Annotated in this window: 43 protein-coding genes, 1 tRNA gene and 1 pseudogene; 11 read left to right on the top strand and 34 right to left on the bottom strand. The window is 63.8% G+C overall.

Annotated features, from left to right (window positions below; translation table 11 throughout):
* The first annotated feature begins 438 nt into the window (after positions 1-438).
* Positions 439-512 (top strand) — tRNA-Gly (locus RY831_RS28130).
* Between the two features lie 146 nt (positions 513-658).
* Complete coding sequence (trmB, locus tag RY831_RS28125; RefSeq protein WP_326509651.1) at positions 659-1,339, top strand: tRNA (guanosine(46)-N7)-methyltransferase TrmB; 681 nt, start codon at positions 659-661, stop codon at positions 1,337-1,339.
* Positions 1,340-1,405: 66 nt separating this feature from the next.
* Here trmB and RY831_RS28120 read toward each other — a convergent pair whose 3' ends face one another.
* From RY831_RS28120 to RY831_RS28105, 4 genes are read right to left on the bottom strand one after another with little or no spacing between them, the layout of a single operon-like run.
* The gene (locus tag RY831_RS28120; RefSeq protein ID WP_326509649.1) at positions 1,406-2,422 is read right to left on the bottom strand and encodes a TRAP transporter substrate-binding protein; all 1,017 of its coding nucleotides are present in this window, start codon (positions 2,420-2,422) and stop codon (positions 1,406-1,408) included.
* 21 nt (positions 2,423-2,443) lie between these two features.
* Positions 2,444-3,721: a TRAP transporter large permease subunit gene (locus tag RY831_RS28115; RefSeq protein ID WP_326509648.1), complete on the bottom strand. Its 1,278-nt coding sequence runs from the start codon at positions 3,719-3,721 to the stop codon at positions 2,444-2,446.
* Position 3,722: 1 nt separating this feature from the next.
* Positions 3,723-4,298, bottom strand: coding sequence for a TRAP transporter small permease (locus RY831_RS28110; protein ID WP_326509647.1), 576 nt, complete (start codon positions 4,296-4,298; stop codon positions 3,723-3,725).
* Positions 4,295-4,840 (bottom strand): gluconokinase, encoded by a 546-nt coding sequence (locus RY831_RS28105; protein WP_326509646.1) that lies wholly within the window; start codon positions 4,838-4,840, stop codon positions 4,295-4,297. The genes RY831_RS28110 and RY831_RS28105 overlap by 4 nt, the downstream gene beginning before the upstream one ends.
* A 238-nt stretch (positions 4,841-5,078) precedes the next feature.
* Here RY831_RS28105 and gntR point away from each other — a divergent pair, with 238 nt between their 5' ends.
* Positions 5,079-6,101 carry an HTH-type transcriptional regulator GntR gene (gntR, locus tag RY831_RS28100; protein ID WP_326509645.1) on the top strand — a complete coding sequence of 341 codons (1,023 nt, stop codon included), beginning with the start codon at positions 5,079-5,081 and terminating at the stop codon, positions 6,099-6,101.
* A gap of 263 nt (positions 6,102-6,364) precedes the next feature.
* Here the strand turns inward: gntR and recQ are convergent, their stop codons facing one another.
* The 7 genes from recQ to RY831_RS28065 form a co-directional block, all read right to left on the bottom strand.
* Positions 6,365-8,188 carry a DNA helicase RecQ gene (recQ, locus tag RY831_RS28095; protein ID WP_326509644.1) on the bottom strand — a complete coding sequence of 608 codons (1,824 nt, stop codon included), beginning with the start codon at positions 8,186-8,188 and terminating at the stop codon, positions 6,365-6,367.
* 75 nt (positions 8,189-8,263) lie between these two features.
* The gene (locus RY831_RS28090; RefSeq protein WP_326509643.1) at positions 8,264-9,097 is read right to left on the bottom strand and encodes an undecaprenyl-diphosphate phosphatase; all 834 of its coding nucleotides are present in this window, start codon (positions 9,095-9,097) and stop codon (positions 8,264-8,266) included.
* Positions 9,098-9,184: 87 nt separating this feature from the next.
* Complete coding sequence (locus RY831_RS28085) at positions 9,185-9,736, bottom strand: DUF1439 domain-containing protein (RefSeq protein WP_326509642.1); 552 nt, start codon at positions 9,734-9,736, stop codon at positions 9,185-9,187.
* Positions 9,737-9,746: 10 nt separating this feature from the next.
* A complete protein-coding gene (locus tag RY831_RS28080) occupies positions 9,747-10,025 on the bottom strand; it encodes a YkgJ family cysteine cluster protein (RefSeq protein ID WP_437126333.1) in 279 nt (92 codons plus the stop codon).
* A complete protein-coding gene (locus RY831_RS28075) occupies positions 10,018-11,250 on the bottom strand; it encodes an ABC transporter permease (RefSeq protein WP_326509641.1) in 1,233 nt (410 codons plus the stop codon). Before RY831_RS28075 ends, RY831_RS28080 begins: the two co-directional genes overlap by 8 nt.
* On the bottom strand, positions 11,247-11,990 hold the full coding sequence (locus RY831_RS28070) for an ABC transporter ATP-binding protein (protein WP_326509640.1): 744 nt from the start codon (positions 11,988-11,990) through the stop codon (positions 11,247-11,249). The genes RY831_RS28075 and RY831_RS28070 overlap by 4 nt, the downstream gene beginning before the upstream one ends.
* Before the next feature lies 1 nt (position 11,991).
* Positions 11,992-13,584 (bottom strand): efflux RND transporter periplasmic adaptor subunit, encoded by a 1,593-nt coding sequence (locus tag RY831_RS28065; RefSeq protein WP_326509639.1) that lies wholly within the window; start codon positions 13,582-13,584, stop codon positions 11,992-11,994.
* Between the two features lie 244 nt (positions 13,585-13,828).
* Between RY831_RS28065 and RY831_RS28060 the strand changes: the two genes are divergently transcribed.
* The 6 genes from RY831_RS28060 to RY831_RS28035 are packed head-to-tail and all read left to right on the top strand — an operon-like array spanning position 13,829 to position 21,421.
* Entirely contained in the window at positions 13,829-14,488 is a 660-nt protein-coding gene (locus RY831_RS28060) for a TetR/AcrR family transcriptional regulator (RefSeq protein ID WP_326509638.1), read from the top strand.
* A gap of 7 nt (positions 14,489-14,495) precedes the next feature.
* Complete coding sequence (locus RY831_RS28055; RefSeq protein WP_326509637.1) at positions 14,496-15,731, top strand: efflux RND transporter periplasmic adaptor subunit; 1,236 nt, start codon at positions 14,496-14,498, stop codon at positions 15,729-15,731.
* Positions 15,732-15,789: 58 nt separating this feature from the next.
* Positions 15,790-19,011 (top strand): efflux RND transporter permease subunit, encoded by a 3,222-nt coding sequence (locus tag RY831_RS28050; RefSeq protein WP_326509636.1) that lies wholly within the window; start codon positions 15,790-15,792, stop codon positions 19,009-19,011.
* A 50-nt stretch (positions 19,012-19,061) separates the two neighbouring features.
* The gene (locus RY831_RS28045) at positions 19,062-19,712 is read left to right on the top strand and encodes a protein-L-isoaspartate O-methyltransferase family protein (RefSeq protein WP_326509635.1); all 651 of its coding nucleotides are present in this window, start codon (positions 19,062-19,064) and stop codon (positions 19,710-19,712) included.
* Between the two features lie 31 nt (positions 19,713-19,743).
* Positions 19,744-20,067: a rhodanese-like domain-containing protein gene (locus tag RY831_RS28040; RefSeq protein WP_326509634.1), complete on the top strand. Its 324-nt coding sequence runs from the start codon at positions 19,744-19,746 to the stop codon at positions 20,065-20,067.
* Between the two features lie 34 nt (positions 20,068-20,101).
* A complete protein-coding gene (locus RY831_RS28035) occupies positions 20,102-21,421 on the top strand; it encodes a TolC family outer membrane protein (protein ID WP_326509633.1) in 1,320 nt (439 codons plus the stop codon).
* A 29-nt stretch (positions 21,422-21,450) separates the two neighbouring features.
* Here RY831_RS28035 and RY831_RS28030 read toward each other — a convergent pair whose 3' ends face one another.
* From RY831_RS28030 to mshL, 6 genes are all read right to left on the bottom strand, one after another.
* Positions 21,451-23,394, bottom strand: coding sequence for a putative bifunctional diguanylate cyclase/phosphodiesterase (locus RY831_RS28030; protein ID WP_326509632.1), 1,944 nt, complete (start codon positions 23,392-23,394; stop codon positions 21,451-21,453).
* Positions 23,391-23,918, bottom strand: coding sequence for a YfiR family protein (locus RY831_RS28025; RefSeq protein WP_326509631.1), 528 nt, complete (start codon positions 23,916-23,918; stop codon positions 23,391-23,393). The genes RY831_RS28030 and RY831_RS28025 overlap by 4 nt, the downstream gene beginning before the upstream one ends.
* Positions 23,918-25,942 (bottom strand): TonB-dependent receptor plug domain-containing protein, encoded by a 2,025-nt coding sequence (locus RY831_RS28020; protein ID WP_326509630.1) that lies wholly within the window; start codon positions 25,940-25,942, stop codon positions 23,918-23,920. The genes RY831_RS28025 and RY831_RS28020 overlap by 1 nt, the downstream gene beginning before the upstream one ends.
* A 239-nt stretch (positions 25,943-26,181) precedes the next feature.
* On the bottom strand, positions 26,182-27,432 hold the full coding sequence (locus RY831_RS28015) for a tetratricopeptide repeat protein (RefSeq protein WP_326509629.1): 1,251 nt from the start codon (positions 27,430-27,432) through the stop codon (positions 26,182-26,184).
* Positions 27,429-28,331, bottom strand: a complete 903-nt coding sequence (locus RY831_RS28010) for an ExeA family protein (protein WP_326509628.1) — start codon at positions 28,329-28,331, stop codon at positions 27,429-27,431. Before RY831_RS28010 ends, RY831_RS28015 begins: the two co-directional genes overlap by 4 nt.
* Positions 28,332-28,337: 6 nt before the next feature.
* Positions 28,338-29,825 (bottom strand): pilus (MSHA type) biogenesis protein MshL, encoded by a 1,488-nt coding sequence (mshL, locus tag RY831_RS28005; RefSeq protein ID WP_326509627.1) that lies wholly within the window; start codon positions 29,823-29,825, stop codon positions 28,338-28,340.
* 20 nt (positions 29,826-29,845) lie between these two features.
* Between mshL and RY831_RS28000 the strand changes: the two genes are divergently transcribed.
* Positions 29,846-30,007, top strand: coding sequence for a hypothetical protein (locus RY831_RS28000; protein ID WP_326509626.1), 162 nt, complete (start codon positions 29,846-29,848; stop codon positions 30,005-30,007).
* A 184-nt stretch (positions 30,008-30,191) separates the two neighbouring features.
* On the opposite strand, the gene RY831_RS27995 is transcribed toward RY831_RS28000, so the two are convergent.
* The 14 genes from RY831_RS27995 to RY831_RS27930 all read right to left on the bottom strand — a co-directional run bounded on the left by RY831_RS27995 (position 30,192) and on the right by RY831_RS27930 (position 43,821).
* Positions 30,192-30,551: an MSHA biogenesis protein MshK gene (locus tag RY831_RS27995; RefSeq protein ID WP_326509625.1), complete on the bottom strand. Its 360-nt coding sequence runs from the start codon at positions 30,549-30,551 to the stop codon at positions 30,192-30,194.
* 23 nt (positions 30,552-30,574) lie between these two features.
* Positions 30,575-31,273 carry an MSHA biogenesis protein MshJ gene (locus RY831_RS27990; protein WP_326509624.1) on the bottom strand — a complete coding sequence of 233 codons (699 nt, stop codon included), beginning with the start codon at positions 31,271-31,273 and terminating at the stop codon, positions 30,575-30,577.
* A gap of 12 nt (positions 31,274-31,285) precedes the next feature.
* A complete protein-coding gene (locus RY831_RS27985) occupies positions 31,286-32,083 on the bottom strand; it encodes a PilN domain-containing protein (protein WP_326509623.1) in 798 nt (265 codons plus the stop codon).
* A complete protein-coding gene (gene pilM / locus RY831_RS27980) occupies positions 32,080-32,988 on the bottom strand; it encodes a type IV pilus biogenesis protein PilM (RefSeq protein ID WP_326509622.1) in 909 nt (302 codons plus the stop codon). Before pilM ends, RY831_RS27985 begins: the two co-directional genes overlap by 4 nt.
* A gap of 184 nt (positions 32,989-33,172) precedes the next feature.
* Entirely contained in the window at positions 33,173-33,673 is a 501-nt protein-coding gene (locus tag RY831_RS27975; RefSeq protein ID WP_326509621.1) for an MSHA biogenesis protein MshP, read from the bottom strand.
* Positions 33,670-34,551, bottom strand: coding sequence for a prepilin-type N-terminal cleavage/methylation domain-containing protein (locus RY831_RS27970; RefSeq protein WP_326509620.1), 882 nt, complete (start codon positions 34,549-34,551; stop codon positions 33,670-33,672). Before RY831_RS27970 ends, RY831_RS27975 begins: the two co-directional genes overlap by 4 nt.
* Before the next feature lie 74 nt (positions 34,552-34,625).
* The gene (locus RY831_RS27965; protein ID WP_326509619.1) at positions 34,626-35,129 is read right to left on the bottom strand and encodes a prepilin-type N-terminal cleavage/methylation domain-containing protein; all 504 of its coding nucleotides are present in this window, start codon (positions 35,127-35,129) and stop codon (positions 34,626-34,628) included.
* Complete coding sequence (locus tag RY831_RS27960) at positions 35,119-35,568, bottom strand: prepilin-type N-terminal cleavage/methylation domain-containing protein (RefSeq protein ID WP_326509618.1); 450 nt, start codon at positions 35,566-35,568, stop codon at positions 35,119-35,121. Before RY831_RS27960 ends, RY831_RS27965 begins: the two co-directional genes overlap by 11 nt.
* Before the next feature lie 38 nt (positions 35,569-35,606).
* Positions 35,607-38,996, bottom strand: a complete 3,390-nt coding sequence (locus RY831_RS27955) for a DUF11 domain-containing protein (RefSeq protein WP_326509617.1) — start codon at positions 38,994-38,996, stop codon at positions 35,607-35,609.
* 92 nt (positions 38,997-39,088) lie between these two features.
* A complete protein-coding gene (locus tag RY831_RS27950) occupies positions 39,089-39,544 on the bottom strand; it encodes a prepilin-type N-terminal cleavage/methylation domain-containing protein (protein ID WP_326509616.1) in 456 nt (151 codons plus the stop codon).
* Between the two features lie 99 nt (positions 39,545-39,643).
* The gene (locus RY831_RS27945) at positions 39,644-40,156 is read right to left on the bottom strand and encodes a prepilin-type N-terminal cleavage/methylation domain-containing protein (protein ID WP_326509615.1); all 513 of its coding nucleotides are present in this window, start codon (positions 40,154-40,156) and stop codon (positions 39,644-39,646) included.
* Between the two features lie 99 nt (positions 40,157-40,255).
* Entirely contained in the window at positions 40,256-40,828 is a 573-nt protein-coding gene (locus tag RY831_RS27940; protein WP_326509614.1) for a hypothetical protein, read from the bottom strand.
* 8 nt (positions 40,829-40,836) lie between these two features.
* Complete coding sequence (locus RY831_RS27935; RefSeq protein WP_326509613.1) at positions 40,837-42,066, bottom strand: type II secretion system F family protein; 1,230 nt, start codon at positions 42,064-42,066, stop codon at positions 40,837-40,839.
* Positions 42,067-42,111: 45 nt separating this feature from the next.
* Entirely contained in the window at positions 42,112-43,821 is a 1,710-nt protein-coding gene (locus RY831_RS27930; protein ID WP_326509612.1) for a GspE/PulE family protein, read from the bottom strand.
* Between the two features lie 880 nt (positions 43,822-44,701).
* On the opposite strand from RY831_RS27930, the gene RY831_RS27925 reads away from it, so the two are divergent.
* A complete protein-coding gene (locus tag RY831_RS27925; RefSeq protein WP_326509611.1) occupies positions 44,702-45,025 on the top strand; it encodes a hypothetical protein in 324 nt (107 codons plus the stop codon).
* A gap of 60 nt (positions 45,026-45,085) precedes the next feature.
* Here the strand turns inward: RY831_RS27925 and waaA are convergent, their stop codons facing one another.
* The 3 genes and pseudogenes from waaA to RY831_RS27910 form a co-directional block, all read right to left on the bottom strand.
* Positions 45,086-46,345, bottom strand: a complete 1,260-nt coding sequence (gene waaA, locus RY831_RS27920) for a lipid IV(A) 3-deoxy-D-manno-octulosonic acid transferase (RefSeq protein ID WP_326509610.1) — start codon at positions 46,343-46,345, stop codon at positions 45,086-45,088.
* A gap of 13 nt (positions 46,346-46,358) precedes the next feature.
* Positions 46,359-47,366 carry a lipopolysaccharide heptosyltransferase I gene (gene waaC / locus RY831_RS27915; RefSeq protein WP_326509609.1) on the bottom strand — a complete coding sequence of 336 codons (1,008 nt, stop codon included), beginning with the start codon at positions 47,364-47,366 and terminating at the stop codon, positions 46,359-46,361.
* Between the two features lie 21 nt (positions 47,367-47,387).
* Positions 47,388-47,731 (bottom strand): annotated as a pseudogene (locus tag RY831_RS27910) (phosphomannomutase/phosphoglucomutase); the annotation flags it as partial.

Raw genomic sequence — 47,731 nt, 5'->3', positions numbered from 1 at the left:
CCTGTTCGGTGGAGGCGAAGGTGGGGAAGAACGGCGTGGCGGGTGTGGCGAAGTCGCGGATGGCGTGGCCGTGCAGCGGGTGGCCGGCGATGTGCAGGACTTCGGCGGCTTTGGCGATGTTGGGCTTGAGCGACATGTATTCTCCGACGGTATTGCGTTGCTGCACGATGATTTGGAGACGTCCGCGCATGCAAATAAATAACCGAAATGCAATAAAAATGTTGCATCAATACTAACATATAGAAATGTTGTTTCGTTGCAAGCAATGCAACACTGATGGACATGCGCAACAGTTCGAACACCGGTATTCCGTCGCCGTAGCGGGGCAGAAGTTCGCCGCAGGAAATCGGTTTTGCGGTTTGCTTATGCCTGAGATGCAATTTCCTGGTGGGATGGTCATTCCCTCGTCTTGCCATCCCGCGTAAAATCACGCCTGTCGCGGGTGTAGCTCAATGGTAGAGCAGAAGCTTCCCAAGCTTACGACGAGGGTTCGATTCCCTTCACCCGCTCCAGTATCGAAACGCATGGCACCGGCGGGTGCCATTTTTATTTGCATTTTTTCAATCCGAGCATGTCTGAAAACCCATCCGATCAGAGCGAACCAAGCGAACAACGCGACCAAGGTGACCACGGCGCCGGCAACGGCAGCGCACGCCAAATGCTGTATGACCCAACCGAGCATCGCATCCGCAGTTTCGTGACCCGCGCCGGACGCCTGTCCATCGCGCAGGCGCGCGCCATCGACACCCTTGGCCCGCAGTTCTGCATTCCCTATGTGAAGCAGGCTTTCGATTTCGACCAGGCCTTCGGCCGCAGTGCGCCGACCATCCTCGAGATCGGTTTCGGCATGGGCGATACCACGGCGAAGATCGCGGCCGGCATGCCGGACAAGAATTTTGTCGGCGTGGAAGTGCATACGCCGGGTGTGGGCAGCCTGCTCAAGCTGATCGGCGAACAGGATTTGCGGAATCTGCGCGTGATCCAGCATGATGCCTTCGAGGTGGTGACGCACATGGTGAAGCCGGATTCCCTGGCGGGCGTGCATGTTTTCTTTCCCGACCCGTGGCACAAGGCGCGGCATAACAAGCGCCGCCTGATCCAGCCGGCGTTCGTGCAGCTGCTCGCGTCGCGCCTGGCGCCGGGCGGATACCTGCATTGCGCGACCGATTGGCAGGAATATGCGGAACAGATGCTGGAGGTGCTGGGCGGCGAGCCGGCGCTGAAGAATACCGCCGAAGGCTATGCGCCAAGGCCGGACTACCGGCCGGTGACGAAGTTCGAGAACCGCGGCATCAAGCTCGGCCACGGCGTGTGGGACCTGGTCTTCGTCAAGCAGTAAATGAAAAAGGCCGCACCGGTATTGCACCGGGACGGCCTCGCTGCTTTCCGCTGGTGTTAGCTTGGATTACTTGCGGACCACCGCAATCGCTGCCTGCAGATCCTTGATCACTTCGGCGCCGCCGTCGGCCGCGAACTTGTCGAAGGCCGGCTTGGCCTTTTCGCGCATGCGTGCCAGTTCGGCATCGCTGACCACGGTCACCTGCATGCCCTTCTCCTTCAGGAAATCGACCGCCTTGACCGCTGCCTCGCGGCTGTCCTTGCGCTCGAAGTCGCGTGATGACACTGCGGCCTCCTGGATCGCCTTTTTCTCGTCGGCCGACAGGCCATCCCACCATTTCTTGCTGGCCAGGACGATCCACGGGCTGTAAACATGCTTCGTCAGCGACAGGTATTTCTGCACTTCATAGAACTTGCTGGACTGGATGGTATTGACCGGGTTTTCCTGGCCATCGACCGTCTTGGTTTCGAGCGCGGTGAACAGTTCCGAGAATGGCAGCGGGACCGCATTGGCGCCGAAGCTGTTGAACATGTCGATGTACACCGGGTTCTGCATCACGCGCAGCTTGATGCCTTGCAGGTCTTCCAGTTTCGCGACCGGGCGCTTGGTGTTGGTCAGGTTGCGGAAGCCGTTCTCCCAGTACACCAGTCCGACCAGGCCCTTGTCCTGCAGCTTGGCGGCGAGCTTCTGTCCGAACGGACCGTCGAGCACGGCATCGGCTTCCTTCTCGTTGGCGAACAGGAAAGGCAGGTCGTACACGCCGAAGTCCTTGACGATGCCGACCAGCGTGGCGGTGGATACCACCGTCATTTCCTGGGCACCGCCGATCAGCGCGTTCTGCATCTGGGTATCGCTGCCGAGGCTGGCGCTGGCGAAGCCCCTGGCTTTCAGCTTGCCGCCGGTGCGCTTGCTGAGATCGTCGGCGAAGTGCTTGACCGCGCGGCCCTGGTTGCTGTCCTCGGCGAGGCCATAGCCGAAGCGGATGATGCGAGGCTTGTAGTCTGCCGCGTGCACCGCGTGGAAGGCGCCGGCCGTGCCGGTGAAGGCGAGCGCCACGGCGAGCGCATTGATGAGCTTCTTCATGAAAGTCTCCTATGAGTGTTATTAACGGAACCAGGTCATCGGCACCGTGACGATACCGGGGAAAACGACGAACAGGATGAGCAGCGACAGGTAGGCCATCAGGAAGGGCCAGACGCCACGGGTGGCGCGCTCCATCGAAATCTTGGCGACGCCGCATACCACGTTGAGCACGGTGCATACCGGCGGCGTGATCAGGCCGATGGTGCCGACCAGCACGAACATCACGCCGAAATAGGTGGCGTCGATGCCGGCCTTGACCGCGATCGGCATCATCACCGGCGCCATCACAAGAATGGTCGGCGTCAGGTCCATCACGATGCCGACTGCGAGCAGCAGCAGCATCATGGCCGCCATCAGGATGCGCGGATCGTCCATCAAGGGCTGCAGCATGTCGATCAGCTGTGCCGGCAGGTCGGCCAGCGTGACCATGTAGGATGACACCAGCGCGCCGGCGCACAGGAACATCACGATGCTGGTGGTGCGCGCGGCATCGACCAGCAGCTTGCCGAGGATGTTAACCGTCACCTCGCGGTAAATGAACACGCTGACCAGCAGCGAATACACCGCTGCCACCACCGCCGCTTCGGTCGGCGTGAACAGGCCGCCGCGCAAGCCGCCGATGATGATCACCGGCAGCAGCAGCGCCCAGATGCCGTCGACCAGCGCATGCTTGCGCTCGGCCCAGCTTGCCTTCGGCTGCGCCTTGACGTTCATGCGCGGCGTGAGCGTGGCCCAGACAGCGATCAGTACCGCGCCCATCAGCAGCCCGGGCACGATGCCGGCCAGGAACAGCGCGCTGATCGAGGTATTGGTGGCGACGCCGAAAATGATGAAGGACATCGACGGCGGAATGATGGGCGCGATGATGCCGCCGGAGGCGATCAGGCCCGCGCTCTCGGGCACCGGGTAGCCGTTGTCGCGCATCATCGGGATCAGCAGCGTGGCCAGCGCGGCGGTGTCGGCAATGGCCGAACCCGACAGGCTGGCCAGCAGCACGGAAGCGCCGATGGCCACATAGCCGAGGCCGCCGCGGATGTGGCCGACCAGGCTCACCGCGAGGTTGATGATGCGCTTAGAAATGCCGCCGGCGTTCATCAGTTCGCCGGCGAGAATGAAGAACGGCACCGCCATCAGCGGGAAGTTGTCGGCGCCGGACAGCATGTTTTGCGCGACCAGCTGGGCATCGAAGAAATCGAGATGCACCATCAGCACCACGCCGGTCAGCAGCAGGGCGAAGGCGATCGGCATGCCGAGACCCATCAGCACCGTCAGCGCGCCCAGGAAGATTCCCATCGTCATGTCACACCTCCCTCGGCAGCTGGCCGTGCGCCGCAGGTGTGGCGGATACGGCATGCGCCTCCGCCGGCGGCGGGGCGTTGTTTTCAATCGTCGATCCCGGCACCATGGCGCGAGAATCGTTGCGGAGAATGCGCCACAGGTTCACGCCGACGATCAGCATCATCGATGCCGCGCACAGCAGGCCGGAGCCGGCCATGAGCGCGGTGGGATAGCCGAGCACCGTCGAATAGGTGTTCATGCCGATCACTGTCTGGGTCCAGCTGCCGTCGAGGAACAGCCAGAGGCCGTAAAGCATCAGCAGGTGGCTCACGACCGCGCAGGCACGGCGCAGGGAAGGCGGCAACTTGGCCTGCACCATCTCCATGCCGAGATGGGCATGCTGGCGCAGCGCCAGGACGGCGCCGAGGAAGATCAGCCAGACGAACATGAGGCGCGAAATTTCCTCGGCCCAGGCGATGCCCGAACTGAACACGTAGCGCAGCACCACGTTGCCGAAGACCAGGACCACCATGATGGCGAGCGCAAGGCCCATCAGCCATTCGACCAGGCGCTCGGCGCGCAGGACAAGATGTCTCATTTCTCCTCCTTGAACGGATGGTGCTGCAGATGCAGGAGCGCCTGTTCGATCAGCACTTCCGGCGGATTGCGGATATCGACGCACAGGCCGAATTCGTCGGCCTGCAGGGTTTCGAGGTCGCGGAACTGGCTGTCGAGCAGCGCGACCGGCATGAAGTGATCGGAGCGGGCCTGCATGCGTTCGGCGATGAGTGCCCGGTCGCCATGCAGGTGCAGGAAGAACAGGTCGGGATCGCCTTCGCGCAGCAGGTCGCGGTAACGGCGCTTGAGCGCAGAACAGGACAGCACCAGGCCGTTCCCCTGGCTGGCGGCATAGGCGATGCGCTGCTTGAGCAGGAGCAGCCAGCCGTGGCGATCGGTGTCGTCGAGCGGAATGCCGGCGGCCATCTTGGCAATGTTGGCGGGAGGATGGTCGGCGTCGCCTTCGACATGCTCTATGCCAAGCCTTTGCGCGACGGCGCTGCCCACGCTGCTCTTGCCGCAGCCGCTGACACCCATCACCACCCACCGCATGATCTGCGGTTGTTGTTTCTTTTCCATCATCCTCGTCGCTCTCATCTTGTTACGCTTATGTTAGCGCTAACAGCGGTCGCATTGTTGATCTATCCACCATAGTTTGTAAAGCGCTTTTTATGTCGCGCCGCAGCAAATGCTACTTCGCTGCGATGGAAAAGTTATCCAATGGAATGCTCTGGACGGAGGAGACCGCCGGCCTTGCTGGCAATGCCTGCGGAGCAGGCAGTCTTGCGGCCTTGCACCGATTCCGGTAAAACCCTGATTCATGTCCACGCGCAAGCCCCGCCCCACCCAGACCGGCCGAGTCACGCTCAGCGAAATTGCCGAGCGCGTCGGCACCAGCGCCATCACGGTATCGCGCGTGCTCAATACGCCCCATCTCGTTTCGGAAGAATTGCGCACGCAGATCGAAGGCGTGATCGCCGAACTCGGCTACATGCCCAACCGGGCGGCGCGGGCGCTGGCACGGGCCCGTTCGGACAGCGTCGCGGTGCTGATTCCCTCGCTCTCCAACACCGTCTTCACCCAGCTGCTGGAAGGCGTGCGCGACGTGCTCAACCGCGCCGGCTACCGCACCCTGATCGGCGATACCCGCTACTCGCCGGAGGAAGAGGAAAGCCTGCTGCGCGCCTATCTCGAACATTCTCCGGACGGCATCCTGATCACCGGCTTCGACCAGACCGCGGCAACCCGCGAACTGCTCAACCGCAGCCGGGTGCCGGTGGTGCACATGATGGAAATGACGGACGGCGATGCCTATTCGGTCGGACTGGAGCAGTTCGATGCCGGCCGCGCGATCACCCGGCACTTGCTGGAACGCGGCTACCGTCGCATCGGGTTCCTCGGCGCGCAGCTCGATCCGCGGGTGCTGGAACGCCTGGCCGGCTACCGCGCCGCGCTGCATGACGCGGGCGTCAATTACCCGGTCGGCGAATTGCTCGACTCCACGCCTTCATCCATCGGGCTAGGCGCGACGCTGCTCGACAAGCTGCTGCGGCAAGCGCCGCAGACCGATGCGCTGTTCTGCTGCAACGACGACCTTGCGCTGGGCGTGCTGTTCGAATGCCAGCGGCGCGGCATCCGGGTGCCGCAGCAGCTCGCGGTGGCCGGCTTCAACGACCTCGCGCCTGCGGCATGGGTGCATCCGGCGCTCACCACGATCGCGACGCCACGCTACGAGATCGGCCATACCGCGGCCGAGATGCTGCTGCAATTGATGAAGGGGGAAAAGCCGGAGCCGGCGAAGAAGGATCTCGGGTTTTCGCTGGTGGTGAGGGAGAGTACTTGAGATTTGACGCTGTTGTTAAAACTGATACAGCGAACGCGGATCCGCTTGACTGAGCTAGCAACCGGCATAAGTCCTTAGCGCGGAAAGTGGATCCCCTCTCCCGCAGGCGGGAGAGGGGTAGGGGTGAGGGTGGTGTTAAAGCCTCAAGAGGTCGTGACAGGCCCCCTCATCCCCAGCCCTTCTACCGCCTGCGGGAGAAGGGAGCCAAACCATGTGCATCAGTACCATCAACTTAAAATCAATACGCGAGATGTTTTGAAAACCTACCCCAGCTCCGCAATCAGCGCCACGATCTCCTCGCCGTAGGTCTGCAGCTTCTTCTCCCCCACCCCCGACACATGCCGCAGATCCTCCAGCGAGGTCGGCCGGTTCTTCGCAATTTCGCGCATGGTTGCGTCATGGAAGATCACATACGCCGGCACATTGTGCTTGCGCGCGGTTTCGACGCGCCACCAGCGCAGCTTCTCGAACACCGCCTGTTCGGCGCCCGACAGGTCGGCCTCGACATACCCTTTCGACCTGGTCGCCTCGCGCCGCTTCTTGACCGGCTTCTGGTATTGCCGCAGCTGTATCTTGCGCTCCCCTTTCAGCACCGGGCGCGCCTCGTCGGTCAGCTTCAGCGAGCCATAGGCCTCGTGATCGACCGTCACCAGGCCGAGCGCGATGGCCTGGCGCAGGATCGCGCGCCATTCCTGCTCGCTGATCTCGCTGCCGATGCCGAAGGTGGACAGCTTGTCATGCCGCCATTGCCTGATCTTGTCGGAGTCGGCGCCGCGCACGACATCGATCACGTGTCCGGCGCCGAAGCGCTGGTCGACGCGGTAGATGGTTGACAGCAGCTTCTGCATCGGCACCGTGCCGTCGAAGGATACCGGCGGACTGAGGCAGATGTCGCAGTTGCCGCAAGGCGTGGACGCCTGGCCGAAGTAGTCGAGCAGCCGCACCCGCCTGCAGTTGAGGGTTTCGCACAGGCCGAGCATGGCATCGAGCTTGGCCGACTGCACCCGCTTGAAATTGTCGTCGGCTTCCGACTCGTCGATCATGCGGCGCTGCTGCACCACATCCTGCAGGCCATAGGCCATCCAGGCATCGGCCGGTGCGCCGTCGCGCCCTGCTCGGCCGGTTTCCTGGTAATAGCCTTCTATGCTTTTCGGCAGGTCGAGGTGGGCGACGAAACGCACGTCCGGCTTGTCGATGCCCATGCCGAAGGCGATGGTCGCCACCATCACGATGGCTTCCTCGCGCAGAAAGCGCGCCTGGTTGGCGGTGCGCACCGGCATGTCCATGCCGGCATGGTAGGGCAAGGCATTGATGCCCTGCGACTGCAGGAACTCGGCGGTCTCCTCCACCTTCTTGCGCGACAGGCAATACACGACGCCGGCCTCGCCGGGATGCTCGTCGTTGATGAAATCGAGCACCTGCTTGCGCGCATTGGTCTTTTCGACAATCTGGTAGCGGATGTTGGGCCGGTCGAACGAGGACACGAACTGCATCGCATCGTCGAGCTGCAGCCGGTGCGCGATTTCGGCGCGGGTCTGCGGATCGGCGGTCGCCGTCAGCGCGATGCGCGGCACCTGCGGAAAACGTTCATGCAGCACCGACAGGCGAATATATTCCGGACGGAAATCATGTCCCCACTGCGACACGCAGTGCGCCTCGTCGATCGCGAACAGCGCAATCTTGGAAGACTCCAGCAAATCGAGGCAGCGCGGCGTCATCAGGCGCTCCGGCGCGACATAGATCAGGTCGAGTTCGCCGTTGCGCACCATGCGCTCGGTGCGCATTGCCTCATCGAAGCTCTGGGTGGAATTGAGGAAGGCGGCGCGCACGCCGACTTCGGCCAGCGCGTCGACCTGGTCCTGCATCAGCGCGATCAGCGGCGACACCACCACGCCGACACCATCGCGCATGAGCGCCGGAATCTGGTAGCAGAGCGATTTGCCGCCGCCGGTGGGCATCAGCACCAGTGCGTCGCCCCCGCGGGCGACATGATTCACGATATCGGCCTGATGGCCGCGAAAGGAGGGATAACCGAAGACCGTTTGGAGGATATGCAATGCACGGTCGTTGCTAGCGATTTCAGACATCCCGCTATTTTAGTGCATGCGGGACCGGCAAGGCGCCATCGCGGGTATTGCCCGCAACGGCGCCTCAGGCAAGTGTCATTCCGCCCACACCACCCAGCCGCCGTAGGCAGACGCAAGCACAATGAAGCCGAACACGATCCGGTACCAGGCGAACACCGTGAAGTCGTGCGAGCTGATGTAGCGCAACAGCCAGCGCACGCACAGGAAGGCGGACACGAAGGCCGAGGCCGCCCCGATGCTGAACCATGGCAGATCGGACATTTCCAGCAGCGAGCGCGACTTGTACACCGAATAGATGGTCGCGGCGAACAGTGTCGGAATCGCAAGAAAGAAGGAGAACTCGGTCGCCGCCTTGCGCGACAGGCCGAACAGCATGCCGCCGATGATGGTCGCGCCGGAGCGGCTGGTGCCGGGAATCAGCGCGAAGGCTTGCGCCAGGCCGACCTTGAGCGCGTCGAGCGGCGTCATCTCATCCACAGACTCCACGCGCACCGCCGACGGCGACTCGCGGTTGCGGCGCTCCACCCAGAGGATGACCAGGCCGCCGGCGATGAAAGCCATCGCCACCGGTATCGGTGCGAACAGGTGCGCCTTGATGCTGCCCGCGAACACGAGGCCGAGCGCCGCCGCCGGCGTGCAGCCGATGACCACGTTGAGCGCGAAACGCCGTGCCTTGGGGTCGCTGCCCAAGCCGCCCAGCACGCTGGCGATACGCTTGCGGAATTCCCAGCACACCGCGAGCATGGCGCCGGCCTGGATGACGATTTCGAATACCTTGACCTTCTCCCCGGTGAAATTGAGCAGGCTGCCGGCAAGGATCAGGTGGCCGGTGGAGGAGATCGGCAGGAATTCGGTCAAGCCTTCGACGATACCCATGATGAGCGCCTTGAGCGCAAGCGTGAGATCCATAAGCAATCGTGTTTCAGTTCAAAAATTCAGGTCAATAAAAAACCCGCGGGAAACGACGCTGCGCGGGTCGGGCGGGAAGCCGGAGAATTATTTTACGGGCTCGAAGCTTATCACGACAGCGTCTTGCCTCATCGCAATACCAGTCGGGTTGAAGCTCGTTCCCGCAAACCTGAGGTCTTCAGGACGAAAGGTGTACAAGGGCATGTCCATGAGCAGCTGCTCGGCGAGAAAGCTGCCGATGCGCGTCGCCTGGCTGGCATACGCCGGATCCAGTCCGTTGATGTTCAGGCCTTCGACGCGCGGATCGGCCAGCACCACCGCGGTGCGCGCCATGTCGACCTGCGGCCGGCCCGAGATGGCGAGGCTGCCGGTCCATGAACGGCCAATCAGCGGCGGCGCGATCGAGATGTCCATGCTGGTCAGCATGCGGTTGCCCTCGGGCTGCAGCGACACGCGCGGATTGGTTACGCGCACATCCAGCAGCTGCAGGAAGCGGTTATTGAAGGGAAAGCGCTGTGAAATCGCTTCCTGCAGTTTCGCCAGCGGAATCTCCCTGGTCTGCGGCCCCATCAGCGTGGCGCAGGAACATAGCAGCAACAGCAAGACGCATTGGCAACACCAGCCCAACCGGAATTTCATCACACCTCCATCAGCCACCCGCGGGGTCGGCAGCGGTGAGCCGTTCCAGCCGCGCCAGGAAATGCATCGCCTGTTGGCTCGACTCGCCGCACATTTCCTGCGTAGCCTGCAGACTTTCGCACACCGCGGGGCGTTCGGGTTTGCCGAAAATCATGCATCGGTTCAAGTCGTCGAGCTGTATGCAACGCACGCCGGCAGGCTTGCCCTGCGGCATGCCGGGAATCGCCGAGGATATCGAGGGCGCGATGCAGCAGGCGCCGCATCCGGCCCGGCAAGCCAGTTTACTCATAGCGCAAGGCCTGGATGGGCAGCAACCCGGCCGCCTTGCGCGCCGGGTAGTAGCCGAAGAAGATGCCGATCGCGGCCGAAAAGCCGACGGCGAGGATGATGGATTCGGGCGAAAGACGCGTGGTCCAGCCCGCGAATTCGCCGACCAGGAAGGATGCCGCGATGCCGAGCACGATGCCAACGAAGCCGCCGATCAGCGACAGCGTGACCGCCTCCACCAGGAACTGGTTGAGGATATCCCTGCCGCGCGCGCCGACGGCCATGCGCAGGCCGATCTCGCGGGTTCGCTCGGTCACCGACACCAGCATGATGTTCATGATGCCGATGCCGCCGACCAGCAGCGACACCGAAGCTACCGCCGCCAGCAGCAGGGTCATGATGCGGGACGACTCTTCCTGCGCCTGCAGGATCTCCGTCAGGTTGCGGATGGTGAAGGCATCGTCCTGCCCCGGCTGGGTGCGCTGGCGCTGGCGCAGCAGTTCGCGGATCTTCTCTTCCGCTTCCTTCATGCTGGCGCCCTCGCGCACCTTGACCTGGATGGTGCCGACGCGGCGCAGCTTGCCCTGGGTATTGCCGAACAGCCGGTTGCGGGCGGTGGTCAGTGGCAGCATGATGACGTCGTCCTGGTCCTGGCCAAGCATGCTCTGGCCCTTGCGTTCGAGCACGCCGATGACGGTGAACGGCACCTTGCGGATGCGCACCATCTGGTCGACCGGGTCGAGATCGCCGAACAATTGCCTTGCTGTGGTCTGGCCGATCAGCGCCACCTTGGCAGAGCCCGACAGCTCGGCCTGGTCGAACATGCGGCCCGATTCCAGCGGCCAGTCGCGCGCCTCGAAATAATCCGGGTTGACGCCATAGATCTGGGTCGACCAGTTGGTGGTGCCGGCCACCACAGTTTCGCTGCGGCGGTTCGACGGCGCGGCCACCTGTACCTCCGGGACTTCGCGCACGATGGCCGCCGCGTCGTCGTCGGTCAGGCTCTGGTTGGCACCCGCCCCCATCCGCACGCCGGATTGCGTAAAGGAGCCAGGCAGAATGATCATCAGGTTGGAGCCCAGGCTCTTGATCTGCTCCTCCACCCGCGCCTGCGCGCCCGCGCCGACGGCGATCATGGTGATCACCGCCGCCACGCCAATGATGATGCCGAGCATGGTCAGCATCGAGCGCAGTTTGTTGACGCGCAGCGCATTGAGCGCGATGCGCATGATGACGACGAGATTCATGCGGAAGCTCCCGCGCCGGCTCCGGAAAATTGCGCGAGCTCGGCCCGCGCATCCTGCGGCGCGTTCACCTCGTCGGAGATCACGGCGCCGTCGCGGAAATGGATGATGCGCGAGGCGAAGGCGGCGACGTCGTGTTCATGGGTGACGATGACGATGGTCATGCCTTCGCTGTTGAGCTGCTGCATCAACGCCATGATCTCGATGCTGGTGCGCGAATCGAGCGCGCCGGTGGGCTCGTCGGCAAGGATCAGCGAGGGATTGTTGACCAGCGCGCGGGCGATGGCGACGCGCTGCTGCTGGCCGCCCGACAGCTGCGCCGGATGATGGTCGACGCGCTCGCCGAGGCCGACCTGCTGCAGGCGCTGCATCGCTCGCTGCCTGCGCTCGGCGGCCGGCGCGCCGGAATACAGCAGCGGCAGTTCCACGTTGTCGAGCGCGGTGGTGCGCGGCAGCAGGTTGAACTGCTGGAATACGAAGCCGATGCGGCGGTTGCGGATCGCGGCCAGCGCATCCGCATCGAGCCCGGCGACATCCTCCCCGGCCAGCAGGTAGCGTCCCGAGGTTGGCGAATCGAGGCAGCCGAGCAGGTTCATGAAGGTGGACTTGCCCGAACCCGACGCGCCCATGATGGCGACGAATTCGCCCTCGGCGATGGACAGCGACACCCCGCGCAGCGCACGCACCAGGTTGCTGCCCATGACGTATTCCTTGACGAGATCGGCTGTCTGGATCAGCGGCATGTCAGAACATCCTCGGTCCGCGCGACGCGCGGGACTTCGACGCATCGCCCTGCGGCTGCACAGCGTTGGTGATGATTTCCATGCCCTCCCTGACGTCCGGCGAGATCACTTCGGTGGCCGTGCCGTCGCTCAGGCCGAGGCGCACTTCGATCGCCTGCGGCTGGTTTTTCTCATCCAGCGCATAGATGCGGCCGCGCGCATTGCCGCCGCGCCGTCCATCTGTTTCGGCGAGGATCTGCTCGTATTTCTTCTTTTGCTCGGCGTCGAGGATTTCCATGATCTGCGCGCGCAGCTCGCTGCGGTTGCGTTCGGCCATCCCGCGGCGCTCCTCCTCCGGCGCATCGCGCAGGCCGGCGAATTTCTCGCGCATGCCGGCATAGATGCCGTCGAGCTTGCTTTTCTGGGTGTCGCTCAGCGCAAGCTCGCGTTCCAGGCGTTCGCGCTGGGCGCGCATCTGGCCGCCCGGCCCCGCTCCGTTGTTTCCATTGCCGCCGTTCCCCTCGCGCGGCGCGGCCGCCGGCGCATTCGCGCCGCGCTCGGCGGCGTTCGCACCGGCGGGCCTGAAGCGCAATGCGGCGTTGGCCACCTTGAGCACGTCGCTGCGGCTGTCGGTCACGACGCGCACATTGGCGGTCATGCCGGGCAGGAGTTCCTGCGCGGGGTTGGCGGCGCTGATGACGGCGGTATAGGTCACCACGTTGGAAACATTCTGCGATGCCTTGCGGATCTGCTTGACCGTGCCCTCGAAGCTGCGGCCGGGGAAGGCATCCACGGTAAAGGTCGCCTTCTGCCCGGTGCGCACGCGGCCGATCTCGGATTCGTCGATCGAAGTGTCGACCTGCATGTCGGCCAGGCTTTCGGCGATGATGAACAGTTCGGGCGCCTGCAGGCTGGCCGCCACGGTCTGGCCGCGTTCTACGCTGCGCTTGATGACGATGCCGTTGACCGGCGCGCGGATCTCGGTGCGGCCCAGATCGATGTTGGCCTGCGCCAGCTGGGCTTCGCGCTGCTTGACCACGGCTTGCGCATTGCGCAGGTTGGCCGCCGAGACGTCGGCCTGCGCACGCGCGGTATTGAGCTGCTGCACCGCCGAGTTGTAGACGGCCTGCGCGGTTTCGCGCTCGGCGCCGGAGATGAATCCCTTGTCCACCAGTTGCGTTTTACGATCGAGGTCGCGTTTCGCCTGCGCCAGGTCGACTTCCGCCTTGGCCACCAGCGCCCGCTGCGCGGCGATGTTGGCCTGCTGTGTCAGAATCTGCGCGCGCGCGGCATCGACATCGGCCTGGGCCTGCTTGACCCGGTACTCGAAGGTTTGCGGATCGATGCGGGCGATGATCTGGCCCTGCTTGACCTCGCTATTGAAATCCACGAGCACGTCGCGCAACTGCCCCGATACCTGCGAGCCGACCTGCACCTGCACCACCGGGCTAAGCGTACCGGTGGCCGAAACGCTGGCGGTGATGGTGCCGCGCTCGATCTTGGTCGTGCGGTATTCCGGTCCGGCATTGCGCTTTTGCCAATACCAGTAACCGCCTCCGGCGGCGAGCAGGAGGATGATCAGGGAGAGCAGGCTTCCCCTTTTCAAAAGATTCATAAGCGTGAACCGGGATGATTTGCGGCGCGGCGGACGCGGCCAATTGAGAGACGGAGAAATGCTGCGATTCTACTGGCTATCGGCACGGCCTTCTTGTCGTTTTGTAGCAGGCCCGATTTAAGCCCGACCAAGCCGACTTGCGTAGCCCGCGCAAATTATATAAGGCAAATGCCTTGACGCTATCCGGACCCGACCTTATATTACTGACTCGTAAGTAAGTTATTTGCACTCATCTATTTCCCACATGAATTGCCCTTTCAAGAAGCCTCGCTGGACGCGGCGCAAGGAAGCGCGTCCGCAGGAATTGCTCGCGGCCGCGCTGGATCTGTTCGTCGAGCGCGGCTATGCGGCCACCCGCCTCGATGATGTCGCCGCGCAAGCCGGCGTATCGAAGGGAACGCTGTACCTCTATTTCGCCAACAAGGAAGAATTGTTCAAGGCGGTGGTCCGCGAAAACGTGGTGCCGGTGCTGGGCGAGGCCGAGGAAATCGTCGGCAGCTTCCAGGGTTCCACGGCGGAACTGTTTCGCGAAATCGCCCATGGCTGGTGGGACCGTATTGGTAACACCAAGTTGTCCGGCATTACCAAGCTGATGGTGGCCGAGGCAAACAATTTCCCGGAAGTGGCCAGGTTCTATCATGAGGAAGTGATCCATCGCGGCAATGCGATGATCGCCCACATGCTCGAGCGCGGCATCGAGCGCGGCGAATTCCGCAGCATCGATGTCAAGCAGGCAATGAACATACTGTGCGCTCCGATGATCATGCTGATGCTCTGGAAACACTCGTTCGGCGCGCTGGGCCATGGCGAAGCCGCGATGTCGCCCGACAAGTATCTCGACAGCTTCATCGACCTTTTCCTGCACGGCGTGCTCAAACCCGCTGCCCTGACGCCTTCCCGATGAGACCGCCATGCTGAAACGCCGTTCGTTCTGGATCATACTCGCCATCTGCCTACTGGTCCTGCTGGTCGGCGGCATCGCCGCGGGCATGCTGAAGAAGCCCGCCGCGAACACGAACAAGGCGCCGCAGGCTGCTTCCGCTGCAGCCCCTGCCGTGATGGAATTCCTGCCCTCCGACGTGATGCGGGTGCAGGTCGGCGAACTGCGCCGGCTGATGCCGCTGTCGGGCTCGCTGCGCGCGCTCAACCAGGTCAGCGTCAAGGCGCGCGTGCCGGGCGATGTGCGCGAAGTACTGGTGCGCGAAGGCGAAGCGGTGAAGCCGGGCCAGGTGCTGGTGCGCATGGATGCGAGCGACTACCAGGCCCGCGTTGGCCAGGCCCAGGGAGCGCTGGCGGCGGCACGCGGCCAGCTGGACATCGCCGCCAAGGCGCGCGACAACAACCGCGCGCTGCTCGACAAGGGTTTCATCTCCAGGAATGCATTCGACAACGCCGCCAGTCAATACGACATCGCCCGCGCCAATGTGGAATCTGCGCGCGGCGCGCTCGACGTTGCGCAGAAAGCGCTGGCCGACACGGTGATCAAGTCGCCGATGGGCGGGCTGGTTAGCATGCGATCCGTGCAGCCGGGCGAGAAGGTCTCCGCCGACAACCGCTTGCTGGACGTGGTCGATCTCGGCCAGATGGAAATGGAAGCCGCGGTGCCGGCCTCGGAGATCGGCAGCGTGGCGCTCGGCCAGGAAGTGGAAGTCAGGGTCGAAGGCCTGTCCAAGCCCTTCCCCGGCAAGGTCGCCCGCATCAACCCGGCCACACAGTCGGGCTCGCGTTCCATCCTGGTGTATGTACAGATTCCCAACGATGACAATGCATTGCGCGTGGGCATGTTCGGCGAGGCGCAGCTGGTGCTTGTAAGGAAGAGCGGCGTGCTGACCGTGCCGCGCACCGCCATCCAGCGTGACGGCGGACAGCCGTATGTCTATGCGATCGAAGGCGGCAAGCTGACGCGCCGCACCGTGACGCTGGGCGACGATGGCCGCAGCGGTGACAGCGGCGGCGTCGAAGCATTCGAAATCGCCGCCGGGCTCGACGCCGGCATGCAGATCGTCAGGACCAACCTCGGCGTGCTGCGTACCGGGACGGCGGTCAAGCTGGTCGGCAGCGGCAACCAGGCGGCGCCCCATGCCGCGCCGGCCGCAGCCGCAGCCGCAGCCGCAGCATCGGCATCGGCATCGGCAACGACGCAGTAACTCAATAACCATGGGCGCGACGCGCAAGCGCCGCGCCGAACGCTGAACAAGGCAATTCATGTGGTTCACCCGCATTAGCATCGGCAACCCTGTCCTCGCCACCATGATGATGATGGTGCTAGTCGTGCTCGGGCTGTTTTCCTACCAGCGCCTGCGGGTCGACCAGTTCCCCGATATCACCTTTCCCGTCGTGGTGGTGCAGACCGAATATCCCGGCGCGTCGCCGGAGACAATCGAGTCCGACGTCACGCGCAAGGTCGAGGAAACCGTCAACACCATCAACGGCATCAAGAACCTGTACTCGCGCTCGTATGAAGGCAGCTCGGTGGTCATCATCGAGTTCGACCTCACCATCGACCCGGCCCAGGCGGCGCAGGACGTGCGCGAGAAAGTGGCCCTCGTGAAAACGCTGTTCCGGCGCGAGGTCAAGGAACCGCGCGTGATGCGCTTCGATCCCGCCGACCAGCCCATCATGTCGATCGCCGTCACCAGCGATCCGGCCGTGCGCCAGCGCGACATGCGCGAACTCACCACCATCGCCGACCAGGTGGTGAAGAAACGCCTCGAGAACGTGCGTGGCGTGGGATCCGTCACGCTGGTGGGCGGCGTCAAGCGCGAGATCCAGATCTATGTGCGCCCCGGCGAGATGGAAGCGCTGGGCATCGGCATCGACCAGGTAATGAATGCGCTGCGCAACGAGAACCAGGAACTGCCGACCGGCGCGATCCGCTCGGCGGCCGATGAAAAGGTGGTGCAAATCCAGGGCAAGGTGAAGGATCCGCAGGATTTCAACCGCATCATCGTCGCCCGCCGCGGCGGCCAGCCGGTTACGCTGTCGCAGATCGCCACCGTGGTCGACGGCCAGGAAGAGCAGGAAAGCCTGGCGCTTTACAACGGCAAGCGCACGCTGGCCGTATCGATCCTCAAAGCCCAGGGCCAGAACACCATCGATGTCGCCGACGGCATGAAGGAAGCGATTCAGGACCTGGAGCCGCGCCTGCAGGCGCTCTACCCCGGCGTGAAGATCGAAGTCATCAAGGACAGCTCGCGCCAGATCCGCACCGGCGTCGACAACGTGCGGCGCACCATGATCGAGGGTGCGGTGCTCACCATTCTCATCGTGTTCCTGTTCCTGAATTCCTGGCGCTCGACCGTCATCACCGGCCTCACCCTGCCGGTGGCCATCATCGGCACCTTCCTGTTCATGTACATCTTCGGCTTCACCATCAACATGATCACGCTGATGGCGCTGTCGCTGTGCGTGGGCCTGCTGATCGACGATGCCATCGTGGTGCGGGAAAACATCGTGCGCCATGCCGGCATGAAGGTCAACGGCCGCTACAAGGACCACCGCACCGCCTCGATGGAGGGCACGGCGGAGATCGGTCTTGCGGTGCTGGCCACCACCTTCTCCATCGTCGCCGTGTTCCTGCCGGTCGGCTTCATGGGCGGCATCATCGGCCGCTTCTTCCACCAGTTCGGCATCACCGTCGTGGCGGCGGTGCTGATCTCGATGTTCGTGTCCTTCACGCTGGACCCGATGCTGTCCTCGGTATGGAAGGACCCGGCGGTGCACGGCACGCAGCCCGACAACAGCCTGTACGGCCGCACCATCGGCCGGGTGCTGGCCTGGTTCGACGGCCTGGTGCAGTGGATGTCGCGCACCTACCAGCGCCTGCTCGCCTGGTCGCTGCGGCGACGCAAGTCGACGCTGGCGATCGCCGCCGCCACCTTCTTCGCCGGCTTCGCGATTCCCGCCTCGGGCCTGATCGGCACGGAATTCGTGCCGCAGGGCGATTACTCGGAGATGGGCGTAACGTATTACACGCCGGTCGGGTCCTCGATCGAATTCACCGAATCGAAATCGCGCCAGGTGGAAAACGTGCTGCGAGAATTCCCGGAAGTGCGCGACTTCTACACCACCGTCAACACCGGCTCGGCGCAGGGCAAGAATTACGCGACCACCTTCATCCGGCTGGTGCCGCGCGACGAACGCGAACGCAGCACCGGCCAGCTGGCGAACCCGATGCGCCAGCGCCTGCTGCAGGTGGCCGGCATCACGGTCACGCATGTCGGCTCGCTCGACGGCGTCGGCGGCGACAACAAGCAGCTGCGCCTGAGCCTGCAGGGCACCGATTTGAAGCAGCTGGCACGGCTCACCGACGAGGCGATGGAAAAGATCCGCGCCATTCCCGGCGTGGTCGATCTCGACTCCAGCCTGAAGGCGGAAAAACCGACCATCGCAGTCGAGCCCAAGCGCGACATCGGCGCCGACCTCGGCGTCGGCGTGGCGCAGATCGGCAACGCGCTGCGCCCGCTGCTGGCCGGCGACGAAACCACCACCTGGCGCGCGCCGGACGACGAGAATTACAACGTCAAGGTGCGGCTCGCCCCGTCCGACCGCGACAATGCCGACGACCTGTCGCGCCTGATGCTGGCCAGTACGCAGACCAATGCCGACGGCACGCCGAAGATGGTGCCGCTGCGCCAGGTGGCGACCATCACGCCGTCGACCGGCGCCAACCAGATCAACCGGCGCGACCTCAGCCGCGAGGTCGAACTGTCGGCCAACGTGGTGGGCCGCTCGCCGGGCGAAGTCAGCGCGCAGGTGCGCCAGGTGCTAGATGCCATGAACTGGCAGCCGGGCTACCGCTACCAGATGGGCGGCTCGACCAAGAGCATGCAGGAATCGTTCGGCTATGCGCTGTCGGCGCTGCTGCTGGCCATCATCTTCATCTACATGATCCTGGCCTCGCAGTTCGCCAGCTTCCTGCAGCCGGTGGCCATCATGTCGGCGCTCCCGATGACGCTGATCGGCGTGTTCCTGGCGCTGATGGTGTTCCGTTCGACGCTGAACATGTTTTCCATCATCGGCTTCATCATGCTGATGGGCCTGGTGACGAAGAATGCGATCCTGCTGGTCGACTTCGCCAACCAGGCGCGCAAGGCCGGCGCCGAGCGCACCGCCGCCCTGCTCGAGGCCGCCCACGTGCGCCTGCGGCCGATCCTGATGACCACGCTGGCGATGGTGTTCGGCATGGTGCCGCTGGCCTTCGGCATGGGCGAGGGATCGGAGCAGCGCGCGCCGATGGGACAGGCGGTGATCGGCGGCATTATCACTTCGTCATTGCTGACCCTGGTGGTAGTGCCGGTGATCTATACCTATCTCGACGATTTTGCAGCATGGGCAAGGCGCAAATGGCATGGCGATGCGGCTGATATGCATCAGGGAAAGCCCGCAACGCCGGTGCTTCAAAGCAAAAACAGCGATGTCGTTTGATAAAATAGCGAGTTCGTTTCCAACCCACTTTCTGACTCCCTGGTCCTGACATGAATATCGAAAAAGCCCGTTTCAACATGATCGAACAGCAAATCCGCCCCTGGGATGTGCTGTCGCCGGACGTACTCGACATGCTGGTGGTGGTCAAGCGCGAAGAATTCGTGCCCGACGCCTACAAGAGCCTGGCCTTTGTCGATACCGAAATCCCGCTGCCCGGCGGCGAATCGATGTTCGCGCCGAAGATGGAAGCGCGCATCATCGAAGAACTGAAAATCAAGAAGCATGAAAGCGTGCTCGAGATCGGCGCCGGCACCGGCTACATGGCTGCGCTGCTGGCCCACAAGGCGCGCCATGTGACGACGGTGGAAATCAATCCCGAGCTCAAGGCCATGGCGCAAAAGAACCTGTCGGCCTTCGGCTCCGCCAATGTCGAGGTGGTCCAGGGCAACGGCGCCCAGGGCTGGGGCGATGAGCAGTACGACGTGATCGTGATTTCCGGCTCGCTGCCGGTGCTTCCGGAAAAATTCCTGCAGCAGCTCAAGGTCGGCGGCCGCCTGTTCTCCATCGTCGGCGTGCCCCCGGTCATGACCGCGCAGGTCACCACCCGCAAGTCCGACAGCGCCTATGACACCGTCAAGGTCTTCGAGACCAACGTCAATCCGCTGCGCGAAGCCATCCTGCCGCCGGCCTTCACCTTCTGAGCGGCGCAATCCACCTTCCGAGATCAATGCCATGCAAACACTGACCGCCCCCGAACTGGCCGCCTGGCTCGCCGACCCCGCGCGCGACAAGCCGGTACTGCTCGATGTGCGCGAGCCCTGGGAATTCCAGACCTGCCACATCGAGGGCTCGGTGCCGATTCCGATGAATTCAATCCCCGCGCGCCTGCAGGAGCTCGACGAAGAAACACCGATCGTCTGCATCTGCCACCATGGCGCGCGCAGCATGTCGGTGGCCGCGTTCCTGGAACGCAACGGCTTCCCGCAGGTGATCAACCTGACCGGGGGCGTCCATGCATGGGCGCTGCAGGTCGACAATTCCATGCCCACTTACTAATCATCGTTTCACTGACTCCCCGGGAGAACACGTAATGCGGAAGACCGTACTTGCCACCCTGCTTGCAGGCAGCGTTTTGTCGCTCAATGCGCATGCCATCGATCTGCTGCAGGTCTACCGGGAAGCGCTGGCGAACGACGCGGTGTACGCCAGCGCGCGCTCCACGCTGGCGGCGGGCCAGGAACGCGAGATACAGGGCCGCGCCGGGCTGCTGCCGCAGATCGGCGTCGGCGGCAGCGTCAACCGCACCAATGCCGACATCGACTCCGGCGGCGTGGAATTCGGCAGGAACTTCACTTCCCGCGGCTATTCGGTCTCGCTGTCGCAGCCGCTGTTTCGCCTCGCCAACTGGGAGCAGTACCAGCAGGGCAAGCTGTCGGTGGCGGCCAGCGAAGCTACCTTCGCCCAGGCCCAGCAGGACCTGATCGTGCGCGTCGCGCAAGCCTATTTCGATGTGCTGGCCGCGCAGGATGCGCTGGCCTCGGTGCAGGCCCAGAAGACCGCGATCACCGAACAGCTGGCATCGGCCAAGCGCAACTTCGAGGTCGGCACCGCGACCATCACCGATACCCATGAAGCCCAGGCGCGCTACGACCTCGTGATCGCCCAGGAATTCGCCGGGCTCAACGATCTCGAGATCAAGCGCAGCGCGCTGCAGCAGATCATCGGCAAGCCGAGCGGCGAACTGGCCTCGCTGCGCTCGGGCGTGCAGATCGGCGCGCCGGAACCGGCGAATCTGGATACCTGGGTGCAAAGCGCCGAGCAGCAGAATTTCGGCGTGATCGGCCAGCAGCTGGCGCTGGAAATCGCGCGCCGCGAGATCAAGCGCAACCGCGCCGGCCACTATCCGACCGTCGACCTGGTCGCCAGCCGCAGCCACAACAACCAGACCGCCAGCACCACCTCCGCCGCCGGCACCACCTCCGACAGCAATGCGATCGGCGTGCAATGGAACATTCCGCTGTTCTCCGGCTTCGCGGTCGACAGCCGGGTGCGCGAGGCGATTGCGCTGCAGGAGCGCACCCGATCCGATCTGGAGAATGCCCGCCGCGTCGCCGCGCAGAGCGCGCGCCAGGCTTTCCTCGGCGTCAATTCCGGGCTGGCGCAGGTGCGCGCGCTGGAAGCGGCGGAAGTGTCCAGCCAGTCGGCGCTGGAATCCAACCGCCTCGGCTACCAGGTGGGCGTGCGCATCAACATCGACGTGCTCAATGCCCAGCAGCAGCTGTTCTCCACCCGCCGCGACCTGGCCCGCGCCCGCTACGATGCAATCGTCAACAGCCTGCGCCTGAAGTCGGCGGCCGGCATTCTGAAGGAGGAGGATCTGGCGCAGGTCAACGGCCTGCTGCAGCACTAGAGCGGATTCGCTCTATTCCGGACGCTAGATCAGGGAACCCGCAGCGGCAGGTCTGACGACCTTCCCTGGTCCGCCCGGTCCGCCCGGTCCGCCTGATCCCTCTGCAGCAGCAGCCTGACTTTGTCCGCCGGGCGCGGCTCCGCGAAGTAGTAGCCCTGCATGATGTCGCAGCCGGCGCTGCGCAGGAATTCCAGCTGCAGCACCGTTTCCACGCCTTCCGCCACGACCGACAGGCCCAGCCGGTGCGCCATTGCGATGATCGCGCTGGTGATCGCCTCGTCGTCGCCGTCGCCGGGAATGTCTCGCACGAAGGTGCGATCGATCTTCAACTGATCGATGGGGAAGCGCTTGAGGTAAGCCATCGAGGAATATCCGGTGCCGAAGTCGTCGATGGCCAGGCGTATGCCCTCGGTCTGCAGCCTGTGCAGCAGCTCCACGTTGTCGTGCACATTGTCCATCAGCACGCTTTCCGTGATTTCCAGTTCCAGCCGCGACGGCGGCAGTCCGTTCTGGCGCAGCGCTTCGAGTATGTCGTGCATCAGGTACGGATCGCGGGTCTGGCGCGCCGACAGGTTGACCGACATGGTAACCGGCAGCAGTCCTTCGTCGCGCCACGCGGCGGCCTGCCTGCAGGCCTGGTGCAGCACCCAGCGGCCGATGGGCACGATCAGGCCGCTGTCCTCGGCAATCGGGATGAACTCGTTCGGACTGATCATGCCCTGCTCCGGATGATTCCAGCGCAGCAGGGCTTCGACTCCGGTCACCCTGCCCTCGGCCAGGCTCAGCTGCGGCTGGTAATACAGCTCCAGCTCATTGCGCTCGAGCGCCTTGCGCAGGCTGGTCTCGAGCGACAACCGGTTGCGCGCGCGGCGGTCGAGTTCCGGATGGAACTGCTCGTAGGCATTCTTGCCTTTTCCCTTGGCCTGATACATCGCGCAGTCGGCATTGCGGGTCAGCGTCTCGATATCGGCTCCATCCGCCGGGCAGCAACTGATGCCGATGCTGGCCGTGACGTAGATTTCCTGCTCCTCGATAGCGAAGGGCGCGCTCAGCGCGGCCAGTATCCGCTGCGCCATCGCCGCGCCTTCGTCGACGGACGCATCGAGAATGACGGCGAATTCATCGCCGCCGGTGCGGCAGACGATATCGTCGCTGCGCATGCATTCCATCAGCCGGCGCGCCACCAGCTTGAGCAGCATGTCCCCGCAGTGATGGCCGAGCGTGTCGTTGACGATCTTGAAATTGTCGAGGTCGAGCAGCAGCAGCCCGGCGCTGCCGCCCTCGCGTTCGATCTTGCCAATGGTTTCGGCCAGGCGCTCATTGAAGGTATGTCGGTTGGGCAGTCCGGTGACCGGGTCCACGTGCGCCAGATAGTCGAGATGCGCCTCGGTTTGCTTGACCACCCTGCGCATGCGCGCCACCAGCAGATAGGCGATGCCGAGCGAACCGACGGCGATCACCAGCATCATGCCGGCATAGCCGACCAGGCGCGCATACAGCGAGGAAGTGTTCGCGCGGATGGCCACCATGCCGATAGGCTGCTGGTCCGCCATCACCGGCCGTACCAGGCGCAGATGGCGGAGTCCGAAATGATGCCCCTCCTCGATCAGGTCCGGCGTTGGCGTTCCGATGTGCTTGAAGCCGCCGCGCCGGAACGACGCCAGCAGCTCGCCGTGCAGGTCGTAGAGTCCGGCCGCTTCCACGCTGGGCGACGCCGACAGCACGGCCAGGGTTTCGCGGCCGGCATCGCTGTCATTGAACAGCACGGCCGCTGCACTGCTCTCGCTGACGATGCGCGCCTGGACGCTGATGTCTTCAATGAGCGCGCCGCGCATCGACAGGAACTGGAACAGGATCAGCAGCATGCTGGCCACCAGCAGCGCGGTCCCCGCCGTGGCCAGGTTGGCGAGTTCCATCCAGCGGCCCAGGCGCAGCGGCTTGATGGACAAGGGCATGTCTTTCGCATTGATCATTGCACGCTCCGTGCAAGGCGCAGCAGCTTGGAACTGAGCATCAGGCGCGCATTGCGCGCGGCACGCAGGTCGATGTCGAACACGATCCGGCTTCCTTCGCTGGACAAGCTGACGATGCTGCCGTCGTGGCGGATTTCCTCGTCATCCGTAATGGTCAGCACCGGCGCATTGGCGAGCGCCTTGCGGATCTGGGGCCAGCGCTCGCGGTCGCTCGCGTCGGCGAAGAACAGCTGGCAGCCTCGTATGTCCTCCGGCGCGGCAAGCTGCCGCACCGCGATTTTCCGTCCCTTGACCATGCGGTCGTTCAGGCTGCCCAACGAGGGACGCATGACGCTGGCGGGATGCACGCACACATTCAGTGCGCCCGCCACGAATTGCGCATCCGCCGGCCAGTCGGTGAATAGCGCAAAGTTGTAGACGAATGCCGCCTTCAAGTCGAACTCCGGCACCGGCGCGGCTGCGGCGCTTCCCGCCGTCAGGCAGGCGGCCAGGAGCTGGATCAGGCGGGACGGAAGGGAAACCATCAGAATGCGTAGCTCAGCTTGACACGGAAGGTTCGCCCGTTCTGGGCAATCAGGTCCTGCACATGTTCTTCCGCTCCGGGATCCGAATAGCGGCGGTCGAATACGTTGTAAAGGCTGGCTCCGATTTCGAGGCCGGGCGCCAGGCGCACCGAGGATACGGTCAAATTGCCCAGCCAGTAGGAAGGCGCCCTGCCCTGCAGGCTGCGGCGGGCGGATACATACTGGGCTTCCAGTCCCGCCCGCCAGCTGCGGTAAAACGGCGCGGTCAGATTGAGCTTGCCGAGATGGCGCGGAGAATTGACGAGTTCGGCGCCGGTTACGCGGTCCACCGCCCGCTGCCAGCTGTAGCTGGTGCGCAGCCTGGCGCCGCGCGCCCATGCCTTTTCCGCTTCGAATTCCGCGCCATAGGCGGTCGCATGGCTGAGATTGCGAAAGACCAGCAAGCCGTCCGCCGGGTCGCTGGTCTGCGAAATCAGGTCGGTCACGCTGTTGCGGAACACGGCCGCCGTGATGCGCGTATCGGCTGCGAGCTGCTGTTCGGCGATCAGCTCGACGCTGCGGATGCGCTCGCTCCGCAAATCGGGATTGGCCTTCTGCCCGCCGGTGTCCGACAGCGCATAGTACCGCTCGTAGGCATTGGGTTCGCGGTAGGCTTTGCCGTAGGCTGCCTTGAGCGTGGTGGCCGGCGTTGCCTTGTAAATGAGCGCCATGCGCGGATTGACGATGCCTCCGCTGCTGCTGGTGCGGTCATGGCGCAGCCCGGCGTTGAGCAGCAGATCGTCGCGCAGGGTAATTTCATCCTGCAGGTAGACGGCATGCCGGTTGCCCGTTCTCCGGTCGTCGAGCAGGAGGGCGTAAGGATTGACGTCGTAGTTGAACTGGTCGCGCCGGACATCGCGGCGGTATTCCGTCCCGGCGACGATCTTGTGACCGGATATGCGGGTGCTGACCAGCTTGGCTTCGCCGCCCCACCAGCGCGAACGCGAACCGTCGCGGTTAAGGCCCAGCGGCGCGGCATCGTAGGCATACTCGCCGTCGTAATCGTAGCGCCCCCAGTCGAGGCGCACCGAAAGTTCGGTATCCGCCGCGAGCCGGCTGCGGTACCCCAGGTCCACCATGCTTTGCGTATCGACGGTTTGCGAGCGCGGGTCGCCGAAGACCTGGCTGAAAGACGCGGTCGGCATGCCCTTGGACCGTTCGTTATGGGCGATGCTCAGGCTGAACGGGCCGGCCGCTCCCTTGATGAAAACGCTGTCGGCACGGTCATGGTCCAGGCGCCGGGCGATACCGTCGCCGCTGCCCGGGATGTCGAACTCCGGAAAATACAGATTGCCGCCGCGCTCCCGGTAGCTCGTCGCCGACAGCAGCCATTCCGCCGAGCCGGTGATGAGGCCGTAGCTGGCCCGGACCTTGCGGGCGCCGTGGCTGCCTGCTTCGACGGAGGCGCGGGCGCCGGGAATATCGGTCGCGCGCCGGGTGATGACGTTGATGACCCCGAAGAATGCATTGGCGCCGTAGATCGAGGAGCCGGGACCGGACACGTATTCGATGCGCTCGACGAGGTCAAGGTCGACCATGAATTCCGTTCCCACGGAAGCCTGGTCATACACGCCGTCGTTGAGCCGCTTGCCGTCAACCAGCAGCAGGAAGCGCGTGTTGTAGTCGCCCGGACGCAGGAAGCCGCGCGCGCCGACATAATCGTAGTTGCGATCGTAACTGGCATGCAATCCGCGTACGCTGCGCAGCGCGTCGGCCAGCGTGCGCCAGCCGAAGGCCTTGATATCGGCCGCGGTAATGATGCTCACCGCCGATGGCGCCTCGCTGACTTTCTGTACGAATTTCGATGCGCTCGACACTTCCATTGCAAGCAGTTGCTCGATGGGCAGGGCGGCGAGATCGGACGCGGACTGGCCCGCATCGGCGCGGCTGTTAGCGCAAACAAATGCAAGAACGGCGAGGAGACAGGCTCGGGAAGCAGGAAGGCGCCAAAACGCCGGGCGGCGAAAAACAATACGGCTTCGCATGGAGTGACCCTTGCTCGAATTGATACGCAGTTTCCGGAAGGGGCTTTGCAATCGTTTTGCGGGCAGACGCAATGGCCGAGATGATCGGTAAACGATGTGAACATTCTAACTGAGCCGGCGCCGGAAATGATGATTTCGAGCAACTTTTTCCATGTTGCAATGCAGCGCTTGCGCGATTTCAACGTCGTGCGCAGGGCCTGCGCACGCATCGCCGCACCTGCGAGCAGGCGCACCGGCAATCAGCGCTGCAGCTGGCTGAGACGGCTGTTGACGAAAGCGGTCAGTTCGGGGGAGAGGGAATTGGTCGATTTGGCGCGCCTGAACGCTTCGGACGCTTCCGCTGTCTTTTGGTCGGCCTGGAGCGAAATGCCGAGGCCCATCCACCAGACACCGTTCTGCGGCGAACGCTGCAGGGCCTGAAAGTAGTATTCCGCAGCCTGCGCGTGACGCTCCTCGCGCTGCAGCAGGGCAGCAAGAAAGGCCAGATAGTCGGCCCGGTCACGGGCATGGGGCAAGGTCCGCTCCAGCGTGTCGATAGCGGTGCCGGACGTTCCCTTTTCCAGCTGCAGGCGCGCGAGAATCATCGCCAGGCCCGGCTGGGCCGCATCGATCGCCAATCCTTCGCGAGCGCGTACGATTGCTTCATCCTGGCGCCTGGCATTGAGCAGCAGGCCGATCAGCGACTGGCGGGCGGCGGCATGGCGCGCGTCGAACTGCAATGCGGTTTCCAGTGCGCTGATGCCATCGCCGGTCTTGCCCTGTTCCACGGCAATCAGCGCCTTCCGGTATTCGTTTTCCGCGCGCTGCTGCTGGCTGAGTTCTTTGGGTTGCTTGGGGCTCGCAAAGGAAGGCGGCGCTTCCGGCCAGATTTCCGATGGTGAAGACGGCGCCGCTCGTGTCCTGGTGGAAGTTGCAGCCCGGGGCGAAGCAGATGGCATCGTTGCCTCACCCGCCGCGGTTTCTTCCGCCGGCTGGCGCGATACGGCTGCCGACTTGTTTCGGGCGGCCTCCGTTTCCGGCTCGGGTTGCGGGCGGGCGACCGGTGTGGCCGGCGGTGTGCCCGGGACGACGGCGGGCAGGGATGCGTGCGTCGGGGCGTTAGCCACCGATCCGGGTGCCGAAAATGTCGACGGGGCTGGAGACGCCTCGATGTTCCCGGGCGCATCCGGCACGGCCGTCATCGATGGTGCCGGCAAAGCCGATGGTGCCGCGGCATCGGCCGGCGGCGCTTGCACCGGCGTGCCGAGGCGTGTCTCCATTTTCAGCGGGAGTTTCTGCGCGGCTGCCTCAGAGGAGCCCGTAGTGAAGCGAAACAGTGCCCAGCCGGCGACGCACAGCAGGGCAATGCCCAGCGCAAGCGCCACCCACCATGCCGGATGGATGCGGCGCCTTTCCGGCACCGCCCTGACCTGCTGCCCGTATTCCGCGCTTGCAGTGCCTTCGGCGCGCCGGGCATCCAGCTCCTGCAGCATCTGGTTGATCAGACTCATCGGAAATACGCCCAGCCCATCATGCCGACGCCGGTGCCCAGCATCGCGACCGCCGCGGCGGCGCTCCAGACCCAGGAAAACGCGCGCGTCCTGGCGGCGCCGGTGTCCTTTGCCGCGACCTGGACATGCCGGGCGGTGACCTTCTGCTTGCCCTGCCCGTAGGCGAGCATCAGCGCCTTGTGGGCCAGGATGTTGACCAGGCGCGGAACACCCCGGGTGGCGCCGTACAGCGCCTTCACCGCACCCCGCTCGAACAGGCGGCTGCCGGCATAGCCCGCCACGCCGAGGCGATGGGACAGGTAGATCTCGAGGTCATCCTTGCTGAGCGGGCCCAGGTCGTAATGAAACGTGATCCTCTGGTTTAGCTGGCGGATGGCCCCCTGGTGCAGCTTGTGATCCAGCTCGGGCTGGCCGAACATGACGATCTGCAGCAGCTTGCGCTTTTCGGTTTCAAGATTGGTCAGCAGGCGCAGGGCTTCCAGGGTCTCGATAGGCATGGCCTGCGCTTCATCCAGGCACAGGACCACGTGCTTGTCCTCGTGCGCGAGCACCAGCAGACGATGATTGATGGCTTTGAGCAGCTGGTGCTGGTCGACGTCCTTCTCCTGCGGAATCTCCAGTTCGTCGGCAAGCGCCAGCATCAGCGTGCGCGGCTCCAGCAGGGGATTCGGTATGTACGCGGTCACGAATCCGGCATCGAGGCTCGCCATGAACTTGCGGCACAGCAGCGTCTTGCCGACACCGACTTCCCCGGTAATCTTGATGAAACCCTCGCCGTTCTTCGTCGCCACGAGCAGGGTGTTGAGCGCTTCCTGATAGCTGGTGCAGGCAAAGAAATAACTGGTGTCGGGCGTGATGCCGAAGGGTAGTTCGCGCAAGCCAAAGTGATTCTTGTACATGCTGCCTCAGTGGTCTGGCGTGGTTCTGGGACGCAGGCTCTGCACGCGCTGCTGGCTCTCGCTCACGTCCTGCGCCCAGGTGGCGCTGCTGTGCACGATGGTCGGCTTGAGGAGGATCACGAGTTCGCGCTTCTGCATCGTCTGCCTGGTATTGCGGAACAGCGCACCGACGCCGGGAACATTGCCCGCGCCAGGCAGCTGCGAACGGTCGGACACGCTGGCCTGGCGCATCAGCCCGCCGATCGCCACGATCTGGCCATCCTGCCCGCGCACCACGCTGTCGGTTTCCGACACGGTGCTCGATGCCAGCGGCAAGGTGAAATTGCCGGCCGCGCCGAGATTGAGCGGCTTGTCCACCGTGGTCACGTTGCTGACCGATGGATGAATGTGAAGCATGATGTTGCCGCTCTCATCGATCTGCGGCGTCACGTCGAGGGCAACCCCCGAGAAGAACGGCTGGACGGTCACCGTCGGACTGGTGCTGCTGCTGGTGCCCACCGCCGTCGTGGTGGTGCTGACATTGGTGACGAAGAATTCGTCGCGCCCCACCTTGAGCACGGCCTTCTGGTTGTTCATGGTCGCGATGCGCGGGCTCGACAGCACATGCACGTTGCCCTGGGTTTCGAGGAATGAAATGAGCGCCGCGAAGTTGCTGGTCTGGAAAGCCAGGCCGAACAGCGAACCGGCCGCCGCGGCGGGCGCGGCCAGGTTCAGACCGGGAACGGCGGAGACGGCATTGCTGTTGCCGCCGATGAGCGCAGCCGATGTCGAACCGTCGCGCGGTCGCGGGGAGAGCGACGCTCCCGGCGACACGATGCCAAGCGATGCCCGGCTGTTGCTCGACGCATTCAGTGAAGCGAAGGAAGCCCAGTTGATGCCCGCCTGGTAATCGTCATTCAGTTCCACTTCCAGGATCTTTGCCTCGAGAATCACCTGGCGGTCGATCGACAGCTGCGCGGCCTTGAGATAGGACGCGACATTGCGCATCTCGTCCCAGCGCGCGCGCACCACCACGATGCCCGACTGCGGGCTGACGACCACGCTACGGCCTTCGCCGTTGCCGACGATCGCTTCCAGCGAGGCGCGCAGCTCGGACCAGAAGTCGCTTGTCGACGTGGTGCTGATCTTGCTCGAGTTGAGCGCTTGCGTTAACGTGCCGCTCCCGGGCTGCGGAATACTGCCCGCGCCCTGGTTGCCGGCATTGTTGGCCGTTCCCGCGGACGGGGTATTGTCGCTGACCGAACCGGAATTGACCCGGATGTCGGACGTGCCGCGGCGGCTTCCGGTCAGGTAATTGACCTGGAACACCCTGGTCTGCATGGTGATCGGCTTGACGTAGATGCGGTTGCCCTCGACCTTGTAGTCGTAGCCGTAGAGTTCGCGCACCGCGTCCAGCGCCTCGAACACCGTGACATCCTTGAGATTGACCGAGATGGTTCCCGATACGTCGGGATGCACCAGCATGCTGTACGGCGTGCCGGAGACGATGCCCATGAAGAACTGGGNTGACATCCTTGAGATTGACCGAGATGGTTCCCGATACGTCGGGATGCACCAGCATGCTGTACGGCGTGCCGGAGACGATGCCCATGAAGAACTGGGCCGCAGGCACGCTGTTGAAGGTGATCGCGAAACGCTCCTCCACCGGCTGCCGCGGCCGCGGCACCTCGATATGAATGGGCGGCAGCAAGGCCGCCGCCACCGCATCGGGCTGCGCAGGCGATATGCCCTGCTTCGCCGACTTCGCGAGCTCGGCGTTGATGAGATCAAAGGTCTCGTGCTTCGGCGGCGCGGAGCTGCATGCGGCCAGGCTCAGAATCACGATAGCTGATGGTATTTTCTGCACTCTGTCTTTTACTTTCACGGTACGCCACTGCCTGCTCTGGCATTCTTGCCGCCGGGCGCACGCTGCTTTTCAATTCCGGGAAAAAGCTTCAGCACCTGCCGTTCCTGCCCTCTGCTCAGGACGACCTCGTTTTCAAGAATCCGCGCAACGCGCGCATCGCCCACCATGTCGCCCACCCTGACGGTGCGCCCGTCTATCGTCGCCACCCGGCGGGTAGGCGAGATCAGAATGGATTGCACCTGCGGCAAGGCGGCGGCCCCATCCTGGTTGCGCTCCGGCTCGCTGACGATGCTCGGAGGCCGGGTCGGGTCCGGCATGCCCTGCGCGATTGCCGCCTGCGCCATGGACAGGCAGCTGGCGCAAACGACGGCCATTGTGACTGCTTTGACGGTTTTACTCAAATGTTTAGCCATGTCTTGTCGAGGCTGAGAGTAAAAAGCGTCAAGGTCAGCCTGACGTCCGGATAGCCGCCCGCATCCAGCCGCGTGCCGGCCCAGAAGACCTGCCAGGGCATGCGTTCCAATTCGGCCAGATAGTGCGCGATATCGGCATAGCTGCCTTCGACGACAATCTCCACGCCATGCTTGTACATTCCTTCCTTCGGCGCCGCCTTTTCAACGGCGCCCGGCTTCGCCGTCCCGGCCTGCGGAACGGCGCTGTCGAGCGGCTCGCTGAGCGACGCGACCGGCAGCGTCCTGAGCGACTTCAGGTGCAGCTTGCCGTCGCGCCGCAGCAGATCCTCCAGCATGCCCGCCATCCTGTCCGGCGAAACCAGCCCTTTCTGCATTGCCTCCAGCTGGCCGCGCATCTGCGCCTGCTGCTCCGTCAGCTGATTGAGGCGCAGCCTGGCGGCCGCGTCCGGGTCGGCCTCGCGGGCTTTGAGGCGGCTTCCTATCTCGGCGTGAATCGCCGCGAGCTGCTGCTGTTCGGCCTTCATCTTCTGGGCCAGCTGCTGCTGGCTTGCCAGCTGCGGGCTGATGAACAGCTTGTCGATCACCGTCACCACGAGCATCGCCGCGATGGCGAAAACCATCAGCCGCTCGCGCATGCTGCGCTTCTCGACGAGCCGTTCGAGCTGCTGCCAATATAACTTCATCGCTTTCATCGTCTAATGCGCTCCCGCCAGGTCGCGCAGATTCCTTGCGTCTTGCAGGCTCGGCAGCTGGCTTGGTGTTGCAGCCGCAGCCGGAGCCGCGGCGGGAAGCGCCGGCAGGAGGCCGTTGCCCGGCTGCTTCGCTGTCCCGGCCGGCGCCTCGCCGGAAGACTTCAGGACGAACTCCAGGTATTTCGCAGGCTGGCGCCGGTCCGGCGCGGCGCTGCCCTGGGTGCCGCCCTGCCCGTTCCTCTGCGCTTCGGCCTCGGGCCTGGACATCATGAGCTGCGCGAAGGATTTGCCCTGCATGACCGGTTCCTGCCCGAGCCGGTGGATATACGCGGGAACCAGTTCCGGCTGCAGCGCCCTGCCCTGCAGTTCCATGCGTTTTGCCACGCTGTCGATCGTGAAACCGGTGAGCCACAGGCCTTCCACGATCTGGCGCGAGAATGCGCGCAGGTATCCGGAGTAGCCCTGCGTATCGCCGACGCCGCCCCGCCGCACGATCTCGAATGCCTTGCGCTGCTCGTCCACCTCGGTTTCCAGGCGCTGAACATGTGCCGCCAGTTCCTGGCTCTTCTGGCGCGGCGCATGCTCGGCCACCACTTTCGCAAGCTGGGCCTTGGCACCATCGAGCTGCGCCGTCGCGGCCGCCGCCTGCGCGGCCAGTTCCCGGGTCTGGACGCGCGCATAGCCGGCGAACGCCACCGCGCCGACCAGGATCACCGCCAGGCCCTGGGCCATGGTCACGGCGGAAAGGTGCTGCTTCTGCTTGAGCAGCGCCGGATTGAACAGGTTGATCTGCTGGCTCACGCCGCCTCCTCTTCCCGCAGCGCGGCGCCCAGCGTCAGCAGGTAGCGCTGCTGCGCCTGCACGGAAGCCAGTTCAGGCACGCGCGAGACATCGAGGATACCGGCGAGATCGAGCGTTTCGGCCGCCACGTACAGATTCGACGACAGATAGTTGCGCAGCGCCTCGCCGGTCTCTCCCATGGGAGACAGCACCAGCCGGGCCACGGTGATGAAGCCGTACTGGCGCTCGAAATGATCGAGCGAGCGCTGCAGTTCGAGGGTGATCCGCTCGTGGCAGGCGGCCAGCGCATCGCCGTAGGCCTGCTGCAGCTGGGAAAGCGGCACATCGATGCGGCGCGTCAGATAGAGCTCGCCGCGGTAGGTGACGGTCAGCAGTCCGCCTTCGCTGCCGAAGGAAAGGAAGGCCAGCCCCCGCCCTTCCTGCGCGAGCAGGGCCGACAGGTTGCGCTGGGCCATTTCGGGAATGTCGATCGCCGCCAGCGGAATCTTGGCCCTGGCCATCAATTCCTGGCGCGTCTGCACGATGCCGTTGCGCGCGGCCACCGCAAACATGGCCTGGGCGCGGTTGCCGCCTTGCGTATCTGGGGGAATGTTCAACACGTCGACTGTCGCATCGTCGACCTGGAAATCGAGCATGTCCTTGACGCGCCAGCGGATCGCGCTCTTCAATTCCTCGGCGGGAACCGAAGGCGCCTCGACCGACAGCATCTGGTAGTCGCCGGAACGCAGCAGCGTGGAGCAGCGATAGGAGCTTGCGCCGACTTCCTTGCCCAGCTTTTCGAGACCCTGGTCCTGTGAAGAACCGTCGATGGCCCGGAAGGTGGCCAGTTCGACAATCGGTCTGGCGCCGGCAGGCCGCGTGACATGGGCTGCATAAACGCCATCGTCCTGCAAACTAATGGCCATCCATCCCGGATTTTTCTTAGTTTTTGCAAAGGAAAACATGCATGCGGCCGGGGGATTAGAAACGACTTGAAGTTATGGGATTAAGCCCTTGCTGTCAATCAATTTTCCCCGGATTTCCCTCTATGGCGGTGGCCGCGTGGTATTAAGGAGGAAGTTGCCGGAATGATTTTTCTCGTTTGAAATTTTATGGACAATCTCCCGCTCCGGTGCCCACTGGACAGAATGCAATGACCTGGCGCACCCGCTCGACGTAACCCGGCGTAACCGCCGCCGCATCGTCCGGACAGGACCCGGCCGAGTTGCAGGCCGTCGCCACGATCTGAAAACCGCGTACCTGCCGGGGGCTACCAATAGCCGACTCGCCTTCCGCATAGGTGAGCGTCGGATTGCATTGCACGGTCACCCGGAAGCCGGTCTGCGCGCCCAGGTCGAGGGTCTGCGCCGAGCCCGCGCCGTTGCAGGCTCCTGCGGCGTGCCAGATGCCGCCCGGCTGAAACGCCTGGAACAAGCCCCACTCGGTGCCGGCCTTCGCCGCCTGCCATGCCCGCGCGGACTGCATGTCCTGGGCGCTGCTCAATTGCTGGGTCGTGCCGAACTTCACGATGGCGCCGGCAAGCGCGGCAAGGATGACCAGCACCATGATGGCGGCGATGGCGCCGAAGCCCGAATCAGCACGGCGCATCATGGCACATTGTCCACATGGGCACCGGACGACAGGGATACGGTTTCGTTTTCCCGTGTCATTTCGATGTGCATCGATACGAAGCCGCGCTGCGTGGTGCCGGTATCCGGACTGTAGACGAAGCTGCAGCTGCGCACGTGGGTGGCCAGCACCGCCGCGCCGTCCACGGATGGACAGGCGGCAGGATAGCTTGGAACAAGCGCCCGGCTGACGCGATACAGCGTACCGGTGCCATTGCCCTGCGCATCGACGCCGGCCGCGTTGGCGCATACGTAAAACACCGCCGGCGCGCCGCCGTTGCCCGGAACGATGGAAAACCGCCCGCCGTCGTAACCAGCCGGGAACTGGTGCGCGCCGACGGAAATGCGGCGCGTGCCGAGTGCGGCGTTCGGCGCGCTGACTCCGCTGATCGTTGCGACCGTCCGACCCGCATACACTTCATTGGCATCCTGGTTGCCGATGACCACCAGGTCATTCGCCGCCGGCGTGGCGGACAAGGGGGACAAGACATCGAAGCCCCTGGATGGCTCGGTGGTATCGAGCGGCGCACTGCAATTTGCATTTGCCATGTCCGGAGTCTCAGGACAGGCAGCAACTTTATCCGCTGCCGTATCCGGCGCCATGCGATACCGTCCGCCCGTCATTGTCGGCAGCAGTTCGAAGCACTGCGTATTCGGGCTGCGGATGGAATTCGGCACCGCCATCCGGATGTCGCGCGCCATGCGGCGCAGCGTGGTATCGGCGCTGTCGGACAATTCCGCCCTTCGCCGCGCATCGAAATAGGCCTTTACCGCCGGCGTGAAAAAGACGACCAGCGAGGAGGCGATGATGCCGGTGAGGGCAATGACAATGACCATCTCAAACAGCGTGAAACCGGCCATCCGGTCCCTGCATGCGGCCGACCTTGCATGCCGATGGCAATGACGTCTGCTGTGAGTGCGGCGCAGGCTCATGGTCAGTCCAATCCGCTGGCGTAATTGACGCGCCAGCCAAGCAGCTGGAAGGTCTCGGTGCCGCGTGTCACCGTGACCGTGATCTGGTAGACGTTCGCTCCCGACAGGTCTCCCATGCCCGACGCCGTGGCAAGGGCGCCATTCTGATTGATCTGCACGCCCACATCATACGATGCGAGGTTGGGCAAGGCCGTGCCGTCGACGGTGCAGACGCCGCCAACCGTCTGGAGATTGTTGTAATCGAGCACGTCATTGAATGCGGTCCGCGGTCCGCAGGGACCCGGTCCGTTTGCTGATGGCGGGTCCTCGGCAGCAAAGGGCTGCAGCGCGATTTCCTCCATCATTTCCTCGGCAATCGCCAGCATCTGCTTCTGCGCCATCGGGTCGGCGCTGCGGGTTACGACGACGGTGAAGGCCGTCATGACACCGGCCACGCCGATGCCGAGGATGACGATGGCCAGCACGAGTTCGAACAGGGTCATGCCCTGCTGGCGCTTAATCAACATGGCCGGTCGCTCCGACGACGGTGACGGGAGAGGCGCCGCTGATGTTGATGACATGGTTCATCACCACGCCCGCCGCCGAGGTCGCCACGCCGGACGGCTGGAAATGGATGGTTGGAATATCGTTTGCCATCAGGTCGCTGCCGGCTTGCGCGAAGGCGGTCTTGCCGTCGGGGCTGTTGAGCGTCGAACTGCCGCAGGCGGCGGCGGGATTGGTCGCGGCGATGTGCAGGGTAACGCTGCTTGCGGTGAATGCGGCGCACACCAGGCGGCGATGGCTGACCGCGGATTTCTGCGCATAGCGCAACGCGGCCGCCACCTCATCGCGGAAGGCGATGTTGCGGAATTCCGAGGTGCCGGAAAACCTCGGCAGGGCAACGACGGAAAGCAGGCCGACCAGCACCAGGACCATCACCAGCTCGGCCAGCGTGAACCCGGCCATGCCAGCATGCTTGTCACTTCCCCTGTGTTCCGCCGCGATCAAAACAGCTCCCGCACATGCACGGTGCGCCGCGTCTCGGGTGTATAGACGCCGAAGCTGGCGCGGCTGGAAGGGTCGTTGGCGAACGTCGCGCCGGGCGCCCAGCGGCCTTTCAGGAAAGGCAGATCGGACGGCGTGCCGGCCGTGCATGCAATGCCGCCGGCGGGATCCGCACCGAGATCGATGCAGAGGTCCACCGTACCCGAGGTGATGTTGGCCGGGCGCGTCAGGGCGATGGCGCCCAGGCCGCCGGCAAGTTTCACGTCGCCGCCAACAGCAATCGGCCATGGGTTGGTAGCGGCACTGCGCGCATCGCGGTAATTGCCGGGGCGGATGGCGGCGGCCGGGATCGTGGTGCAATCGTCGTCCGCATTCACTATCCACGACCGGCCGCTCCAGAACTGCGCCTGCACCGGCAGCGTGAGATTGTTGCGTCCCGAAACCGTATTGCTGAAAACGTTCAGGCGGCCGAAACGCATCCTGGTGGTGCCGAGCGGGAAGCGGCTGCCGTCGAGCGTGAGGTCGGGTGCATTCAGGGTGATGCCGTCGCCGTCGCGCGGAGCGATGCCAAGGGCCAGATTTTCGAACGGACCATCCGGATTCGCGGCTCTCGCGAATGTGAGCCTGGCGCCAATCTCGTTCTCGCCGTTGACCCAGCCTGATGCCGATGGGTCGGCAACGGCAAGGCGTGCCGATAAATCACCATCGGGGCCCAACGCACCGAGTCCCAAAGTTCCCCCTGACGCGACGGACATCGATTTCCACTGGGCGCTCGCGGTGGCAGGATCGGCAGGCACAGGGTTCAGGAAGGCAAAGCTGTTCCTGTAATTGAGCGTCGGCTGTCCGCTTGCATTGCGGGCCGTCAGCATGAAGCCCGCCGTAAACGGCTCATCCATGTAGGTAAACGCAGAAGCGGCGCAAGCCAGCCTTCTAGTCATCGGCTTGGCCGTGACCGTAAAATGATCCGGCGTAATTCGCCCTACCACATCGCTGAGTATCGGCACATTGACGCTGGCGGCGCCGAGGTAGTTGGTCACCGCATAGTGCACGATGTTGGGGGCCGTGCCGGCGCTGGCCACGCCACCGAACCTGAAATTTCCGACTTCGCTGTAGCTGATCGCATTCGTCAAGGTGACCGCACCGGACGCCAGCGTCGCCGTCGCGGGCGACAAAGTACCGAGCGCATAGGTGGTGGTATCGGCCGGTGTCACGACAGGCGGCGCCAGCACGGGCATGAGGTTGACCACGCCGGCGTTGTTCGTTGTGCCATTGAAGCGGGCGGTGACGCCTGGATTGCCGGCGACAATGTTTGCCGCCGTCGCGTTCTGGTCCGGAACGCCATTGCCGGGTGCCAGCCCGGCGGCATTCGCTTCCGCATCGACGCTCCCCAGCCAGCGCCATGCCCTCAGCGTGCCGGAGAAGGTTGAGCCGGCCCTGGCGAAGGCGGCGGTTCCGGCCGGATTGGCGCCCCCGGCGTTCGCAAATCCGGTAGCCGTGATTGCGAACGGCCGCACCGTGAAATTGGACGACACGCCGGTCACGGCACTCCGGGTGATGCCGTTCAGGGACAGCTTCAATGCATATTGTCCGACGTCGGTGCTGCACAGATAGAACGTGGCCCGACCGGAATTGAAATTGAGCGTGATCGGCGTGCCGCTCGTGGTCAGCGGCGGCGTCACTCCGCCCGGGCAGGAGGCCGCTGTCGTATTGATCGTCGGTCCGGTCGCGCCGGCGGGATGATTGATGCCGGGTATGTAATGAATCGTGCCGCTGTACGACGCGGTCGCGGTTGACGGTGCTCCGCAGTTTGACAGCGTCGCGCGAATTGCATGCGGCCTGCCCGCGACGGCGCCATAGGCTGGCGTCAAGGCATCGATGTCGGTGAGCGTGATGCCGCTGGTATCGTCGGTGAAGGTGATGTTGCCGGAAGAGCCCTGCATGACATCGGGGTCGGCATACACCACGTCGAGTGCCGAAACGGTGAAGGTCTCTTCCACCTTGTCCAGCAGGTAGAGCGTCACGGTGCCATTGGTCAGCTGGACGGTATTGCCGGCCAGCGCGGTGCCGTTGGCGTTATACCATTTCGGATTGGGCGTCGATGCGGTCAGGGTGACGACCCCGTTGTAACTGGTCAGCGGCACGCCCCCGCCGTTGGCCGCGCTCATCGCGGTGATGGTGACCTTCGGACCCAGCAGCGGGGAAGTGGTGCAGGTCGTGCCCGAGGCGGGACTGACGCTGATGGCGAAGCTCGGCGTGTCGGGCGAACCGATGGTGATGTTCGCGAAGTCGGTCTGGTTGTTGTCCAGCCCGATGGTGCGCGCGGTATTGACGAAACTGTGCCCGGGCGTAGCGTCGGCCGGCACCTGCATCTTGATGTACAGCTTGGATACCGTACCGCCGGCAACGGCCGCCGGATTCCATGTGACGGTCGTGGCCGTTAGCGATTCGCCGGTCGTCGTATTCGGATTGACCGTGGTATAGCTGCCGGTGACGACCGGCGGATCGGCGGGATTGCTCGAAGTCGCGGAGATGTAGGTCAGCGTCGGCGGGAGGTTGTCGATGATCTGCACGCCTGTCATCGAGGACGAACCGGTATTGGCCAGGTTGAGCGTATAGGTGACCGTGCTGCCGGGCGTCGGCGATGGATTGTCGACGGTCTTGGTGAAGTTGGTATTGTTGCTGACGCATTGCGTGTAGGTGGTGCCGGCGCCGGTATTGCTGGTCAGGTCCCAGATCGGACCGCCGTCCGGATCGCGCGCCATGTCCTTGTTGCCGTAATTGCCCAGCACCAGCATGTTGTATTGCTTGAATTTTGTCCTGGATGCATTCGCCTGCGCATCCAATGCATCCGCCAGCGGCTTGCATCCCTTGCCTTCGTTGAGAGGATCGGAGAGGCCGTTGAACCAGTTCGACGATGGATTGCCCGGCCACGGCGCGGGTGGGCTGCCCTGGTTGTTGTCGAACACGAAGGCATCGACATACTTGCCGTCGCCATCCTTGAGGATGACGAGGCCGTTCTGCGAACGCAGGCCGCTTGGCACATTACTGGTCAGCCATGTCTTGTTGCTGACGGTGCATGCGGTCGCGGTCGAGTTGTCCAGCGGATAAGTGGTCTTGACGTCCTTGGAGGAGTAGACGTCGATGCTCCAGCCTTGCCAGGAGGCCGGGAAGGCGCTGTGCGTGGAATAGACTTCGAGGAAGTTCGGCGGCGCACTGCCGCCGTTGCCGAAGAAGTATTCGTTGAACCAGGCTTGTTTTTGCGGGCCGCGCCAGGGGGAGCAGTTGTCGGCGTGGGCGGAAGCTAAAAATGCGAGCCATAGCAGAACACTAAGTCCTAACCATAAAGGGATTAATAAACACCTCTTGCGAAGTTGAAAAGTGGGTTGCAAGAAGGCTTCCACTATGGCTTACTAAAATGAAGGAACCGCCAAAATTAAATGCTGCATCTCATTAAAAATATGCAGCATTTAATACGTACTATTTAAGTTCCAGTGCAAATTACCGTTGCTTGAACTGGGTTTCCTTTGTACCCTTGAATAGTGCATTTTGTAGCCACACCTGCATTAATGGCGCCTGCACAAGTCCCCGCTCCTGTACTAGGTGAAACATGATAGGTATTCCCATCAGACGTTGCACCTGTTCCAGTTGTTAATGTAACACCCGAAATAAATTGTTCAAGAACAGCTTTTGAACAAGTAGTAGTATTATCTCCAAGTATTGGCTGAGTCCCTGCCTTACCAGCAACCCTTGCAGCATAATTAGTCGCAGTTCCCGAAGCAATCGCACCCGCCACACCATTCGCCGCAGCCGTCCCCGCCTCGCTGCTCAAATCGACAAACTTCGGCAACGCCGTAGCCGCCAGAATCCCCAGAATTACAATCACCACCACCAACTCAATCAAGGTAAAGCCGGCTTGAGCACCACGAATCTTATTCATTTTCTATCCCGTTAATAAAGAATGTCCAAACATATGCCATCGGCTTTACCAAGGCGGTTCGAATATAACAGCTCTCTTTTGAAGTTTCCAGAAGGATAGTCAGGTGCAGTTGTCGATTGTTGCGTTCACGGTATAACTGGGCTGCGTATTGGCGGCGGCTGGCGCGATATACGACACCGTACAGTCATTGGCGCTGCTGCTGCCGGTGTGCTTGCTGTCAGCGGCAACCACGCGCGGAGCGGTCAGGCCCGTTATCACATAGTCTTCGGCGAGCCCCGCCAGCGCGACGATGCTGGCCGCGTTCGGGTAGCCGTTCACATAAGTGACCGACACGCCTTCAATCACGATGGCCGGGTCGGGAGTGCCGGTAAAGCTGCCCGAGTGACCGCGGGTTACCAGCGTTGCATGCGCCATGGCGGCCGCCGCCTTCATCGAGCCGACGGCGCTCTGCATCTTGGCCATGCGCGCATCGGCCTGCAGGGCCGCGAACTTCGGCAGCGCGAAGGCGCCCAGGATGCTGATGATGGTTACGACGACGACCAGTTCGACCAGCGTAAAACCCTGGCCGGCTGTTGGCCTGACCTGCTTTTTCTGTATTGTTTTACTGTTCATGAAAGGCGATCCTTTTCCTTTCGGCAAATCATACCGGAGCTTGCGGGCGCCATGCCGCTTTTTCAGGCGCAACCACATCAAGTCCTTCCAACCGACGATTCATCGTATCCATTCGTAGACGCGATGCTTTTGCAGGGCGACCGTGACGCTTGCGCCGTTGACAGGCATTTCACCCTCCTCGGCGCGGGCAGGCCCGACAAGCCTGGCCTGCAGCTCGATCGTCTTTGCAATGCCGCCAGCCTGCCCGTCATCTTTGTAACGGAAGTGATCGCCATGCTTGACCAGGTAGATCAGCCTGCGCGTCTCCAGGTCGAAATACCAGGTGCCGGGCCGGAGCAGGTCGGGATCGGGGCGGATGAGTTCGCCGGCGTAGTTGTCGGGACGCCGTTCCAGCCAGTCGACCGGATTTTCTCCGGCCAGCCGGTACGCCTCCTGCCCTCTTCCCTCCAGCATCATCGCGGCGATGCGCAGGCGCAGCCCGCTGCGCATGCCGCTGATGGCGTAATCGACATAGGCCTGTTCGGCGACTTCCTGGTAGTAGCGCAGGCGGTCGAGCATGGGCAGCGCGACGGCGCCGATGACCATGACGGAAATGATCATCTTCAGCACGAAGAAGCCATGCGCCCGCGGCATGGCGGGCGTTTGCAGGGGGCTGCGTGCCCTAACCGGCATGCAGCATCCTAGCGTCCCATCGCCGCCTTGCCCAGGTCCCAGATCGGCAGGAACACGCCCAGCGCGAGAACGAGGACCAGGATGGCGAGGCCGGAGATCAGGATGGGTTCGATCTGCGCGGACAGGGTCTTGAGTTCATAGTCGACTTCGCGCTCGTACATCTCCGCGACTTCTTCCATCAGGCTGTCGAGCTCGCCGGTTTCCTCGCCGACCGCCACCATCTGCAGCACCACCGGCGTGAACACGCCGGCCGAGGCGGCGGTGCGCAGGATCGATTCGCCGCGCTCGACGCCGTCGCGCATCTGGTCGATGCGGCTCGAGATGTAGGCATTGTCGACCGTCTCGGCCACCACGCTCAGGCCCTGCACGATGGGCACGCCGCTCTTGCTGGACAGCGCGAAGCTGCGCGCGAAGCGCGCCAGCGTGGCCTTGAGCATGATCTTGCCGATGATGGGCAGGCGCAGCTTGATGCGGTCCCAGTGCAAGCGCCCGCTGGCGGTCTGGATATACATCTTGAATGCCACGCCCGCGCCGGCGGCGGCAACCAGGATCAGCGGCCAGTACTCGATCGTGAAATTGGAGGTGGCGATCAGGATGCGGGTCATCAGCGGCAATTGCGCATTGAAGCCCTTGTACACGCCGGCGAACGCGGGAATCACGAACAGGTTGATGACCGCGATCGCGGCCACCATCGCGGTCACTACAAACATCGGATAGCGCAGCGCCGACTTCACGCGCGCCCGCATCTCGCGTTCGAATTCGAGATGGGTGAACAGCCGCATGAAGATTTCCTCCATGCGCCCGGTGGCTTCGCCGATGCGCACCATGCTCAGGTAGAAATGGGAAAACACCTTGGGGTGGCGGCGCATGGCGGTGGAAAGTTCGCGGCCCGCATCCAGCGATTCCCTGAGGTCCTTCAGCACCTTGGCGAAGGAGCGGTTGACCGCCGATTCCTGCAGGCCGGCTAGGCCGCGCATGATGGGCACGCCGGCCTTGAGCAGGGTGTACAGCTGGCGGCTGAACAGCTGCACGTCAAAGGAAGTGATCTTCTGCTCGGTCAGCCTGACCCACCACGCATCGCCGCTTTCGCCGGCGGGCCTGCGTGTTTCATTGATCTCGACCGGCGTCATGCCGGTGCTGAACAGCTGGTCCGCCACCGCGTTGCGGTCGGCGCTCTCGAGCACGCCGTTCTGCAGTTCGCCGCGCGCGTCCCTGGCTTTATAGGCAAAAAATGGCAAGCTGGTTCCTCACTTCGTCATGCTCAGCTATCACTCAACACTCGCTCAGCTATCGAACTGGTTGCTGACCCGCATCGCTTCGCCGACCGTCGTCTTTCCGGCGGCCACGAGCGCGACCGCATGGCGGCGCAGGGTGTTGCCGGCCATCTGCGCCTGCGCGACTTTCATGAAATGGCCGGGTTCCTGGTGATTGGCCGCTTCGGCGACTTCCTCGGTCATTTCCAGCATTTCATATACGCCGGTGCGGCCGCGGTAACCGGTGCCGTTGCAGTGCGAGCAGCCCCGGCCGTGCATATAGCGATGGGCCTCAGCCGCGGCTGCGGCGCCCAGTTCCAGTGCCAGCCATTGCTGTTCGGCCGGCTTCAGTTCGCAAGGCTCGGCGCAGCTTTCGCAGATCACCCGCACCAGGCGCTGCGCCAGCACCGCCTGCAGCGAGGTGGCCACCATGTAGCGCGGCACGCCCATGTCGAGCAGGCGCACCGGGGTGCTGACCGCATCGTTGGTGTGCAGCGTGGACAGCACCAGGTGGCCGGTCAATGCGGCGCGCATGCCGATCTGCGCGGTTTCCTGGTCGCGCATTTCGCCCACCAGCACCACGTCCGGGTCCTGGCGCAGGGCCGAGCGCAGCACGCGCGCGAAGCTCAGCTCGATTTTTTCATTCACCTGGACCTGGTTGATGCCGGGTAGCCGGTATTCCACCGGGTCTTCCACGGTGATGAGCTTGCGCTCCACGGTATTGAGTTCGGCCAGCGCGCCGTAGAGCGTGGTGGTCTTGCCGCTGCCGGTCGGCCCGGTCACCAGCACCAGGCCGTTGGGCCGCTGCAGGATGCCGCGGAAGCGCTGCACCATCGCCGCCGGCATGCCGATCGAATCCAGCCTGAGGATGCCGCCGCTCTGGTTGAGCAAACGCATGACAACCGATTCCCCGTACTGGGTCGGCATGGTGGAGATACGGACATCGACCTGCGACTGCTTGACCTTGATGGCGAAGCGTCCATCCTGCGGCAGGCGTTTCTCGGAAATATCGAGGCCAGAGATGAGCTTCAGGCGCAGAGCGAGCGCCTGCGCAATCTTGATATCGGCCTCGGTCTGCAGGTGCAGCACGCCGTCGATCCGGAAACGGATCTGCAGTCGGCTTTCCTGCGGCTCAATATGAATGTCAGACGCCCTGACCTGCGCAGCATCGTCGAACACCGATTGCAGCAGCTTGACGACCGGCGCCTCCTCGATGCCCGGCGTGCCGCCGAGGTTGCCGAAATCGACATAGCTGTCGCCGAGATCCTGTTCCAGCTCGCGCGCCAGGCCGGTAATTTCATCGGTGCGGCGGTAGAGGCGGTCGATGGTCTGCAGCAGCTCGCCCTCGTTGACGACCGCAAGCTCGATGTTGCGCCTGACCACGCGCGCGATCTCGTCATAGGCGAACAGGTCGGTCGGATCGGCCATGCCGATCAGGAGCGCGCCGCCCCTGTCTTCGAGCGCCATCGCGCGGAAGCGGCGGGCCTGGGTTTCCGGCAGCAGGCGGACCACTTCCGGCTTGGTGTTGTAGAACTTGAGGTTGATATACGGGATGTTGAGCTGCCTGGCGAGCGCGCCGGATATCTTTTCTTCGGTGACGAAGCCGTTCTCGATGAATACGCGTCCGAGTTTGCGGCCGGTGCGCTTTTGCTCGGCGAGGGAAAACTGGAGCTGCTCTTCGGAGAGCAGTTGCTGCTGCACCAGAATTTCACCAAGACGGACCTTTTCCGGCCGGGCCATACCCACTCCTCGTCACAACGATCGAACGCGTATTTTAGCCACAATCGTGTTTCCCTAGTGAATTGTTTTTATTGGGGTTTTTGTCAATTGCAGCTTTGGCATGCGGTGGTTTCCGCCGATTTCCGCCGGCACTTTCCAGTCTGCCGCGGAAGCGCCGCCTACTTTTTTCCAATCGAATGGGGCAAGAGAAATGGAACCAGATCCGGCAAACAGACATTCATTCGAATGCTGCAAAGGCGTTATTAATTTTCTACAACGCTTTGAATCCACTTGCCTACAGTTACGAGGAATAAATCCCATGACCCCGCCGCGCCTGTCCCGCTCACCTTCCCCGGCGCCTCAGCCTTCCATGGCACCCGCCATCCAGGGCGCACGGACGCACTCCCCCGCACCAACCCTTGCTGCGCCGCCAGCCACAGCACTGAATCTTACGACGCCGATACGTCATATACCCTCGGAGACGGCTACAGCGACAAGATTGCGGAGCCTGGCCCTCTCTCAGATGCCAAGGACCGGCGGCCATAAAAGGGAACCGTCAAAGGATGCCGACATCCTGGCCAGTGAGACCGGACGAGCAAGCCAGGCGTCCCGGCAAGCCGGTCCGGATTCCTCCCCTGGCATCTCCGCGAAGGCGCGTGGCAGGGGAGTTGCGGAAACACGCGTCAAGAATGACCTGAGACGCCAAATTGAACAGACCGATTTCTGGAAGGGTGAAGACCGTCCAGGCTTGATCCGCATGAAAAGGGCGAAGGGAGATACAGGTGCAGCCGATGCAACCTGTCTCCTGGCGGCTGCGACCTTGGTCAGGGACCCAAAGTTGGGATACAACCCTAAGATGAAGTTTCATTCGAAACTGATCAGGCAGGATGACGGAAGCTGCATGCTTGAAAATCCGGAGACGAAACAGGTGAATCCGCCCATTGACGGGCAAAGATACGTTTTCGTTACCATGCCAGGCACCGGGCCGGCAGCCGACATTCGCGTATGCCCGATGGCGAGTGGAGGCCACGGGCATGCGCAGGTCTCCGGCAACGCTCCCTATGTCCGGTATGCCGGCGAGGTGATCTTCAAGGACGGGAAAGAAACACACGCAACGCCGCAGTCGGGCACCTATCTTCCTCCGCTGGAAAACGCCAGGACACTTTCCGGGCTCAACTGTGAATTCACCAGCAAGTTCCCATCCGATCCTGATCAAACGAAATAGGTGAAGACAAGCGAGCGAAAGCGGACTATTCATCCAGACCGCATCCGTCCGCCAGCCGCGTCAGATCAGGTCCCGCAGCAGCCGCATGGTGCGTTCGGTGGCGCCACGGTGCTGGCGGGCGAAGGCGAGCGCCCTGCCGCCCATCGCCTCGCGCTGCTGCGCCGCTCCCAGCAGGCGGTGCGCTTCCTGCACCATTGCGTCGGCGTCCGCCGCCCGCAAAGCCGCGCCGGCCGCCACCGCATCTTCGCTGACGGCCGCAAAATTGAAGGTATGCGGCCCGATCAGCACCGGCTTGCCGACCGCGCAGGCTTCGATCAGGTTCTGCCCGCCCAGCGGCAGCAGGCTGCCGCCGATGAAGGCCAGGTCGCAGGCGGCATAGTAGGCGAACATCTCGCCCATGGAGTCGCCGAGCAGCACCTGAACCATGTCGTCGATGGGCCGGTCGTCCATGGCGGAACGTCGCGCCAGCCTCAGGCCGCGTTCCTGCGCCATGCGCGCCACCTCGTCGAAGCGCTGCGGATGGCGCGGTACGATCAGCAGCAAGGCATGGTCCGCCCCCGCCTTCCGCCAGGCATCGAGAATCAGGCTTTCCTCGCCCTCGCGCGTGCTGGCGCAGAGAAATACCGGCCTTGCGCCGATCAGCGCACGCATTGCGAGTCCCTTGTCGATGGCCGGCGGCGGCGGCGTCACGTCGAACTTGACGCTGCCGGTCACCGCGACCCGCGGCGCGCCGAGCGAGCGCAGGCGCTCGGCATCGGCTTCGGTCTGCGCCGCGACGCAGGACATGGCGCGCGCCGCCTCGCCCATCAATGCCGACAGGCGCTGTGCCTTGGCCAGCGAACGCTCCGACAGCCGCGCATTGACCAGCGCCACCGGCACCCGATGACGGCGGCATTGCGCCATTACGTTCGGCCAGACTTCGGTTTCCATCAGGATGCAGATGACCGGCTTGAAATGCCGCAGGAAACGCCCGACCATCCAGCCGGTGTCGTACGGCAGATAGCATTGCCGCAGCCGCTCTCCATGCTTGCCGTACAGCGCCGCGCCGGTGGCGCGGCCGGTCGGCGTCATGTGGGTGAGCAGGATGGCATGGCCTGGATAGGCGGCCAGCAGCGCATCGATCAATGGCTCGGCGGCGCGGGTTTCGCCGACGGAAACCGCATGCACCCACAGCAGCGGCGCCGCCGGTCCCGGCGTATAGAAACCGAAGCGCTCGCCCAGGTGTTGCCGGTAGCCCGGCTCCCTGCGGCCGCGCAGCCAGAGGCGGCCCAGCACCAGCGGCAGGGCCAGCCACCATGCGAGGGAATAGAGAAGGCGCATCAGGACATCCGGTTCAGGACGGCGCGCGCCGGGCGTCGGCCGCGCCCAGCAGGCTGGTGATGGCGGTGGCGACATCGGCCACCGAAGGCGGCGCGCCCTGGTCGCCGAGATTGATGATATTGGACGACCAGTTGCCCTCGGTCTTCCAGCGCGGCGAATCGCAATACAGTTCGATGGTCGGCCGCTCGTAGGCGGCGGCGATGTGCGTGAGGCCGGTATCGACGCCGATGGCAAGCGCCGCGCCCTGCGCCAGCAGCACCGCTTCCATCATCGACAGTTTCGGCAGGACGGTGGCATTGACCATCTGCGCGGCAAGGCGCTGCGCCGCTTCCTTCTCGGCAGCGCTGCCCCAGGCCAGCAGCACCGGCAGGCCGCGCTCGGCCAGCAGGCCGGCGGTTTCCACCCAGTGTTCCGGCGCCCATTGCTTGGAAGCGCGCGCCGTCGCATGGAAAAAAACCGCATAACGGCCTTCCGGCAGCCAGGCGGGCGGCTGCGGCATCGCCGGCGGCGACAGCAGGAAATCGGCCGGCGTGTCGACCCTGTAGCCGAGCGCCGCGGCGGCCACCAGGCGGCCGCGCAGGACGGCATGCGTGCGGCTGTCGACCGGGACGCTCCTGTGATGAAAGATGCGCGAGACGCCTTCGTAACCCGAGCCTTCGGTGCCATTGGCCAAGCCGATGCGCCTGCCGCCCGGCGCCAGCCTCGCCATGCGCATAACGACGCCAGTCTTCGTCAGCCCTTGTGTATCGAACACGAAGTCATACGCTTCCTCGCGCAGGCGCTCGCGGAAGCGGCGGATCTCGGCGCGCGTGTCCGCGGCCAGCAGGCTCTTGCGCCAGCGGCGCAGCGCGAACGGAATCACGTGATGCACGCCGGTATTGAGCCGCAGCAGGCTGGTGTAGGCTTCCTCCACCACCCAGTCGATCTGCGCCTGCGGATGGCGGCGCAGGATGTCGGCCACCATCGGCATGTTGTGCACCACGTCGCCGAGCGACGAAACGCGAACGATCAGAATCTTCATGATCGATGACTGAACGCTGCTTCAGAACGGCAGCGCGGCGTCTGCCTTGGCTGCCAGGATGGCGCGCTTGAAGTCGTTCTGGATGCGTTCCAGCGCCTGCTGCGACTCGCCTTCGAAGCGCATCACCACCACCGGCGTGGTGTTCGACGAGCGCGCCAGCCCGAATCCATCCGCATATTCCACCCGCAGGCCGTCGATCGTCACGATCTGCTCGGCGTCCGGAAACTTCGCGTCCCGCTGCAGCTTCGCAATCAGCGCCACGTTCTCGCCCTCCTCCAGGTGCAGGTGCAGCTCCGGCGTGCTGCTCGACTGCGGCAAGGCATTGAGCACCGCCGACGGGTCCTCCAGCCGCGACAGCAGCTCCA

Origin of the sequence: Noviherbaspirillum album (assembly GCF_035916955.1) — a bacterium.
GTDB classification, from domain to species: domain Bacteria; phylum Pseudomonadota; class Gammaproteobacteria; order Burkholderiales; family Burkholderiaceae_D; genus Noviherbaspirillum; species Noviherbaspirillum album.
This window is presented reverse-complemented; position numbering and strand designations above follow the sequence as displayed.

Bases quoted from the DNA above. Each gene is read 5' to 3' on its own strand.
- trmB (WP_326509651.1), top strand. From the start codon at position 659: ATGCTGTATGACCCAACCGAGCATCGCATCCGCAGTTTCGTGACCCGC.
- RY831_RS28120 (WP_326509649.1), bottom strand. From the start codon at position 2,422: ATGAAGAAGCTCATCAATGCGCTCGCCGTGGCGCTCGCCTTCACCGGC.
- RY831_RS28115 (WP_326509648.1), bottom strand. From the start codon at position 3,721: ATGACGATGGGAATCTTCCTGGGCGCGCTGACGGTGCTGATGGGTCTC.
- RY831_RS28110 (WP_326509647.1), bottom strand. From the start codon at position 4,298: ATGAGACATCTTGTCCTGCGCGCCGAGCGCCTGGTCGAATGGCTGATG.
- RY831_RS28105 (WP_326509646.1), bottom strand. From the start codon at position 4,840: ATGATGGAAAAGAAACAACAACCGCAGATCATGCGGTGGGTGGTGATG.
- gntR (WP_326509645.1), top strand. From the start codon at position 5,079: ATGTCCACGCGCAAGCCCCGCCCCACCCAGACCGGCCGAGTCACGCTC.
- recQ (WP_326509644.1), bottom strand. From the start codon at position 8,188: ATGTCTGAAATCGCTAGCAACGACCGTGCATTGCATATCCTCCAAACG.
- RY831_RS28090 (WP_326509643.1), bottom strand. From the start codon at position 9,097: ATGGATCTCACGCTTGCGCTCAAGGCGCTCATCATGGGTATCGTCGAA.
- RY831_RS28085 (WP_326509642.1), bottom strand. From the start codon at position 9,736: ATGAAATTCCGGTTGGGCTGGTGTTGCCAATGCGTCTTGCTGTTGCTG.
- RY831_RS28080 (WP_437126333.1), bottom strand. From the start codon at position 10,025: ATGAGTAAACTGGCTTGCCGGGCCGGATGCGGCGCCTGCTGCATCGCG.
- RY831_RS28075 (WP_326509641.1), bottom strand. From the start codon at position 11,250: ATGAATCTCGTCGTCATCATGCGCATCGCGCTCAATGCGCTGCGCGTC.
- RY831_RS28070 (WP_326509640.1), bottom strand. From the start codon at position 11,990: ATGCCGCTGATCCAGACAGCCGATCTCGTCAAGGAATACGTCATGGGC.
- RY831_RS28065 (WP_326509639.1), bottom strand. From the start codon at position 13,584: ATGAATCTTTTGAAAAGGGGAAGCCTGCTCTCCCTGATCATCCTCCTG.
- RY831_RS28060 (WP_326509638.1), top strand. From the start codon at position 13,829: ATGAATTGCCCTTTCAAGAAGCCTCGCTGGACGCGGCGCAAGGAAGCG.
- RY831_RS28055 (WP_326509637.1), top strand. From the start codon at position 14,496: ATGCTGAAACGCCGTTCGTTCTGGATCATACTCGCCATCTGCCTACTG.
- RY831_RS28050 (WP_326509636.1), top strand. From the start codon at position 15,790: ATGTGGTTCACCCGCATTAGCATCGGCAACCCTGTCCTCGCCACCATG.
- RY831_RS28045 (WP_326509635.1), top strand. From the start codon at position 19,062: ATGAATATCGAAAAAGCCCGTTTCAACATGATCGAACAGCAAATCCGC.
- RY831_RS28040 (WP_326509634.1), top strand. From the start codon at position 19,744: ATGCAAACACTGACCGCCCCCGAACTGGCCGCCTGGCTCGCCGACCCC.
- RY831_RS28035 (WP_326509633.1), top strand. From the start codon at position 20,102: ATGCGGAAGACCGTACTTGCCACCCTGCTTGCAGGCAGCGTTTTGTCG.
- RY831_RS28030 (WP_326509632.1), bottom strand. From the start codon at position 23,394: ATGATCAATGCGAAAGACATGCCCTTGTCCATCAAGCCGCTGCGCCTG.
- RY831_RS28025 (WP_326509631.1), bottom strand. From the start codon at position 23,918: ATGGTTTCCCTTCCGTCCCGCCTGATCCAGCTCCTGGCCGCCTGCCTG.
- RY831_RS28020 (WP_326509630.1), bottom strand. From the start codon at position 25,942: ATGCGAAGCCGTATTGTTTTTCGCCGCCCGGCGTTTTGGCGCCTTCCT.
- RY831_RS28015 (WP_326509629.1), bottom strand. From the start codon at position 27,432: ATGAGTCTGATCAACCAGATGCTGCAGGAGCTGGATGCCCGGCGCGCC.
- RY831_RS28010 (WP_326509628.1), bottom strand. From the start codon at position 28,331: ATGTACAAGAATCACTTTGGCTTGCGCGAACTACCCTTCGGCATCACG.
- mshL (WP_326509627.1), bottom strand. From the start codon at position 29,825: ATGGGCATCGTCTCCGGCACGCCGTACAGCATGCTGGTGCATCCCGAC.
- RY831_RS27995 (WP_326509625.1), bottom strand. From the start codon at position 30,551: ATGGCCGTCGTTTGCGCCAGCTGCCTGTCCATGGCGCAGGCGGCAATC.
- RY831_RS27990 (WP_326509624.1), bottom strand. From the start codon at position 31,273: ATGAAGTTATATTGGCAGCAGCTCGAACGGCTCGTCGAGAAGCGCAGC.
- pilM (WP_326509622.1), bottom strand. From the start codon at position 32,988: ATGGCCATTAGTTTGCAGGACGATGGCGTTTATGCAGCCCATGTCACG.
- RY831_RS27975 (WP_326509621.1), bottom strand. From the start codon at position 33,673: ATGATGCGCCGTGCTGATTCGGGCTTCGGCGCCATCGCCGCCATCATG.
- RY831_RS27970 (WP_326509620.1), bottom strand. From the start codon at position 34,551: ATGGCCGGTTTCACGCTGTTTGAGATGGTCATTGTCATTGCCCTCACC.
- RY831_RS27965 (WP_326509619.1), bottom strand. From the start codon at position 35,129: ATGTTGATTAAGCGCCAGCAGGGCATGACCCTGTTCGAACTCGTGCTG.
- RY831_RS27960 (WP_326509618.1), bottom strand. From the start codon at position 35,568: ATGGCCGGGTTCACGCTGGCCGAGCTGGTGATGGTCCTGGTGCTGGTC.
- RY831_RS27950 (WP_326509616.1), bottom strand. From the start codon at position 39,544: ATGAATAAGATTCGTGGTGCTCAAGCCGGCTTTACCTTGATTGAGTTG.
- RY831_RS27945 (WP_326509615.1), bottom strand. From the start codon at position 40,156: ATGAACAGTAAAACAATACAGAAAAAGCAGGTCAGGCCAACAGCCGGC.
- RY831_RS27940 (WP_326509614.1), bottom strand. From the start codon at position 40,828: ATGCCGGTTAGGGCACGCAGCCCCCTGCAAACGCCCGCCATGCCGCGG.
- RY831_RS27930 (WP_326509612.1), bottom strand. From the start codon at position 43,821: ATGGCCCGGCCGGAAAAGGTCCGTCTTGGTGAAATTCTGGTGCAGCAG.
- RY831_RS27925 (WP_326509611.1), top strand. From the start codon at position 44,702: ATGCTTGAAAATCCGGAGACGAAACAGGTGAATCCGCCCATTGACGGG.
- waaA (WP_326509610.1), bottom strand. From the start codon at position 46,345: ATGCGCCTTCTCTATTCCCTCGCATGGTGGCTGGCCCTGCCGCTGGTG.
- waaC (WP_326509609.1), bottom strand. From the start codon at position 47,366: ATGAAGATTCTGATCGTTCGCGTTTCGTCGCTCGGCGACGTGGTGCAC.